The sequence below is a fragment of the Aeromicrobium panaciterrae genome, from assembly GCF_039537165.1.
Lineage (GTDB): Bacteria > Actinomycetota > Actinomycetes > Propionibacteriales > Nocardioidaceae > Aeromicrobium > Aeromicrobium panaciterrae.
The window spans coordinates 1,426,958-1,482,456 of the sequence record NZ_BAAAZZ010000002.1; the positions used below are offsets into that span (position 1 = coordinate 1,426,958).

The window sequence follows — 55,499 nt, forward strand, 5'->3', positions numbered from 1 at the left end:
GCTGCCGATGGTCGTGCGCGACGAGTCGCTGCCCGCCGAGGTCACGATCTATGAGGTCGGTCCGCGCGACGGACTGCAGAACGAGTCGTCGATCGTGCCGACCGAGGTCAAGCGCGAGTTCATCGAGCGTCTGGTCGCCGCCGGCCTCAAGACCGTCGAGGCGACGAGCTTCGTCCATCCCAGCTGGGTGCCGCAGCTGGCCGATGCCGAGGACCTCATCGCCCAGCTCGACCTCGCGGGATCCGTGCCGCTGCCCGTGCTGGTGCCCAACGAGCGCGGCCTCGACCGTGCCCTCGCCGCCGGTGTCAGCCACATCGCGATCTTCGCCAGCGCCACCGAGACGTTCGCCAACAAGAACCTCAACTCGACGCTCGACACCCAGCTCTCGATGTTCGAGCCCGTGGTCACGCGTGCTCGCGGCGCCGGCGTCGACGTTCGCGCGTACGTGTCGATGTGCTTCGGCGATCCGTGGGAGGGCGAGGTGCCGATCTCACAGGTCGTCGCGACCGGCAGGCGACTCCTCGACATGGGCGCGTCGCAGCTGTCGATCGGCGACACGATCGGAGTCGCCACGGCGGCTCACGTCGGCGCGCTGATCGACGCGTTCGGCGACGCGGGTGTCGGCGTCGACCGGCTCGCGATGCACTTCCACGACACCTACGGCCAGGCGCTCGCCAACGCGTTCGCGGCTCTGCGCCACGGCATCACGACGTTCGACGCTTCGGCGGGAGGACTCGGCGGCTGCCCGTACGCCGAGAGCGCCACCGGCAACCTCGCCACCGAGGACCTGGTGTGGATGCTGACGGGTCTCGGCATCGAGCACGGCGTCGACCTCAACGCGATGGTGGCGACCAGCGTGTGGATGGGCAAGCAGCTCGGCAAGGAGCCCGCCAGCGCTGTCGTCCGAGCCTTGGCCTAGGCCCCAACGGCTACGCCCCCTTCTGTTGGGTGGACCCCCATGACTTCGCGAGCCGTGCAGAGACGCGGGACGACAGCAGCTCGTACTGCGCGTCCAGCCGGGTCTTGCCCGTCGGGCGACGGACCTCCATGGCACCGACCACGATCTCGTGCTCGCCGAACTGCTCGAGGGTGATGTCGACCTGCTCGCCGTCGGGGAACCGGTTCCACCAGTGGAAGTCAATGGGCTCGCCGTCGACGAAGACCTCGCCGACCATCAGGCAGCCGCCGAAGTAGTCGTGCAGGACGACAGCCGTGGTCGCGCACTGCCCGCGGGCGGGGTTGTCGGGAGTCCAGTCGGCGACATCTTCCGGAGCGCAGGTGTCAGGGCCCCACGACTCACGCAGTGCGAGGATCACGGCTTCGAGCGTCATGAGGACGACGCTAGGTGTCACCACCGACAGCAGAGCAGGTCGTCCGCTGAGGACGGCCTCAGCGGCGTCGTTCCTTGAGCTCGTCGGCGGCGTAGGAGCCGATTTGCCAGGTCGCGTACGCATCGCTCGAACCACCGACGGCACCCCCCAGGAGTGGCACCCGGCGACCGATCAACGTCACGGCTCGGCGACCCGCCGTACGGGCGACGAGCTCGGTCGTCACCTCGCGCGACAGCGTGGTGTCGAGCTCGGGGTCGTGCACCGGAGAAGTGGCGAGTGCCATGGGAGACGATGGCAGCCTCTTGTGCCTGAGCAGCTCACGAACCGAGTCCTCACCCAGCATGCAGGCGAGGATCGCGTTGCGTACGCGCGGATCCTCCAGGTCGTAGCCACGGAGATGTGCGATGCCGGCGACCAGGTGGCACTGGACGAGCGTGACGCCGACGACGTTTGCGGGGATCGCGATCGCCATCGCCGCGAATCCGCCGAGATTGGTGACAAAGCCCTGCACGCCGGCGAGCCCGGAGTGGAGCCGGATGAGCCCGCGGATGGCGTACTCGACGTCACCGCCATGGTCGACCAGCTTGGTGTCGGCGCTCGCTGCCGCCGAGCGCAGCGGGCCGATGCCGTCGATCGCCTGGTCGAGCACCGTGCGCACATAGCCCGACGCCACCTGTGGGGCGAGCTTGCCAGCGGCGGTCGTGGCGATCTTGGTGCGGACTCCCATCTCGCAAGCATAGGAGGGACTCTGCAACTACGCTGACCGCATGAGCCGCCCGTTCTCCGAGCACGTGGGCGGCGAGGAGTGGCGTCGCGAGACCGAGGAGTGGATCGCTGAGCAGCTGAAGCGCGACGGCCGCTCGGTCACCGGCGAGATCACCCAGCCGCGCGTACGGCCGTGGTCGACGCAGCTCGTGGTGCCGACCGACGCCGGGACCCTGTGGTTCAAGGCCAACTGCCCGTCGATGGCGTTCGAGCCGCTGCTGCACGCTGAGCTGGCGCGGATCGTGCCGGACGCTGTCGACGCGCCGTACGCGTACGATGCCGGGCGCGGCTGGATCGTCACGGCCGACCGTGGCACCACGCTCGGCGACAGCCACGAGCCGACACCGGATGACTGGCGCGCACTGCTGGGCGAGGCGGCGCGGATGCAGCGCATCGTCGCAGAGCATCGCGACGAGCTGCTCTCGACCGGGTTGCCCGACTGCTCGCCGGTGACCGTGCCTGAGCGGTTCGACCGGATCGTCGAGACGTTCGAGGCCCTCCCGACGGAGCACCCGTCGTACGTCTCGCCCGACCTCGGCCGCGAGCTGCGCGACAAGCGCCCGGCGATCGTCGATGCGGCCGCGCTGCTGGCGGAGGGATCGCTCCCGGCGACGTGGCAGCACGGTGACCTGCACCCGTGGAACGTGTTCGCGCCCGAGGGGACCGGGCTGCGGATCTTCGACTTCGGCGACGGCCAGTGGTCACACGCGATCGAGGTGCTGAGCGTGCCGTACGGCTGGATAGAGGCGCGTACGCAGCTGTCGTGGAGCGAGGTCGTGGGTGCCTACGCCGACGAGTGGGGACTCGGCGAGGCCGACCTGGCCGACCAGTGGGACGCAGCAGCACTGACGCAACCCGTCAACCGGGCACTGACGTGGTGGGCGTGCCTCACGGATGCGACGGCCGCCGAGTGGAGCGAGTGGGGCGACGCTCCGCTGTATCACCTGAAGCGTGTCCTGGAGCCGTGAGTCCGCAGCCGTTGCCGCCGTCGCCGTGGCGCTTCGATCCGGATGCCTGGCCCGATGAGGACTGTGTGGCGCTGGGAGCCGACCTCGAGCCCGGCACGATCGTGGAGGCCTACCGCCACGGCGCGTTCCCGATGCCGCACGACGGTGAGCTGTTGTGGTGGTCGCCGACCCGGCGCGGCGTGTTGGTGCCGTCGGCGATCAAGGTCTCCCGGTCGCTACGCCGCTCCATGCGCCGGATGACCGTGACGGTCGACGAGTCGTTCGAGGACGTCATCGACGCGTGTGCCGACCCGGCACGGCCTGGGAGCTGGATCGACGGCCCGATCCGGGAGGCGTACGTCACCCTCCACCGCCTGGGATGGGCACACTCGATCGAGGCCCGCAACGATGCGGGCGAGCTGGTGGGCGGACTGTACGGGCTCAACATCGGCACCCTGTTTGCCGGGGAGTCGATGTTCCACCGCGCCACGGACGCCTCGAAGGTGGCCCTGGTGGCGCTGGCCGAGCTCGTCGGTGACGACGGGCTGATCGACGTGCAGTGGCGCACCGACCACCTGGGGACCCTCGGTGTCGTGGAGTGGCCGCGGGCGGACTACCTCGGTGCACTCCCCTTCCTTGTCGATCGGCCGACTCTGTCAGAATGGGCGTAGATAGCAGTCGCAACAATCGCAAAGGCCCACGGGGGGCCAAGGATCGCGTTGATGCGGGTTCATAGACTGGACGTCGCACACCACCATTCATGAGGAGCATTTGTGGCCATTTCCCGCAACGATCTCGTTGCTGCCCTTGCGTCGAAGGCAGGCACGAGCAAGACCGAAGCAGACGCCGTCCTTTCGGCATTCAGTGAGATCCTCGTCGAGGCCGTCTCAGGTGAGGGCGAGAAGGTCTCGATCCCGGGCATCCTGTCCGTCGAGCGGGTCGAGCGTGCCGCACGCGTCGGCCGCAACCCTTCGACCGGCGAGACGATCGACATCCCGGCAGGTCACGGCGTCAAGCTGAGCGTTGGCTCGCGCCTCAAGGCAGCGGCCAAGTAGCCACAGCCACAGCAGCGCCATCGGACAATGTCCGGTGGCGCTGTTTCATTCTCTGCGAGGATCCGGGCGTGCCTTCGTATTCCGACTCGGGTCACACGACCCCGCATCCCGACCGGCGGCGTTATCGTCGATCGATGGACAACTCCCCTACGCGCGGAGCGCGTGGGGAGACCCCTACCGGTCCACGTCCCCTCCTCTGCCGTGCCGGATCGGGCGCGGATGCCACGCGACCTGGTCGAACCGGAATTGGAAGGCGCGCCCAGCTGTGACCCCGTACCACCGCCTCGCGCGAGAGACACCGGAGTACGCGTGGTGGAAGCTTCCCGTCGCCGGCTTCCTCGCCGTCGTGGGCTACTTCTTCGTGTCCGGGGCACTGATCCTGGTCGCATTCCTGCTGATGTACGCGGTCGGGCTCGACGGCGCTGACCGCATCACTGAGTGGTTCGACGACGCAGGGTCGATCAACGTCGATCGCCCCGAATTCTTCGCCCTCGACATGCTCGGGCTGGCCGTGATGATCCCCGTCCTGCTGGTCGCCGTGCTCGTCACGGGTCCACGGCCCATCGGCTACCTCACCTCGGTGACGGGCCGGATGCGGTGGAGCTGGCTGGGTCACACCAGCGTCCTCGCGGTGATCGTGTTCGGTGGCGGCATCGGTGGGCTGGTCGCCCTCTCGTACTGGATCGACCCCGACTCGGTGCAGTCGCCGTCGCCATTCGACGGCAAGGTCCTGCTGATGCTCGTGCTCGTCCTGGCACTGACGCCGTTCCAGGCGGCCGCCGAGGAGTACGTGTTCCGCGGCTACCTCCTGCAGCTGGTCGGCTCGTGGACGCGTTTCGCCTGGATCCCGGTGGTGGTCTCGGTGCCGATCTTCGCGAGCGGCCACGAATACAACCTCTGGGGCCTGGTCGACGTCGGCCTGTTCGGCCTGATGGCGGCGTTCCTGGTGATCCGTACGGGCGGGCTCGAGGCCGGAATCGCGGCGCACGCGTTCAACAACATCGCGATCCTGGTGTTCGAGGCACTGGGCATGCTGAGCGACTCCTCCGGAGGAGGTCCGCTCGACCTCATCCCGACGGTCGTCATGAACGTGCTTTTCATCGCGCTGGTCGAGCGATCCGTACGGCGACGCGGCATCGTGCGGACCCGCCCGCCGATCCCGGCACCACCGCCTCCACCGATGTGGTTCCCGCCGGCACCGGTCAATGCACCGGTCTTCGCTCCCGCGTTCGCGCCGGCGTACCAACCACCACCGGAGTGGGTGCCGCCGCCCAACACGCCGCCCTACCCGGGCTACCTGCCACCGGGCTGGCGCCCGCCGCGCCACTAGCTGACGGTCGGGCGTCCGGCCGCTTCCCACATCTCCATGCCGCCGGCGAGGTTGACGACGTCGTGGCCCTGCGCATGCAGCCAGCTCGTGACCCGCGCCGATCGGCCGCCCATGTGGCAGACGACGATCGTGGGGGTCGCCGGGTCGAGCTCGCCGACCCGGTTCTGCAGCTGGCTCATCGGGATGTGCACCGCGCCGTCGATGTGCCCCGCGTCCCATTCGTGCTGTTCGCGCACATCCAGCACGACGAGATCGCCCGGAATCACGTCCGGGATGTCGTTGATGGTGGTCGTGGGGACACTCTCGGGGCTCATGTAATCCATGATGACCCACGCTCGGTGAGTGCGACAGAGAGGCCGGAATCGTGGGGCAAGTGGCGATTTGGGCCCTCGAATGGTTACTTTGGACTATATGCAGGTCAGTTCCCGGAGCCGCGTGTTCTGCGCAGCTCCGGATTTCTCGGGTAGGTGGTCGGTGTGAAGTCGCATGACATCGTTCGCCTCCCGTTCGAGCTGTCGACACCGAGCATCGCTCGTACGAAGCTCGCAGCGTTCCTGACCGTCCACCGTGCCTCGAGCGCCGTCATCGACGATGCGCTGATCGTGATCAGTGAGATGATCGCCAACGCCGTCAGTCACGGCATGCCCAAGCCCGATGGCACGATCGAGATCTCGTGGAGCATCAACGGCACGCTGCTCGAGCTCAGCGTCCACGACGGCGGTGTGAGCGAGCCGCTCAAGCCCGTCGACTTCGACGAGGACTCGCTGAGCGGACGCGGACTGTCGATCATCAACCGCGTCGCCGACCGCTGGTGGGTCGACATGTCACAGGGCACGCGGGTCAACGCCGAGCTCCTCATGAGCCAGCACTGATCTCTGGTCGGGCCACCCCCTAGACTCCCCCTTCGTGGGCAAGAAATCGCGCAACAGGAACAAGACCGTCAAGGAACGCATGCCGTTCGTCGCGCGCACGTTCGAGGGTCTTCCCGGTGAGGCTGACTGGATCGCCCTGCGCGAGTTCGTCCCGTCCGCCACGGCGTACGTGAAGCTCAAGACCGGCCAGACGATCCGGGTCTGCTCCTCGCTCCCGGGCTCGGGCGCCGGCATCGTTCGCCCCGATGGTGAGATCTGGGTCGGCCTCCAGGTGGCGCACAACTTCGGCGACATCAGCCGCGACCTCGCCCACGTCGTGGAGACGGGGCTCGAGACCGAGCCGGGTCGGCCCATCCCGCTGACCGATCCCGGAGTGGGAGCGCGCATGCAGGACCTGGTCGAACCCGCGAGCTCGTTCGACGTCGAGATGCACGAGGGTTTCGACTACTGGGTCGAAGGTGTCGACGAGCAGCCCGGCACCGCTGAGGCGCTGGCCGACGCCAACGAGACGATCGCGCCGACCGTACGGCTCAGCTCCGTCGACTCGGCCTACTGGACCGAGATGACCCCGCACCGCTACCTCCGCTGGGTCATGACGCATGACGAGCAGCAGCTCCTCAACGCCCTGGCCCGTCTGCGGGCTGCCGGGGCGGACACGCTCGGCGAGGGCACCAAGCTGATCGGCCATTTCCGGGCGCACGGCCTGCTCGTTCCGGTGTGGGAGTTCGAGGTCGACGCGGAGGCCCTGGAGAAGCCGACGGTCGAGTTCTCCCGGCGGCTGGATGACGCACTGGCAGATGACAGCCCGCTGACGTCCGAGCAGCGCTCGGCCCGAGGCGCCCTCACCAGCCGCCAGGTGACGATTCGCTGAGGCTGAGCGAGCCCTGCGAGCGAACGCCGAAGCGCGCCAAGGAGCGAAGCGAGTGTGAGCGTCCCGCGGCGAAGCCGCCGTACAGCGAGGCGTGGTGACGTGCGCTCCTCGGCCTCGATCCTCGGCCTCACGTTCGGCCGTGGGCGACCTCTCTGGCGAGCGGGTGTCACGTTCTGGAGGGCTGTGTCGTCTGAGGGGTGAGTGGTGCACAGGGCGCCACAGAACAGGAGCCACCCCATGCCTCGCATCAGTGCCGTCAGCCCCAAGGACGCAGGAGCGATCATCAAGATCGGCTACCGGATGGCTCGCAAGCAGGTCGGTGAGGTCCCGGAGCCGTTCGCGGTGATGGCGCACCATCCCAAGATCTTCGTCGCCTCCGCCCGCCACGAGCTGGCACTCCAGAAGGCCATGCAGGTCGTCCCCGAGTCGCTGGTCGAGCTCGCGGTCTATCGCACGGCGTGGACCGTCGGCTGCTCGTGGTGCGTCGACTTCGGCGCGATGCTGCAGCGGCTGAACGGCCTCGACGTCGACCGGCTCAAGGAGATTGCCGACTTCGAGACGTCCGACAAGTACACCGACGCCGAGCGCGAGGTCATCCGGTATGCCGACGCCATCACCTCGACCCCGATGGGCGTGACGGACGAGCAGGTCGCATCGCTGGTCGACACGTACGGCGAGAAGGGCGTGATCGAGCTGACGTACCAGATCTCGCACGAGAACCAGCGCGCCCGCTTCAACCACGCGCTCGACATCACCGACCAGGGCTTCGGCAGCGGTGACTCGTGCCGGGTGCCATGGATTGCTGAGGAAGCATCCAAGGTGACGTGAGGACCGAGCGAAGCGAGGCTAGGCGTCCGGGCGTGAGCCCGGCAGCGACGAAGTCGCTGGAGCGGGGAGCGGAGCGAGCCGTTCGCCCCAGGACGCGAGCCTGACGCCGGCGTGCTTCTCGGGATTGGCGATGTCGTACGACGCCCATACCTTGCCGTCCTTGACCGCGAACGCCGCGACTCGTGGGGGTGAGCTGAGCTTCTCGGTCTCGCCCTGCCAGCCGTGAGTGACGAAGCCGAGCTGACCGTTGACCAGGACGGGCTCCAGGCCCTCGAGGGCGTGGGGCCCGTAGCGGTTCATCAGGCCGATGTAGAAGCGCGCGAACTTCTCGGCACCGTGGATCACGTTGACCGCCGTGCTGGTCGTGCCGTTGGCGTCGCCCATCACCAGCGCGTCGGGGTGCAACGTCGCGATGATCGCGTCGAGGTCACCGGTGGCCATCGCCTCGACGAACCGGGTCACCGCGGCGATGTGCTCGTCGTCCGGTGTGGGTGGCGGTGGATCGGCGACCGCCTTGCGGGCCCGCGACGCGAGCTGGCGGGCGTATGCGGGTTCGACGTCGAGGGCCTCGGCGATCTCGTCGAACGGCACACCGAAGGCGTCGTGCAGGACGAATGCCACCCGTTGCGCCGGCGGCAGCACGTCGAGCACGACGAGGGCGGCGAACCGGGCATCCTCACCGCGCACGACCTCAGCCAGCGGATCTGACGCGTCGAGCGAGGTGACGACGGGCTCGGGCAGCCACTGGCCGACGTACGTCTCGCGTCGCTTGGCGGCCGAGCCGAGGCGATCGAGGCACAACCGGCTCACCACCGTGGTGAGCCAGGCCTCCAGGTTGGCGATCGCCTCGCCGCTGGTTGAGCTCGTCGAAATCCGCTCGAGCCGGAGCCACGCATCTTGCACGGCATCCTCGGCGTCGACGACGCTGCCGGTCAGCCGGTAGGCGACGCTGAGCAACCGGGGACGTTCAGACTCGAAGGCCTCGAGAGTCGCGGTCTGCACGTTCTCAGTCTCGGTCGATGGGGCACGACATGCAACGAGGTCCGCCACGGCCCGAGCCGAGCTCGGATCCGCTGATGGCGATGACCTCGACACCGTGCTCCTCGAGCCGGGCATTGGTCTGCTCGTTGCGCTCGTAGGCGACCGCGAGCCGCGGACCGATCGCGAGCGTGTTGTTGCCGTCGTCCCACTGCTCGCGTTCGGCGGTGACCGGGTCGAGGCCGGTGTCGATCTGGTGCAGCTTGTCGATGCCCATGGCCGTGGCCGCGGCGTCGAAGAACGACTCCTCGGGAGCGACGACCAGCTCGTCGCCGCTGAGGGTGACGGCATGGGCGCGCAGGTCGTCGGCCATGGTCGGGTAGATCACCACGGTGTCGACGTCGACCATCGTCACGATGGTGTCGAGGTGCATCGTGGCGCGTTCCTGGGCGATCGGGACGGCGAGGACGATCGAGGCCAGCCCCGCCTTCAACGCCTCGCGAGCGAAGCGCTCGAAGCCGGCGGGAGTCGTACGTTCGCCGACGCCGACCGCGAGGACGCCCGGTGCGAGCAGCAGCACGTCTCCACCCTCCAGGTGCTCCAGGTGCGCACCGTGGGCACGCGGGGTGCCGGCGAAGCGCGGGTGATGCTCGTAGATCAGGCCGGTCAGCTGTGTCTCGCGTGCGCGGGCCGGCATCGCGAGGCTGGTGATCGCCACGCGTCCCGGCAGCCACACCGACGAGTCGCGGGTGAAGAGCAGGTTGGGCAGCGGGTCGATCAGGAAGCTCTCGGGTGGCAGCAACGTGGTCACGATGCTGCGAAAGCTCGTGACCTCGTCATTGCGGAGCCCAGCAGTGAGCGTGAGCGCGAGCTCGGCCGGCGACTGGTCGGTCATCACGCGGGCGATGTGGTCGCGGAGTCCGTCGCCGAGGCGCAGGCTGGCGGTGGTCGACTCGATGATCGCGGCGCGTACGTCGGCGTCGACGAGCGACTCGGTGAGGAGATCCATCAGGTAGAGGACCTCGACGTCGTGGTCGCGCAGGGCCTGGGCGAACGCGTCGTGCTCGTCCTGCGCGCGGCCGACCCAGGGCACGCCGTCGAACAGCAGCGAGTCGTTGTTGCGCGGGGTCAGGCGGGCGAGCTCGGGGCCGGGACGGTGCAGCATGACCGTCCGCAGTCGCCCGACTTCGCTGTCCGCACCCAACGCCATCCCCACACCCTAGCCATCACGTTCAGTGCGAGGTGGTGCGTTGGTCATCGATCGGCAACTTCCCCGCCGTACGCTTGACGGGTGGACTGGAACGACTATGACGCGGCCCTGTTCGACCTCGACGGCGTGATCACGCCCACCGCCGAGGTGCACATGCGCGCCTGGGCGCAGATGTTCAGTGAGTTCCTCACCAGCCGGGGCATCACCGAGCCGTACGTCGACCTCGACTACTTCGAGTACGTCGACGGCAAGCCGCGCTACGACGGCGTGCGGAGCTTCCTGGCGTCGCGCGGGATCGAGCTGCCGGAGGGCAAGCCCTCCGACGCGCCGACCGAGGAGACCGTCGCAGGTCTCGGCAACCGAAAGAACGCGGTGTTCTCGCAGATCCTCGAGACCGACGGCGTGCAGCCCTACCCGGGCTCGGTCAAGCTCGTCAACCTGCTGATCGACAGGGGCATCAAGCTGGCGATCGTGTCGAGCTCGCGCAACGCGCCCGCGGTGCTCAGGGCGGCCGGGATGATCGACCTCTTCCCCGTGATCGTCGACGGGAGCGTCGTCTCCGAGCACCACCTGGCGGGCAAGCCCGCGCCCGACACGTTCCTCGACGCAGCGCGCCAGCTCGACATACCCAAGGAGCGGGCTGTCGTGCTCGAGGACGCGCTCTCGGGTGTCGCTGCCGGCCGAGCCGGCCGCTTCGGCCTGGTGGTCGGCGTCAACCGCGGCGTGGGTGCCGACAAGCTGCTCGCCAACGGCGCCGATCTCGTCGTCGACGACCTGGAGGAGCTCGCATGAGCGAGACCGACGAGCTCATCGACGACGCCGGCCCGTCACACCGGGCGCCGACCCAGGACGAGTTCATGGACCGGGCGCGGTTCCCCGCCGACGAATGGCGCCTGGTCGAGAAGCACATCAACCCCGCCGACCTGGGCACCACCGAGACGCTGTTCTCGGTCGGCAACGGCTACCTCGGCATGCGCGGCAACGTCGACGAGGGCCGCGACTCGTTCTCGCACGGCACATTCATCAACGGCTTCCACGAGACCTGGCAGATCCACCACGCCGAGGAGGCGTTCGGCTTTGCCAAGGTCGGCCAGACGATCGTCAACGCGCCGGACGCCAAGGTCATCCGCCTGTACGTCGACGACGAGCCGTTGTTGCTGCCGATCGCTGACCTGATCGAGTACGAGCGCGACCTCGACTTCCGCTCCGGTGTCATGTCCCGGTCGATCCTGTGGCGCACACCCGGCGGCAAGCGGGTGCAGATCACGTCGCGCCGCATGGTGTCGTTCACGCAGCGCCACCTCGCGGTGCTGACGTTCGAGGTCACGATGCTCGACGACCACGCGCCGGTCGCGATCTCGTCGCAGATCCTCAACCGCCAGGACGGCGAGGACGAATACCACGTCCGGTCGATGTCGATGGGCGAAGGCGTCGACCCACGCAAGGCCGGCGAGATGCGCCACCGGGTGCTGCTGCCGGAGAGCAACTCCGGCAACCTCGCCGACGGTCGCGTGACCCTGGGCTACAAGTGCGCCGAGAGCGGCATGACGCTCGCGGTCGCCGCAGACCACCGGCTCGAGACCGCCAACAACTACAGCAAGCGCATCCAGACCGACGACGACCTCGCCAAGCTGATCTACCGCATCGACGCCGAGCCGGGCCAGCCGATCACGCTGACCAAGCTCGTCAGCTATCACACCTCGCGGGGCGTGCCGTCGCGCGAGCTGCTCGACCGCTGCCGCCGTACGCTCGACCGTGCCCAGGAGGAAGGGCTCGAGAAGCAGTTCGCCGACCAGCGCGCCTACCTCGACGAGTTCTGGGCCCGCAGCGACATCGAGGTACCGGGGCAACCCGACGTACAACAGGCACTGCGCTGGAACCTCTTCCAGATCGCCCAGGCGTCGGCGCGTGCCGAGGGCACCGGCATCGCCGCCAAGGGCGTCACCGGGTCGGGCTACGGCGGCCACTACTTCTGGGACACCGAGGTCTACGTCCTGCCGTTCCTCACCTATACGACGCCGCGGGCAGCCCGCAACGCGCTTCGCTTCCGCTACACGCTGCTCGACGCCGCGCGCAAGCGCGCGAGGGAGCTGGCTCAGAAGGGTGCGTTGTTCCCGTGGCGCACGATCAACGGCGAGGAGGCCTCGGCCTACTACGCCGCCGGCACCGCGCAGTATCACATCGACGCCGACATCTCCTATGCGTTGAGCCAGTACCTCGCGGCCACCGGCGACATCGACTTCCTCACCCGTGAGGGCATCGACATGCTCGTCGAGACCGCCCGGATGTGGGTCGACCTCGGCTTCTGGCGCAACGAGGAGGACGGCACGTTCCACATCCACGGCGTGACCGGCCCGGATGAGTACACGACGGTCGTCAACGACAACCTCTTCACCAACGTCATGGCACGGTTCAACCTCCGCCGAGCCGCCGAGGCCGTACGGGAGCTCGCGATCCGTGACGGGCTCGAGTACGACCAGGTCGTCGCGCGTCTGGAGCTCGAGGAGACCGAGATCGTCGACTGGGAGCGCGCCGCCGACGACATGGCGATCCCGTTCGACGAGCACCTCGGCGTACACCCGCAGGACGAGCACTTCCTCGAGCGTGAGGTGTGGGACCTCGAGAACACGCCGCTTTCGATGCGGCCCCTGCTCCTGCACTACCACCCGCTGGTGATCTATCGGTTCCAGGTGCTGAAGCAGGCCGACGTCGTGCTGGCGCTCTATCTGCAAGGTGAGCAGTTCACGCCGGAGGAGAAGCGGGCCGACTTCGAGTACTACGACCCGATCACGACGGGCGACTCGACACTGTCGGCGGTCGTGCAGTCGATCATCGCGGCCGAGGTCGGCTATCACGACCTCGCGCTGCGCTACTTCAAGTCAGCCTTGTTCGTCGACCTCGCCGATCGTCACCACAACACCTCCGACGGCGTGCACGTCGCGTCCACGGGCGGTGTGTGGAGCGCTCTGGTCGCCGGCTTCGGCGGGTTCCGTGACCACGGTGGCGTGTTCAGCATCGACCCGCGACTGCCCGAGACGTGGGACTCGCTGGTCTACCGGGTGACGCTGCTCGGCACGCGGGTGAAGGTGACCGTACGCGCCGACGAGCTGGAGCTCGAGGTTGAGGACGGTCAGTCGGCGACGCTGCGCGTACGAGGTGAGGACGTCACCGTTTCATCGGGCGAGCCCGTGACCGTCACGCTCAAGGGTCAGGGCCCTCGACTCAGTGGTGAGCCGCCGCCGGTCCCCGGTCGCCGCCGCTCCGACGGCACCGTGATCGCCGCCATCGTCCCCGGCACCTGAGGATCCGTGACCCCATCGGCTGCGAGCATGGGCCGATGAGGTCACGCGGCGCATTGTCCTGGTGCGCTCTGGCGGTTGCCGCCCTGCTGGTGATCCGACTGATCGCGCGTGCGGCGGACGCGCCGATGGCGTTGCGGCTGTCGCTGGGCATTGCGCTGGTGCTGATGCTGGTGACGCTCTCGGGCCTGCTCGTGTCGGGCCGTGTCCGCGGTGACCTGAGCGGGCCACGGGCCCTCGGTGGTCTCGGCTTCGTGGCTCTCTTCCTCGTGCCGTTCGCGCTCGTGATGCACGGCCGGGACGTGACCTGGCTCGGAGCGCTCCTGGGCCTCGTCGGCGCCGCGGGCGCGGTGGTCGTCGGCTGGGCCTCGTCGGCTGCGAGCAAGTAGCCCTCTTGGGCGATTTTCCGTCGTTTTCAGGCGGATGCACCCAGAAGGTGTAAACATCGAAGTGTGTTCACCGTGACCTGGAAGACCGCCACCGGCGAGAGCGGGGAGGTTGTGCTTGTCGATGACGACAAGTGGACGTTCGGGCGGTCCGGAGGTGCCGAGGAAAACACGGTGTCGACCGACGATCCGGCGGTCAGCCGTACGGCCCTGGTGATCCGTGACAGCGGACCGGGTCCCGTGGTGTTCCGCGGCCAGATCGACAACGGCGCGAAGGTTGCGCTGATCAGCGTGATCGGCTCGACGACCTGGCTCGACGAGGGCACCGCCGGCAACCTGAGCGCCGAGGAGAACCGCGTCGAGTTCTCGATGGGCGACGAGGTGCTGATCACGGTCGACGTCACGTTCGACAACCGCGGCACCGTCATCGAGCGCCAGCAAGCCGCCGAGTAGGCCTCGTCGCTGCAGTCGATACTGTGGCGAACGTGACTTTCATCGAAGGGCTCCCGAAGGCGGAGCTGCACGTCCACCACGTCGGATCCGCATCGCCCCGCACGGTCGCCGAGCTCGCCGCGCGCCATGAGGGCACGACGATGGTGCCGGCCGATCCGGCCCTGTTGGCCGACTACTTCACGTTCACCGACTTCGGCCACTTCATCGAGGTCTACCTCTCGGTCGTCGACCTGCTGCGCACCCCCGAGGACCTCTGGACCCTGACGCACGACGTCGCGCGTGACCTGGCGGCGCAGAACGTACGCTACGTCGAGCTGACCTGCACGCCCTTCACGTCGATCGCGGTCGGCATCAGCGCCGAGGCCTACTGCGAGGCGCTCGAGGATGCCCGGCGCAGGGCCGAGGCCGACTTCGGCATCACGATGCGGTGGATCTTCGACATCCCCGGCGAGTCCGGTGTGCCGGCCGCCGACGTCACCCTCGACACCGCACTGCGCCTGCGCCCGGACGGCCTCGTCGGTTTCGGTCTCGGCGGGCCCGAGGTCGGTGTGCCGCGCCCGCAGTTCGCCCCGCACTTCGAGCAGGCGATCGCGGCGGGCCTGCGCAGCGTCCCGCACGCGGGCGAGTCGACCGGGCCCGAGACGATCTGGGACTCGATCAACTTCCTGCACGCCGAGCGCATCGGCCACGGCATCGCCGCAGCACACGATCCGGAGCTGATGGCCTACCTGGCCGAGCACCAGATCACCCTCGAGGTGTCGCCGACCTCGAACGTGTGCACCCGTTCCGTACCGTCCCTTGCCGAGCACCCGCTGCCGACCCTGGTCGCCGCCGGCGTGCCGGTCACGATCAACTCCGACGACCCGCCGATGTTCGGCACGACGCTCAACGCGGAGTACAAGATCGCCGCCGAGCTGCTCGGGCTCGACCATGACGGCCTTGCCGAGCTGGCCCGGGTCGCCGTGCGCGCGTCGTTCGCGGACGACGCGGTGAAGCGCGATCTCCTCGCCGAGATCGACGCCTACGTGGCTACTTGACGTACTTGACCCAGGTCACGATCGTGCCGCTCGGCGAGTAGCCCGTGACCCGTACGCTGCGGACGCCGACCTTGGTGTCGGACGTGAACGTGACCCAGCGGTTGACCATGCCCCATGCATCTGCGCGCCCGGTGTAGCGGGTCACGCCGTTGAGGATGACCTTGACCTTCTGTCCCGGCTTGAAGCCTGTCGCGGTCACCGCGAACCCGGTGCCCTTCGTGACGGTCGACTTCGACACGACAAGGTGCCTGATCGACGAGATGATCAGCCGGGTCGTCCCCGAGGTCCTGACCAGTGAGTCAGCGCCCGGGTAGCTCGCCGTCACGGTCACCGACACGCGCCGTCCGGCCTGCGGGCCGCGCAGCTTGTAGGTGGAGCTCGTCGCTCCGGCGATCGGCACGCCGTCGGCCCTCCACTGGTACGCGAGCGTGGCTTCAGGGTCGATCGGTCCGGGGAGGGCGGTCAGCGTGTAGCCCTCACGCGGGTTGCCGCCGATTCCCGGTGCAAGGCCCGAGAGCAAGGGCTTGCTCACGTATCCATGCCATGGCGAGGGTGCGTACCCGGCGGCGAACGCGGGCGAGTAGCGCACGACGAGCGACCCGCTGGCGGTGTCGAGTGACTCGCTGCCACCGGCGTCTGTGATGGTGGCTGGCGCTGCGCCGAGGAAGGTCACGGACGACAGGTTGGGGTTGTCGTTGAACGTGTGGCTCTCGAGGGTCGTCATCGCTGCGGGGATGGTGACCGACGTCAGATTGTTCTTGGAGAATGCCCCCGCCCTGATGACCGTGAGGGTTCCCGGGAGGCTGACACTGGCGATGTTGTTGTTGTAGAACGCGTCGGCTTGCACCTCGACGACGCCGTTCGGGAGGGTCGCGCTGGCGAGGTCGTTGCCGGCGAACACATTCGACTCGATGAGGTGGAGCGAGTTCGGGAGGGTCACGCTCACCAGATCGTTGTTGCCGAATGCGCCATACATGACACTGGTGACGCCCTCGGGGATGACGACGCTCGTGAGCTCGTTGCCGTAGAAGGCCAGATCGCCGATCTGGTTCACGCCGGTGGGGATGACCAGGCTGGTCAGGTCATTGTCGTTGAATGCGTTGGGGCCGATGGTCTCGATCTCGGATCCCAGCGTGAGGCTGGTGAGCCCGGCACCATTGAATGCGCTCTCGCTGATGTGCTTGACGCCATAGGGCGTGCCGCCGATCGTGACAGTCGCCGGGAGGGCAACGCTCAGCCCTGACGCAGTGTCATACCCGACAGCCGTGGCACCGTCGGAGACGTTGGCGGTGTCAACGCGGTAGTTCACGCCGTTGAACGCCTCGAACACGATGGCGGCCTGCGCCGGCGCGGCCCAGAGGATCATTCCGGCGATGGCGGTGGTGAGTGCGATGGTCGCAGCGACAGCGCGCGACATTGAAGAGCGGTTGTGCCCGAGCATGTGATCTCCCTGGTTGGGCGGCGTCAACCGCTCCATGAGTGTCGCAGGTCTGCCACTGCAACATCAGAGCTTTTTGAGATGTAGTTGTTGTACTTGACGTGCGGCGGCGAGGCACCGCTCGGACGGGGTTGACGGCTTCATAACCTTGTGGTTATCTATAACCAAGTAGTTATGGAGATGACGATGAACGACGACCAGCTCGACCTCGTGTTCGGCGCATTGGCCGACCGCACGCGCCGCGCCATCCTGGCTCGGCTCGCCGAGACCGACACCAACGTCGGAGACCTCACGGCGCTGTTCACGATGTCCCAGCCGGCGATCTCCAAGCACCTCAAGGTGCTCGAGCAGGCCGGCCTCGTCTCCCGCAACCGTCAGGGCACGATGCGGCTCAGCCACCTGGAGGCCGAGCCGCTCAAGGACGCGACCGGATGGCTGGCGGACTACCGGACGTACTGGAGTGAGAGCTATGACCGGCTCGACGAACTCTTCGCATCGATCAACAACACCGACAAGGAGTAGGACATGAACACGACAGACACCCTCACGATCACGGCACCCGAAGGCACCCAGAACATCGAGATGACTCGTGAGTTCCAGGCCACCCGCGAGCAGCTGTTGGCCGCGCACACCGATCCCGAGCTGTTCGCGAAGTGGGTCGGCCCCAAGGGCTATGACATGACGATCACCCAGTTCGAGGCGCACCACGGAGGTGCCTATGCCTTCGAGCACCGCAACCCCGAGGGCAACGACTTCGCCTTCCGGGGGGTATTCCACGGTGAGCCGACGGTTGAAGGCTTCAGCCAGACGTTCGAGTTCATGGGTGCACCCGGGGAGGTGTTCTTCGAGACGTTCACCTTCGAGGACCTCGGTGAGGGTCGCTCGTTGCTGCGAGCAGTCTCGGTCGCACCGAGCGTCGAAGTACGTGACGCCATGGTCGTCGACATGGAGAGCGGCGTACGGGACGGGTACGCCAAGCTCGACGACCTCCTGGCATCACTCTGAGCAATTGTCGACATATCGACCAGTTCCGCCACCGACTCGCTCGGTGGGGGAACTCCGTCGTGCAGCGTCAGACTGCGGGTGCCAGGGCGACCGGGACGCGTACGAGGAGCACTCCGGGCTGCACCTCGGCGGTGATCTCGAGCCCTTCGCCGACGGGGTCGCCGTCGAGCTGCATCGGCATCGGCTTCTCCGCGCGGATGACGACCTTGCGCCCGGTCAGCCGGCCGAGCTGCTCGTTCGTACGACGGCGTCGGCCGAGGACGCGCACGATGATCGCAAGCCAGCCGATGAAACGCTTGGGGGCGAGGACGACGACGTCGAGGGTGCCGTCGTCGATCTGCGCATCGGGCAGCAGCGGGATCCCGGCCTGGAGGAACCCGACGTTGCCGACCACGACGGTGCGGGCCCGGAACTTCGTGAACTCGCCGTCGTCGACCGAGATCTGCACCTTCATGGCGGGATAGCGCGCCGCCTTCACACCCGAGACGAAGTAGGCGAGCCAGCCGACCTTCTCCTTGAGCTGGTCATCGACACCGTTCATGATCATGGCGTCCATGCCCAGCCCCGCCATCACGAGGAAGCAGGTGTCGGTGCCGGAGTCGGTCCGGTAGGTGCCGAGGTCGATCGCCCGGTCCTGGCCGCTGAACGCGACGTCGAGGGCGTCGCGGGTGTTGAGCGGGATGTTGAGGTTGCGTGCCAGCAGGTTGCCGGTGCCGTGGGGAAGGATGCCGACAGCGACTCCCGTACGCGCGACCTCCTCGCAGACCGCCCGCACCGTGCCATCTCCACCGGCGGCGAGGATCAGGTCGACCTCGGCCTCCAGCGCGGCGAGGGCCTGGCCGTAGCCGGGGTCCTCGATCGTGGTCTCGAACCAGAGCGGCTCGCTCCAGCCGTCGCGCGCCGCCACGGTGCGTACGCGTTCCTTGAAGTCCTCGACATCGGCGATCTTGGACGGGTTGAGCACCACAGCGACCCGCTTGCGCCCCGTACCGGTCAGCACCGCGAGCTCGTGAGGCAGACGCGTTGCATCCGTGACGAGCAGGAGCCACAGGCCGAGCGTGGCGGCGACCCCGAACGAGAGGCCGGCGAGGACGTCGCTGAGGTAGTGGACACCGAGGAAGACGCGACTCGCGCCCACTCCGAGACCCAGCAGCACCAGGACGGTGATGACGATGCGACGCCACCAGCCGCGATGCGTGACGACGATCGCCATCAGGATCGCCACCGTGAAGAACATTCCCGACCCGGCCGAGTGACCGCTCGGGAAGGAGAAGCCGCCGATCTCGTGCAGCGGGTTGTCGTAGAGCGGGCGGTCACGCCGGAAGAGCAGCTTGATCAGTGCGTTGCCGCCGATCGCGACCGTGCCGCTGGCAACGATCCAGAGTGCGACGCGGCGTTCACGGCGATAGAGCGCGTACGCCGCTCCGATCGCGAGGGCGATGCCGCACCACAGGTTGCTGAAGAGGATCGCCACGCCGTCGAGGAAGTCGACGAACCCGGGGCGGCTCGCGCTGAAGTCGTATGCGGCGTCGCCGACGTTGTCGTCGAGCGACTGGAGCGGATCCCAGCCCGCCGCGACCAGGATCGCGAGCACGACGAACAACGCCGCCAGCCCGACGATGACGCGGGTCAGCACGCCGGCGCGGCTGGGCTCGGCACGACGCAGGTCGAACGACACGTCTTCCTCACTTCTTCCGGCCTCTGTGGGGTCGCCCCAGCGTATATGGAGGCTTCGAGCCGCCCAGACACGACAGATAGGCTGAGTCCGTGATCGACCCCCGAATCCTGCGAGATGACCCAGACGCCGTACGAGCAGCCCAGCGCCGCCGCGGTGAGTCCGCTGACATCGTCGACGAGCTCATCGCCGCTGAGCAAGTTCGAAGGACATCCATCGCGTCGTTCGAGGCCGTACGTGGTGAGCAGAAGAACCTCGGCAAGCTGATCCCGAAGGCACAGGGCGAGGAGAAGTCGGAGCTGCTCGCGCGTACCAAGGAGCTCAGCCAGCAGGTCAAGGACGCCGAGGCCGCGCAGGCTCAGGCCGCCGAGACGTTCGACCGCCTGATGAAGTCACTGCCCAACCTCGCCTCGGAGGAGGCGCCCGAGGGAGGAGAGGACGACTTCGTCGTGCTCGAGACCGTGGGCACGCCGCGCGACTTCGCGGCCGAGGGATTCGAGCCGCGCGATCACCTCGAGCTCGGCCAGCTGCTGGGTGCGATCGACACCGAGCGCGGAGCCAAGGTCAGCGGCGCGCGGTTCTACTTCCTCACCGGCGTGGGTGCCCAGCTCGAGCTGGCCCTCACCCAGCTCGCGATGAGCAAGGCCGCCGCATGGGGCTTCGTGCCGGTGATCCCGCCCGCGCTGGTCAAGCCCAGCGCCATGGAGGGCACCGGATATCTCGGACAGGGCTCGGGCGACGACGTCTACTACCTGGAGAAGGACGACCTCTACCTCGTCGGTACGTCGGAGGTCCCGCTCGCGGCCTATCACTCCGACGAGATCCTCGAGGCCGAGTCGCTGCCGAGGCGCTATGCCGCGTTCAGCCCCTGCTACCGCCGCGAGGCCGGCTCGTACGGCAAGGACACCCGCGGCATCTTCCGCGTGCACTGGTTCGACAAGGTCGAGATGTTCGTCTACACGACGCTCGAGGAGTCCTATGCGGAGCACGAGCGCATCCTGGCCTGGGAGAAGGAGTGGCTCGACGGGCTCGAGCTGCCCTACCGCGTCATCGATGTCGCCTCGGGCGACCTCGGACTGTCGGCGATCCGCAAGTTCGACTGCGAGGCGTGGATACCGACGCAGGGCAAGTACCGCGAGGTCTCCTCGACGTCCAACACGACCCAGTTCCAGACCCGCCGGCTCGACATCCGGGTTCGCGGCGAGGAAGGTACGGCGCCGGCCGCGACGCTCAACGGCACGCTCTGCGCCATGACCCGCACGGTCATCGCGCTGCTCGAGAACGGTCAGCAGGCCGACGGCTCCGTACGTCTGCCGCCCGCCCTACATCCCTACCTCGGCGAGGTCCTGAGGCCGCTCGCGTGAGCTGGCGACCCAAGCTCGTCGCGCTCGACGTCGACGGCACGCTGGTCGACGGCATGAACGTGATGTCGCCTGCGGTGCGCGAGACGGTACGCGGGATCCGCGACTCGGGCATCGAGACCGTCATCACGACGGGTCGCGCGATCCCGGGCGTGCTCAACACCGCGGCCCTGCTCGATTTCGACGACGCGTACGCGATCGCCAGCAACGGCGCGATCGTGTTCACCTACAACCCGGTCGAGATCCTCAACCTGGTGACGTTCGACGCCAGCGAGGCCGTACGCCGCGTGCTCGAGAACGTGCCGGACGCGCTCGTCGCGGTCGAGGACATCGGCGTGGGCTACCGGCTCAACCAGCCGTTTCCCGAGGGTGAGATCAACGGGAAGATGACGGTCGAGTCCGTCGAGTCGCTGATCGCCGAGCCCGTCACCCGTGTCGTGATCCGCGCTCCGGACCACAGCCAGGAGGAGTTCGCCCGGCTAGTCGACGACCTCGGGCTGACCGACACCAACTACTACATCGGCTACACCGCCTGGCTCGACCTCGCGCCCGAGGGTGTCAGCAAGGCGTCGGGGCTCACCTATCTGTGTGACCGGCTCGGCATCGACGCCGCCGATGTGCTCGCAGTGGGTGACGGCAACAACGACGTCGAGATGCTCAAGTGGGCCGGTCGAGGTGTCGCGATGGGTCACGGCCCCGCGGCGCTGCTCGAGGTGGCGGATGCCGTCACCGGCACGATCGACGAAGACGGCCTCGTCACCGAGCTGCAGCGATACCTCTAGGCCCGCCGGGGACCGCTGCTTCACACCCAAAAGTTCCCACCGGCAGGGAGTGTCGCCTGACTCGCGGGCCGCTGCCACCGTCCTGACGGCACCATCGGCCGCTCGCTTAACCGGCGCCCCTGCCGGCGAGACCTCTAGGATGACAAGGTGCCGACCGACCCACAGGAGTGACCGTGCAACCGTCCGAATTTCTTCGGCTCGTCGCCCGAGGCCGGTGGATCATCCTGATCGCTGCCGCGGTGGGTCTGGTCATGGCGATCATCGTCAGCGCCACGACCGCGACGAAATACACCGCCTCGACGGAGATCTACTTCAGTGCGTCCGGAGGGCCGGAGGGCCAGGACCTCGCGTATGCATCGACGTACGCGCAGGCCCGCATCCCCAACTTCAAGGCGCTGGCGAAGTCGTCCAGCGTGCTCGAGCCGGCCGCGGCTCAGGCGGGTGGCGAGCTGACAGCGGGTGAGCTCGGCGCCGAGCTGTCGGTGTCCACCAGCCTCACCTCCACCGTCATCGGCATCTCGGTGACGGACGCCTCGGCCGAGACGGCGGCGGCTGCCGCCAATGCCGTCAGCACGATCCTCATCGAGCAGGTCGGCAAGCTCGAGAAGCCCGGAGGGGACGCGCCGTCGCCGATCGAGGGCACTGTCGTGAGCGCGGCGGGCGTACCCGACTCACCCAGCGTCCCCAGCTGGCCGCTCAACCTGATCGTCGGCCTGATCGCAGGTCTCATCGTCGGCGTGGGCAGCGTCATCGTGCGCGAGATGCTGGCGGCGATTCGAGCAGCCGACGCGAACGGCTCCTGATGTCGCGGCTCGGCCGGGCGTGGCAGCATCTCGGGGAGGTGCTCTACAACGCCGTGTGGACCTACGTCCCGTCCCACAACGTCCGCATCCTCGCGCTGCGGACGTGGGGGGCGAAGGTGGGCAAGGACTGCTCCCTCCTGCGCGGCACGACGGTCCTGTCGATCGCCCACCTCACGCTGGGTGACGCTGTGTCGATCGGCTTCCGTTGTGTCCTCGACGCCCGTGGCGGCATCACGATCGGCTCCAACACCGTTCTCGCCAGCGACACTCACCTGGTGACGGGACGCCACGACATCCACTCGCCCGACTTCATCGCGATCCTCGAGCCGATCGTCGTCGAGGAGTACGTCTGGCTGGCGATCCGCACGACGGTCCTGGCCGGTGTCACGATCGGCCGCGGGGCCGTCGTGAGCGCCTGCTCGCTGGTCAAGGACGACGTGCTGGCGATGGACGTCGTCGCCGGCGTACCCGCCGTCTCGATCGGCACCCGCCGCTCGACACTCGACTACCGACCGGCCTTCCGGCCGCTGTTCTACTGAGCTGCCCGTGCCGGACCTGAGGGAGGCGACGCTCCTCCACCTCGCGCCGCACGCCGGTACGTCCGGCGTCGGCGATCACGCCGATGACTTCGTCGCGGCGGTGACCCCGCACCTGGGTGAGGTCGTCGAGCTCCGGCACGGCCCGCCGCGCGGTGACAGCATCCGTGACGTGCTGCGCTTCCGCCGGCGGGTGCGCGCCGCAGTCAAGGCGCGCCAGGGCCGCACCGTCATCGTGCACGCTGAGCTCAGCGGTGGTGCGATCGCGCCGCTGTGGGCGTGCGCCGGCCTCACGGGAGTCCGGCGCTCCGCGACGTTCCACGACGCGCCGCGGCCGGTCTGGTACCCCTACCTCACCCGGGGCCTCTCCCGGATCCGCCTGATGTCGTACGCGGTGCACCGTCCGCTCAACTGGCTGACGATCAGGCTCGAGCGCCGGCTGATGCGCCACGTCGACCTGTTCGCGCTCAGCGACGAGGGCGTCGACTCGATGCAGCGCCTCCGGATGGGCCGGTCGCAGCACGTCAGCCACCTCCTGGTCGCGGAGCGCCCGGCCATCGCTCCGGCGGGTGACCGACCCAACGCGGTCGGACTGTTCGGCCACGTCTACACCGGCAAGGGCTTCGAGAAGCTGCACCAGCTCCGCGCCGCGCTGGATCCCGACATCGTGCTGCGGGTCGCCGGTCGTGGCACCGAGGCATTGCCGAACGTCGACGGTGTCGAGGTCCTGGGTGCCGTCGAGGGCAGCGCCGAGGACGAGTTCTTCGCGTCGATCCGGGTGCTGCTGCTGCCGTACGACCGGCGCTACGTCTACGGCATGGAGGCGTTCCCGGCGTCGAGCGTCCTGATGCGCGCGGTCTCGTACGTCACGCCGTCGGTGAGCCTCGCCGTCACCAACCTGGTCAGCGCTGCGGCGGCCGGGGCGACGATCGCGGTGGAGGGCGATGCCACCGCGCTGGCCCGTGCCGCCGCCGAGCTGGTCGGCGACCCGGCCGCGATGGACCGAGCGGTCAAGGACCTCCAGGCATTCGCCGACACCCAGACCGCCGACTCCGCGGTCCAGCCGTTCCTGCGGGTGTGGTCGGCATGATCAAGAGGCTGTGGAGCCGCAACTCCCTCGACACCGCCGTGGCGAGCGGATGGATGTACGGCGGCCGAGTCGTCGGCCTGGCGTGGGCCGTGCTGATGGCGCGCGAGCTGGGCATCTCGACGTACGGCACCTACGCCATCGCGATCGCGCTGTCGGCGCTGATCGCGATCCCGCTCGACCACTACTTCATCGTCCGCGGGCCGCGAGTCGGCACCGCGACGTTCCTCGGCGACCGGTCGACACGACTCGGCGGCGGCGTCCTGCTGCTCGTGGTGGGCGCGGCCCTGCTGCCGGCCGGTTTCATGGGCGGTTTCTCGATCGGCAAGGCCGGCGCCGAGATCGCGTTCAACGCCGCCAAGAGCGAGCCGATCCGCGACGGCCACCCGGCGCTGGCCTACCGGCGCGACACCGCGCGCCAGGTGCTCAGCGCCGTGATCACGGCGGCGTACTTCCTCAACGCCGACGACCCAAGCCTCGAGGTCATCGGCGCTCTGACACTCGTGAGCTTCGTCCCGTTCCTGGTGCGCGCGGGCTTCGAAGCGCGAGGCCACCGGGCGATCCGCCCGGAGATGACGCTGCGCACCGCCGCGATCATCGGCGAGGCGGTGGGCGGTGCGGTCTACTCGCAGGCTGACATCGTGCTCGTCGGCTCATTGGCGTCACACGCCTCGGCGGGCTACTACGCGTACGGCAGCCTGCTGGTCTGGTCGTTGGCCGCGGTCGGCCAGAACTACAGCTACACGTTCAACGCCACCCTGCGCGAGGCCGACGGTCATCGCCATGCTGGTCCGGCCCTGCGCCCGACGACCCTGCTGTCGGTCGGCCTCGGGCTGCTGGTGGCGGTGGTCGCGGTGGTGATGGCCGTGTCGGGCGCGCCGCACGAGCTGTGGGTGACGTTCGCGATCCTTGCGCCCGTCACGGTGCTCCGCACCATGAGCAGCGTCTTCACCACGGTGCTCATGGTGCAGCACCGCGACCAGTTCCGTACCGCCGTCACGTGGCTGTCGGCCGGCGTGAAGTTCGCGATCCTCGTGCTCATCGCGACGCACGGCAGCCCCGCCGCGGCTGTCGCGTTCCTGGTCTCCGACCTGGTCTTGACGTCGATCTACGGACTCGCGGTGCACCGCAGTCCCGAGGTAGGGGCGGGAGGTGTGCGCGATGCGCGTGGCATTCCTCCTGTCGAAGGACCCAACGACGACCCACGGTGGTGACCTCACGATCTCCCGTGAGCTGATGGACATCAGCCGTACGACGCACGACACCGTGTGCGTCTGCCTGTCTCCCGATGTCACCGCGACTGAGGTCGGCGCCGAGCTGATCCGGGTCCCGAAGCCGGAGGTCGCCGGCTTGTCGATCGGCCTGATGAGCCTGCGTCGCCGGCACAGCCTCGTGCACACCCGGTTCGACCACGACGCGTACGTCGACGCCCTCAACGGGGTCGAGGCCGACGTGTACGTCGCCGACCACAGCTACATGGCCGAGCCCTTCCTGCGTTCCCGCTGGGCGGGTTCAGCCAAGCTGCTGATCAACACCGTGATCTCCGAGTCCCTGGTGTGGTCGCAGACCCGTGGCCTCACCGGCAGGATCGACAGCGCACGCATCCGCCGCGACGAGCTCCGTGTTGCCCGCGCCGCGCACGGCGTCGGCACGTACGACGCCGAGGAGGCTGCTTACTACCGCGAGCACGGCGTGCCCGCTGCCCGGTGGCTCGACATCACGCTCCCGCCCAAGCCGGCGGTCGACGTGAGCGCCACCCGTCAACGCCTCGCGTTCGTCGGCGAGCGGGCCTGGCCACCCAACCATCACGCCTTTGTCCGGCTGCTGGAGTGGTGGCCCGAGATCAGCGCCGGGCTGCCTGGCGCCGAGCTCGTCGTCGTCGGCAACCGCCACACCGAGGCGCGACTGCCTGACGGGGTCAGCGACCTCGGATTCGTCGACGACCTCGACGCCGTGCTGGCGACCTGTCGCGGCATCGCCGCACCGGTCGAGACCGGTGGCGGCGTGCGGGTCAAGATCCTCGACGCGGCCAGCCGCGGACTTCCGGTCGTGGCGACCAGCGAGGCGGTGGGGTCGCTGTCCTCGGTGTTCGACATCGCGCGCCACGACGACCGGGCGTCGTTCGTCGCCGCCTGCCGCGAGCTGCTGACCGACGTCAACGCCGCCGCCGGCGAAGGGCGGCGCATCCATGCGGTCAACGCCGGGCGCTGGTCGTCCGGCACACCCCAGAAGACCTTCCTCGACTGGCTTGCCTCATGAGCGCCATCGCGACGTCGGCTCGTACCACCGCCATCCCGGCGGTCGTCACCGCCGCCGTGGTCGCCGGGCTGCTCGGACCCGGCTCGCTCCCCAAGCTCTCGGCGCTGCTGCTGATCGGCGTCGTCGGCTTCTCGGTGCTGCTCGTACGTGAGCGGATCGTCTTCAACCTCACGGCGTTCGTCATCGCCGGCGCACCGCTCGTCCCGGCACCGGGTCTCGGTGCACCGCTGATCCTGGTGCTGGGCCTCGCGGTCTGGGCGGCGCTGCTGGCATCTCCGCGAGCCGTCATCCGGTTCGGATGGGTCGAGGCGTTCGTCGCGCTGACGATCGTCGTGGCCGGCATCTCGATGCTGATGACGAGCGCCGATGGGGCCTCGATCGTCGAGCTCGGCCGCTGGGCCATCGCGTTCTCGCTGGTCATCCCGCTGCGGATGATCCACCCCGCCGACCTCACGTCGTTGGGCCGCTGGTTCGTCGCCGGAGGCTGCTTCGGTGCGGTCGTCGGCCTGCTGCTGTTCGTGATCGACCGGCAGGGCCAGCTGCTCAACCGCCTCTCGGCCTTCGGCTATGACACCAAGGGCGGCAACCTGCGCCTGGTGCGCGGCTCGGAGTCCGAGGCGGTGCGGCTGACCGGCACGTACGTCGACCCCAACATGGGTGCGCTGGTGCTGACCATCGCACTGGTGCTTGCGGTGGTGCTGCTCCGCGGCCTGCCGCGGATCGCGGCCTCCGGCCTTCTCGGCGTCGCGATCCTGCTGACCCTGAGCCGCGCCTCGATCGCCACCGTCGCCGTCGCGCTGCTCGTCCTCGTGGTCGCCGGGCGCATACCGCTCAAGCCGCGCCTCGCGCTCAGTGCCGTGGTCGCCGCGGGTGTGATCATCGCGCTGTCGATCCCGGTCGTACGAGAGCGGCTCCTCGACTCGTTCGGCCCCAACGACACCGGGTCGCAGGCGCGTTGGGCGGCGCTCGCCGACTTCCGCCGCTCGATGGACGACCACTGGTGGTTCGGCCTCGGATGGGGCATCGACGCGTTCCGTGACCCGGCGGCCGGGGTCAAGGTCAACTACGTCGCCAATGCACCGCTGCTCACGGTCTATCGCGCCGGGATCATCGTCGGCGCGGCATTCGTGATGTTGCTGGTCGGCGCGGTGCTGCGGTCGATCACGCTGCTGCGACGCGGCACGTTCGCGCAGGCGACCGTCGCGGCGGCGATGTTCGCGCTGTGCCTGGTCGCGCTGCAGCTCGACTTCTCGGTGGCGCTGCTCCCGCCGGCCACCATGGCGTTCGGGGTGCTGCTGGCATTCGTCACGCACCCACGCTGGAAGGGCGACGACTCCGACGCAGCGGTGCGGCAGTGACGACGCCCACGACGAGGTCGAGGCTGATCGGTCTCGACGGACCGCGCGGGATGGCGTGCCTGTGCGTCATGTCGGTGCACGTCATCGGTTTCTTCGCGCCGAAGCAGATGGAGGCCGGTCGCCTCAACTACCTCGCGGAGGCGATCGTCTTCTTCTTCGCGCTGTCGGGCTTCCTCATCTACCTGCCGTTCGTGCGTGCGTACGCCGCAGGCCAGCCGATGCCGGGCCTGCGCCGTTACTCGTCCCAGCGGATCCGCCGGGTCTATCCCGGATATGTCGTGATCTTCCTGGTCGCCAACCTGGTGCTCGCCGCGGTGTACGTCGGCAGCGCCACGACGACCGCGGTGGCGGGAACCGACGACGGCTCGGGCCGCATCACCTCGCCCGGCCGCCTGTTGGCCCACCTGACGCTGGTGCAGAACCTGTCGGCCGACGAGCTGCAGACCGGCATCGCCCCGTCGTGGTCGCTGACCACCGAGCTCAGCTTCTACATCCTTCTGCCGGTCCTGGTGTGGCTGTTCCTGCGCGGCAGGCCCGGCCGAGCACCCCGCCTGGGCATTGCGCTGCTCCCGGCGATCGCGATGGCCGTCATCGGCGTCGTCGGCAAGATCGTGACGGCTCAGCTGCAGACGCAGCGACCGCCGATGTCGGTCTACGACGCGGAGTTCGGGCCCAACGCGATCGCGGTGCTGTCGCGGAGCATCGTCGTGATCGCCGACAACTTCGCGTACGGCATGGTCGCGGTCGTGCTGTTCGTGTGGATGGAGCGGGGCGGACTGCGCCGCATCACGGCCCGCAAGCTGTGGCTGGTGTGCGCACCGGGCTGGGTGTTCTTCCTGTTCGTGTCGCTGGTGCTGAGCAATCTCGGGTCGCGCTTCACCGGCACCGCGCTCGCGATCGCCTCGGGCCTGTTCCTGGTGCTCGTCACGGAGCCCTCAGCCCGTGGCCGCAACGCCTGGCTGGGGCGTCTGGTCGACGTCGTACCCCTGCGGTTCATCGGCAAGATCTCGCTGAGCGTCTATCTGTGGCACTACCCCGTGATCCTGCTCGTCGCCCGCCACGACCTGGCGGGGTCCGACACGACCGGAGGCATGCTGGTGTCGCTCGCGCTGGTCTCGGCGGTCACGATCGCGTTGTCGATGCTGACCTATCACTTCGTCGAGGCTCCGGCGATGCGTGGCGGGCGGGCGACGGCCCGTACGGTGACCGCGGCGTGAACGCGACCCCGATCCCCCAGCTCACCGGACTTCGCACGGTCGGTGCCGTGTGGGTCGTCATGCTCCACACCCTGAGCCTGACGATCGCCCTGTGGCCCGAGTGGTCGAAGGTGTCGCGGCTGGCCCTCGGCGGCAACCTGGGCGTCGACCTGTTCTTCCTGCTGAGCGGCTTCATCATCACGCACAACTACCTCGCCGACCTCGGGACCGGCTCCGTACGACGGGCGCTCCACTTCTGGGGGCTCCGGCTCGCCCGGCTCTATCCGGTGTTCCTGCTCGCCATGGTGGCGTGGGCGGTCTTCCTCATCATGCAGAGCCCTCGCGAGAGCGGCCTGTTCGACGGTGCCCTGAGCCCCCGCAACGTCGTGATGAACCTTCTCCTGCTCAACCACGTCCCACCCGCCTCGTCGATCGCATCGACGTCATGGTCGGTGTGCCTCGAGTTCGGCGCCTACCTCGCCTTCCCCTTCCTCGCGGTGCTGCTCGTACGCATCCGCTCAGCACTCCTGGCCGCCGCGCTGGCAGCTGCCGTGCTCGCCGGTGGCGTCCTGCTGCTGATCCGGCTCGACGTGCAGTCGTTCGAGTTCTTCACCTATCGGGTCGGCTGGGTGCGGCTCGCCTTCGAGTTCCTCGCCGGATGCCTGCTGTACGTCGCATGGAGCCTCAGCGGCCGGTGGCGCGAGGGCCGGTCCTGGGACATCGCGTTCGTCGCGGCGGCGATCGGGATCGTGTACGCCTGCTGGCACGAGGACCCCAACCATCCGGGATTCTTCCCGTTGGCCGCGGTGCCGTTGCTTGCCGTCGTCGTGGTGGCGTGCGCCGGCTCGACGGGTGTCGTCCGGAGCCTGTTCTCGACCGGGCCGATGATGTGGATGGGCCGGATCTCCTACTCCCTCTACATGACGCACTTCTTCACGCTGGCGCTCATCACCAACGGGCTGCACGAGTGGTGGGTGCGTTGGCCGCCGCCTGCCGTGGTGCGCGACGTGACGCCGATCCTGATCTTCGCGGTGATCATCGCGGTCGCCGCGGGCGTCTACCACCTGGTCGAAGAACCCGCCCGCCGCCGGCTCCGCCACACCGTCGACCGCCTCGGGCCTCGCGTACGCTCGGACGGGTGACCAGTCAGCGCCCGACCGTGGCGATCGCGCACGACTACCTCACGCAGCGAGGTGGCGCCGAGCGTGTCGTGCTCGCGATGGCGGCGGCGTTCCCCGAGGCGCCGATCTACACGACGCTCTACGAACCGCGTGACACTTTTCCCGAGTTCGGCGACCTGACGATCAAGACGTCGTGGCTCAACCGCATCCGGCTGTTCCGGCGCCACCACCGCCTGGCGCTGCCGTTCCTTCCGCTCGCCGCGTCGTCGACCCGCATAGACGCCGACGTCGTTCTGGTCAGCAGCAGCGGGTGGGCGCACGGATTCCGTACGCCCGGCCGCAAGGTCGTCTACTGCTACTCGCCGGCGCGGTGGCTCTACCAGTCCCGCCGCTACCTCGGCGACAAGCCGTCGTTCATCGAGTCGCTGGGCCTGTGGGTGCTGCGGCCGCTGCTGATCCGCTGGGATCGCCGGGCCGCCCGCAGCGCCCACGCGTACGTCGCGATCTCGTCGATCGCGCAGGATCGCATCCTCATCGAGTACGACCGCTCGTCCGTCGTCATTCCCGCGCCGCGCCCCAACACCGTGGCGCGGCCGCCCGAACCGATGCCGGACGTCGTCGACTGGCTCGACGGCGACGCGTTCGAGCTGTGCATCTCGCGGCTGCTGCCCTACAAGAACGTCAGCACGATCGTCGAGGCCTACGCGTCCGAGCCGCGCCGCAAGCTCGTCATCGTCGGCAAGGGCCCGCAGGCCGACGAGCTCCGGGCCATGGCGACCGACAACGTGCGGATCCTCGAGAGCATCACCGACGGCCAGATCTCGTGGCTCTACCGGCAGTCGCGTGCGCTCGTCGCGATCAGCTACGAGGACTTCGGACTGACCCCGCTCGAGGCGGCGTCGTTCGGCAAGCCCAGCCTGGTCCTTCGATGGGGCGGCTACATCGAGACGATGGTCGACGGCGTCACGGCGGTGTTCATCCCCGAGCCGACCGTCGCAGGCGTACGCGAGGGCCTGAGCCGACTCGACTCCCAGGAATGGGACGAGTCACGCATCACCGAGCACGCCGACCGCTACGCCGAAGAGGTCTTCGTCGATGCGATCCGCGAGCTGGTGAAACAGCAGTCTGACTAGGCGACCTGACTCGACTCGAGTGCGTCGAAGCAGTCGAGCACGTCGTCGATGGTCGGCAGCGCCTTGACGGTCGCGTGACCCGAGGCGGCTTCCTGCTTCATCTCGCGGGCACGACGCATGTGGCGCTTGATGGTGGAGGTCGAGCAGTCGAGGCGCTCGGCCAGCTGCCCGCAGGTGTCCTTGGGGTAGGCGTGCCGCATCATCATCACGGCATCGTGGCTCAGTGGCCCACCACCCACGCGCGCCCCGCCGAACGGGAACGCCGGCTGCATGACCTGGATCCCGAGCTCGGCCCGCATCTTGTGGCGGTCGGTCTCTGTGGTGCAGGCGACAAAGCCTGACACGTCCATCTCGACGACCGCCCGATACAGGCAGTCGACCATCAGCGGACATCCCGCGCACTTGCGATGTGCGGCTGCCCGCTTGGCGGTCAGCTGCTCCCATTCGGAAGCCGAGACCTCGTGCCGGGCCGGTGGGTTGTGCAGGTGTTCATCGTGGAAAACCTCCGGCTCGAAAATGCACGGAGGCGTCGTCGTTTCATTGACGATGGTCATGGGCTCCCTCTTCCCAATCGACTGCCGCCACGACTTCTCCCCGGTGGCGTCAGCTCACATCGATGTTCATCCTAGAGGTACATTCCGTTCGGGTCGTCAGACGAGCCTGTTGTAGTCGAATCGTCACCTTTGGCGTCGTTTGGACCCGGTAGGGCCAGCCGCATGTTCTGGAACTGGGCCTGGGCCTGCACCTGCTGCGCATACAACGCCGCCTGGATGCCGTGGAACAGTCCTTCGAGCCACCCGACCAGTTGCGCCTGGGCGATGCGCAGCTCTCCTTCGGACGGGGTCTCGTCGTTGAACGGCAGGCTGAGGCGTTCCAGCTCGTCGACCAGCTCGGGGGCGAGGCCGTCCTCGAGCTCCTTGATCGACTGCAGGTGGATGTCGCGGAGACGTACGCGGCTCGCCTCGTCCAGCGGGGCGGCCTTCACCTCGTCGAGGAGCTGGCGAATCATCCCGCCGATGCGCATGACCTTGGCGGGTTGCGCGACGAGGTCGCCGAGCGACGTCTCGGATGTGGGTGCGGGTACGGGCTGTCCGTCGGGGCCGATGATCTCCGGCTTCTGCTCTTCGGTCATGTCTTCACCCTAGCGAGCGAGAAACCGACGGACTGCCACGCCTGATCAGAGGGTCAGCAGGACCTTGCCGGTGTGTGACGAGTCCTCCAGCACCTGGTGGGCGGTACGTACGTCCTCGAGTGGAAAGGTGGTGTGGATGATCGGACGTACCGTGCCGTCGGCGACCAGCGGCCACACCTGTGCCACCATCGCCGAGATGATCGCCGCCTTCTCGGCCGACGGGCGAGCGCGCAACGACGTCGCCATCACGGCGGCCCGCTTGGTCAGCAGGGCGGCGATGTCGAGCTCGGCCTTGAGCCCGCCCTGCATCCCGATGATGACGAGCCGACCGGCCGTGGAGAGGACCGAGATGTTGGGTGCGAGGTACTTCGCACCCATGATGTCGAGGATCACGTCCGCCGTGACGCCCTGCTCCTTGAGCACCTCCGCGAAGTCCTGCTCGCGGTAGTTGATGACGATGTCGGCGCCCAGCTCGCGGCAGAACTCTGCCTTCTCCTCCGAGCCGACCGTCACCACGACGCGGGCGCCGAACGCCTTGCCCAGCTGGATCGCCATCGTGCCGATGCCGCTGCCGCCGCCGTGGACCAGCAGCGTCTCCCCGTTGTCGAGCTTGCCCATCATGAAGACGTTCGACCACACGGTGCACGCGACCTCCATGAGCCCGGCGGCCTCGATGAGGGAGACTCCGCGCGGGACGGCGACGACCTGTCCGGCGGGTACGACGACGTACTCCGCGTAGCCTCCACCCGTGAGCAGGGCACACACCTGGGTGCCCGGCGGGAGGTCGGTGACCCCGTCGCCGACTGCGGCGATGGAGCCGGAGCACTCGAGCCCGAGGATCGTCGACTCTCCGGGCGGCGGGTCGTAGAAGCCTCGACGCTGGAGCAGGTCGGCTCGGTTGAGGCCGGCCGCGGCCACCTCGATGAGCACCTCGCCGGGTCCGGGCTGGGGTTGGGGGACGTCGACGACCTCGAGGGCGTCGACCTCGCCGGGCTGGGAGACCACTACGGCACGCATGAACGCAGGCTACCCACCGGTTCGGCAGGCTCGTCAGGCTGCACCTGCCAAGATTGCCTCTATGCGTGTCGCACTGGTCCAGCTCGCCTCGGCGACCGACTCCGCGACCAACCGCGCTGCAATCACAGCACAGCTCGCCGATCTGGCAGCGGACGACGGGGTCGACCTGGTGGTCCTGCCCGAGGCGGCGATGTATGACTTCGGCGCCACCGACCTCGACCTGGCGCCGGCCGCGGAGCCGCTCGACGGACCCTTCGTTCGCCTGCTCACCGCCGAGGCGAGCCGGCTCGGCACCACGATCGTGGCGGGCATGTTCGAGCAGACGGACGCACTGCCCTACAACACGCTGGCGGTGGTCGACGGCGACGGGCTGCAGGCCACGTACCGCAAGATCCACCTCTATGACTCGTTCGGCTACCGCGAGTCCGACCGGCTCACTCCGGGTGAGGTCGCTCCCGTCGTGGTGCAGATCGCCGGACGGCCCGTCGGGCTGATGACGTGCTACGACCTGCGCTTCCCCGAGCACGCCCGCGCGCTGGTCGACGCCGGCGCCGAGCTGCTCGTCATACCGGCCGCCTGGGTCGCCGGCGAGCACAAGCTGCACCACTGGCGCACGCTGCTCGCGGCGCGCGCGATCGAGAACACCGTGCACGTCGCCGCCTCCGCGCAGGGCGGCGAGCGCTACACCGGGCACTCGCTGGTCATCGACCCGTGGGGCTCTACCCTTGTCGAGGCCGAGAACGATGCTGCCATCGTCCAGGCCGTCGTCGATGCTGACGAAGTCACTCGTGCGCGCGACGTCAATCCGTCGCTCGCCAATCGAAGGATCGGTGCATGACTGAGCGCCAGCGAAGGAATCAGAAGACGCTGATTCATGCCGCGGCCTCCGTACCGTGCCTTTCCTTGGAGGTTGCGGCATGAGTCGTACGCCCAAGGGTGGACGCCGCAAGCTCGATGCCTCGGTGCCCCCGACGTACGACGTCCCGACCCGCGAGCCCCGGTTCGATTCGCCCCGCGCGGCGCGCAACATCAAGGCACTGACGTTCGTCGCCTGGCTGGTCGGCACGGCCGGCGCCGCGACCTCGGTCATCGCCGTCGGCGCACTGTCCAACGTCAGCGCCCCGAGCTGGATCGAGCGTCCGTCCGCGGCGCTGCTGATGATCGTGTTCACGATCGGCCTGACGCACCGCGGCGGTGGGTTCATGCGCATCTGGCTGCCCATGGTGACGGTGCTTGCGGTCGCGTCCGTCGTCCTCGAGACCAACATGCTGCTGGCCGCCTCCGCCGGGGTGACGGCGATCCTTGCTGCCGTGTGGGCGGTGCTCGTGACTCGGCCGGCGCCGACGATCGTCTCCGCGACGGGTGAATACATCGTCACCTTGGTGGTCGCGCTCTCCGGCACCGTCGCGGTGGCCGCCTGGAACGCGCCGGTCGACTACCAGCGGTTCAACCTCGCGGTGCTGACGGTGTCGCTCGGGCTCGCCATCACGCTGGTCTGGAATCTCGGCGCCGGCCTCCACGGTCTCGGCCGGCAGAACGTCCTGTACCTCGCCGGTGTCGCGGCCGTGATCGTCCTGATCCTCGTCTACAGCAGCTACGTCCGGTCCAACGGCTCGCAGGCACTCGTACGTCTGATCGACGACTCGGTGATCTGGATGCGCACCCACATCGACGGCGTTCCTCGTCCGGTCGAGGTGTTCGTGGGGTTCCCGGCGCTGATCGTCGGCGTCTCCCGTCGGGCCAAGCGCCGCGACGGCTGGTGGATCCAGGTGTTCGCGGTGATCGGCACGGCGGTGCTCACGACCTCCTTGGTCACCCCCGGAGCGTTCCCGACCTACATCGGCTTCTCGACGCTCTACTCGGCGATCCTGGGTCTCGTGGTCGGCCTCGTCGTACGTCACTACGTCGTCCGCGAACCGTCGGCTCGAGCCGCCCGGGCCATCGAAGAGGTCGTACGAGTCGAACCACCTCGCTTCGCCCCACTGAAGTAGTGCGACAATTTATCCCGGCGCAGCACCTCGGTGCTGCCACCCAGGAGGGGTGCCGGAGCGGCCGATCGGAAGCGCCTTGAAAGCGCTCGCTGGCAGCAATGTCAGCCGCGGGTTCGAATCCCGCCCCCTCTGCTCCTATGAACTACAGACTCGATCGACGCTTCGTCCTGCGCCCCCTCGGCATCAACGTGATGACGCTGGGGACGTTCACGGTGGGCGCCTTCCTGCTCCCCGGCGTGTGGTCGTGGGTGTTCGGCGTCCTCGCGATCCTGCTGCTGGTCAACGCGGTGTCGATGTACGTGTGGCCCCCAGTGGTCGTACGGACGTCTGACGATGACGTACGCGTCGGTGGCCGCCTGACGGTGCGCCGCATCACGATGCCGTGGTCGCAGGTCGAGGGCGTCGACCGCGCCGACGACCGGCTCTACTTCACCCGCGGCGACGAGAACATCCTGAGCTTCCCGCTGGCGTACGTCGGCCCGCGGTGCGAGGAGCTCGTCCGCGACATCTACGACCGCCTCAACACAGCCAACGGCTACACCCGCTTCGATCCCAGCTGAGCAGTTGAACCTTGTCAGTCCCTCTGGACACTCGGCCTGGGTTTAGTTCCGTCCTTAGAGTCAGGATGGAATCAAGATGCCGAAGAGCGGGTGGGGTCAGGCGACGGATTCAAAAGTAAGGTTTGTCGAGTGACGACCGACGAATCATCCGCCTCTCTCTTCGTCATTGAGACGGCTCTTGAAGGCCTCGGCAGAATTGCTTTGGAGCAGTCCCTACTGCCCGGGATGGCTGCCACCGCTGTGCGTACAAGTCTGGGCGATGTCAATCTACGTGCGCCCGCGGAATTGGTCACCCTCTATGGGTGGCGCAATGGGACGTCGACAACAGATGTGGCCCTCGACGACATCCAGATGTTCCCGGGGTTTTATATGCTGTCTCTGGAGGACGCAATCGCCAACTATCGGGCCTTCGTCAACGACTCCCGCTGGGAACCAGATTGGCTGCCGATCTTTGCGAATGGTGGTGGCGACTTCTATCTTGTGGACCTTGCCGCGCCGAGCGGAACGGCCATGCGGCATTTTCGAATTGATGAGACGCGGCATCCAATCGAGTTTCACTCGGTCACGTCTTTTCTTAAATCGCTGGCCGAAGCGTTTGAGAGAGGGATTTTCTTCGTTGACTCGAGCGGCTACTTGGAAATGGACGACCTAGTGTTTGCGGCGCTTGCAGCCGAAGAGAATCCAGACGTGGACTGGTGGCAGACCTAGGAGTGTTGCTTCGCTGGCGCTGAGTAGCCCGCGTGACCATGTCCTCCTCTCAACGCGGAGCTACCCATGCTCCTGATTGCGAAGCACAGTGGCCAGCGACGAGGCGAGAGGTGGCGGAGGGATTTGCAGGCGATGGAGCGGTACAGGTGAGCACAAACTCGGTGCGCAACAGAATCGTCCGATCTCCAGACAAATTCGGAGAGTCGGAGGTCCTGTTTAGGGGAACAATCCGTGGAGCAAGGGTTTTGTGATGGACCGAATCGTGAGGTCAGAGTTGCACGCAATTCTGCACAGGTCGGCCGACTTGCCTGGGGTTGACCGTGCAATTGCCACGTTGGAGGCTTCGGATGCCTCCCAATTCAACGTTCGAATGATGGCAAAAGCCGATTTGCTCACGATCTATCAAAGACGTGAACGCATGGGCCAACTCACGACTATTCCTGGAGGATCGAATCTCGTGTCTGAACTCGAGAAGGTGAAGGAGTCAGAGGTCGGCATGATCGTCATTGAGACGCCCGAGGACGTGTCAAGCATTTGGTTGGATTCGGAGCTACGGGTCGTGATTGGGACCCTGACGATTTCAACTTGATGTGCACGGGTGGGAGCGATGGCGGCAGCCGCTCATGGCATCCCGCGATTCTTTGGTCGGGCTCCTATGTGAGTCCTTCAGTTCTTGGGGTGCGATGAGCGTCGGCCCCCGCGTTTGGGTGAACGGCAACCGTTACAACCGGGTCTACTTGCTCGACATGGCAACGGGGAGCGCGAAGAAGTTCACCTTGAGACGGAAGACGAACGAGATTGATCAGACAGCAGGCAATGGCGAACGATTTGGCTCAGCCTTTGTCGCCGTGTATGTCCATCCGTTCGATCTTTCGTTGGTCATCCAGATCGGAACGTCCGTGTATCCAGTGGATGGACTCACAAGGGTTTCGACGGCTCAGCATCTTGTCGGCACGTATGCAACGTTGACGATTGAACGGCCTGGCATGCGGACACGAACCATTCGTCAGCGCACGATCGCACGGGCAGTCCTTCGCGTCGTTGATCCCACCTATGACTCTCTGGACGAAAGTCTTGATGACTTTTCTGCAGACATTGTCGATGTTGTTTGTTCCCCTGAACGGCAGCAACTGATGCTTGAGACCAAGGATCCCTCGGCGGGACCTTGGGACGTGCTCAAATAGAGAATCACTGAGGTAGCAGCCAAAATAGCGCGTTGGGCGAAGGTCCGGATCTCAGACGTTCAGCTATTGCCTCTTTGAGGACCTTTACACGCCCGGCCAGGAGGTGTCGTACGCCCTCACTTGTCAGGAACGCAGCGTGGGATCCCAAGTCCGTTTGGTGGCATGGGCGAGTACTGGCTCTCGTGTCCGACCTGCAAAGTCCGGACGTTCGCGCGCCCCAGCCACGGCGGCTAGCCACGCAGCCAGCCTGGGGCGCGGGCAGTAATGGCCATGGCTTGATCAAGCCCTGGTTGCGATGCACAGTGACCAGCCACCTTGGGTGACTGGTCACTTGTGCATTGCTAGTCGCCTTTACGGCGGAGCGAGCTCCGCGATGATCACCACGCAGAAAGACCAGCCACGTTTCGTGACTGGTCTTTCGAGCATTGCTTGTCGCGCTCAGCGCGGAGCGAGCTCCGCCCTTGGTCACCATGCAGAAGGACCAGCCACGTTTCGCGGCTGGTCCTTCTAGCTTTGCTAGTCGCCTTTGCGGCGGAGGTGGCGAGATTTGAACTCGCGAGAGGTTTAAACCTCAACCCGCTTAGCAGGCGGGCGCACTAGGCCACTATGCGACACCTCCCCGCTGCCTGCCGAAACAGACAACCGGAACAGGATACCGACCGCGAGGCGCTGCCGACGAATCGGGACCGAGACGCAGGCGCTTCAACTAGTCTCGCCGTGTGACGACAAAGATCGCCGTGGTGGGGCTCGGGTACGTAGGACTCTCCATCGCCGTGCTGCTCGCCCAGCACAACGACGTCGTTGGGGTCGAGATCGACGCCGACAAGGTGCGCGACCTCGAAGCAGGCCGCAGCCCGATCCACGATCCCGAGATCGAGGCGTACCTCGCCACGGGTGACTTGCGGCTGACGTTCACGCAGGACGCCGCGAGCGCGTACGCCGACGCCGAGTTCGTGGTCATTGCGACACCGACCGACTACGACCCCGTGACCAACTCGTTCAACACCGAGAGCGTCGACGGCGTCATCGCCGAGGTCACCAAGATCCGCCCCGAGGCGACGATGGTCATCAAGTCGACGATCCCGGTCGGCTTCGTCCTCGACGCCCGTGAACGGCTCGGAACCGACAACGTGATCTTCTCGCCGGAGTTCCTCCGCGAGGGCAAGGCGCTGCACGACAACCTCCACCCGTCGCGCATCGTCGTCGGCGAGGAGAGCGACCGTGCACAGCAGTTTGCTGACCTCCTGGTGCAGGGCGCACTCGACAAGGACTGCCCCGTGCTCCTCACGGCTCCGACTGAGGCCGAGGCGATCAAGCTGTTCGCCAACACCTACCTCGCGATGCGCGTCGCCTACTTCAACGAGCTCGACTCGTTCGCGATCGGCCGCGGGCTCTCCAGCCGACAGATCATCGAAGGCGTCGGCCTCGATCCGCGCATCGGCAACTACTACAACAACCCGTCGTTCGGCTATGGCGGCTACTGCCTGCCCAAGGACACCAAGCAGCTCCTCGCCAACTACCAGGACGTTCCGCAGACGCTGATCGGTGCGATCGTCGACGCCAACCGCACCCGCAAGGACTTCGTCGCCGCCGACATCCTGCGCCGCAACCCCAAGGTCGTCGGCATCCACCGGCTGATCATGAAGTCGGGCTCGGACAACTTCCGCGAGAGCAGCGTGCAGGGCATCATGAAGCGGCTCAAGGCCAAGGGCACCGAGATCGTGCTGTACGAGCCCGAGCTCGACGTCGACGAGTTCTTCGGCTCACCCGTCGTACGTGATCTCGCCGCGTTCAAGCAGCAAGCCGACGTCATCGTCGCCAACCGACTCGTCGACGAGCTCCACGACGTACGCGACCGCGTCTACACCCGCGACCTCTTCGGCTCTGACTGAGACCGTGACCGTGATGTATGGATACGACGAAGGCGTGCTTCATGCGCGTCTTGGACAACTGGACCGGACCCAGAAGACGGTCTTCGCAGCGGCCTGTGCACAACGAGCCGAGCCACTCTTCAGACGATTTGTCGAGACTTCAGGCTTGGGTGATGTGGACATCCTGCATTCCGTTCTGGAGAACGTCTGGACAGTTGCAGCCGGCGATCCGTTGGATCTTCATGAGGATCAACGCCGGGCGGAGGATCAGGTGCCCATCGAAGACGACTCTTGGATCATTGAGTCGGGCTACGGCCAGAACGCCGCGGCATGCACTGCGTACGCGGTCCGAACGTGGCTGACGGACGATCCGCAGGAGGCTGTCTGGGCTGCACGTCAGATCTATGAGGTCGCCGACTACGCAGCGCAGAACGCCGACGCTTCCATCGACTTGAACGATCTTGCCGTGGAATCTCGTCTTCTTGCGACAGCTATTGTCCAATCGGCGCTCAGGGGCATCGATGATGATTTGGGGCGTGCCGAGTCCGACCTAGACATACTTGCTCTCCGAGATATCGCCATGCGTGAAGGCCTTGAATGGTCGTTGTCGTTTCCGTAGACGATTAGGTCCAGGCGAGCAGCACGGCCCCGGCACCGACCAGCACGACGCCGATCCACTGCTTGGGCTGCAGGTGCTCGCCCAGCAGGGTGACGCCGAATATCGCGACCAGCACCACGCTGAGCTTGTCGACCGGTGCGACCGCCGCGGCCGGCCCGAGCTTGAGGGCCCGGAAGTAGCAGATCCACGAGGCACCCGTGGCGAGCCCCGACAGGATCAGGAACACCCAGGTCTTGGTCGTCAGCGGCCCCGGCGAGTGCAGCTTGCCCAGTGCGAGCAGGATCAGGCCGAGCGTGATCAGGATGACGATCGTACGGATGAACGTCGCGACGTCGGAGTCGACCTTCTCGACGCCGACCTTCGCGAAGATCGCGGTGAGCGCGGCGAAGAACGCCGAGAGCAGAGCCCAGAACGGCCACGAGTCGATCAATGACGAATCCATGGGATCCCTTCGTTTCTCGACGGCGCGCGGCTCGATCCGTCAGGATCAGCCTATGCGCGTCAGCCACCTGAACTGCGGAACCATGAACCCACCGACGATGTCGCCCATCGTCTGTCACGTGTTGCTGTGCGAGACCGACGACGGACTGGTGCTGGTCGACAGCGGCCTGGGCCGCGCCGACTTCGCCGATCCCCAGCGGATGGGACCAGCGCGGTTCCTCACCCGCCCCGCTCGCAAGGACTCCGAGACCGCCGCCGCCCAGGTCGAGGCACGCGGGCACCAGCTGTCGGACGTGAAGCACATCGTGCTCACCCACATGGACTTCGACCACATCGGCGGTGCCGCCGACTTCCCCGACGCCGTGATCCACACGACGGCCGACGAGTACGACTGGGCCGTGGCCAACCCCGACTTCACCTCCAAGCAGCGCTACTCGCAGAAGCAGTGGGCGTACGGCCCGCGCTTCGAGCAGCACGCGGGACCCGGCGACAGCTGGAAGCTCGGCCTCACCGGCATCGAGGTCCTGCCCGGCATCACGTACGTACCGATGCCGGGTCACACCAAGGGTCATGCGGCCGTGGCGGTCGAGCCCGATGGAGGCGGCATCTTGTTCCACGCCGGCGACGCGGTCTTCGATGCCAGCACCTACACGCCGACAACTCCGTCCGGGAAGTCTCTGGACAAGATCGGCAAGCTCCGCGCGTTCGAGAAGGTCATGGCGCAGGACCGCAAGAAGCTCGCCGGCAACCACGAGACCCTCTCGCGCCTCAACGGCGAGGACGGCGTCACGGTCTTCAACGCGCACGACAAGCGGATCCTCGACGAGCTGGCCGGCTGACGTGTCCTCCTTGCTGACCTGAAGTGGGGTCCACCGTGAGGCCTGCCACGTTCACTCGACTTGGCTGCGCAAACGGGTGGACCATGAGAGAGCGCGAATGATTGCGTCGCGCAACTATTCTGCTAGGAACTGTTGTGACCACTCCTGCCCGCCGCACCCACTACTGGGTGTCCTTCTCCCTGCTCGCCGTCGCCGTCGGGTCATTCACGCTGATGCAGTCGATGACCGTCCCCGTCCTGTCGCGCATCGAGACCGAGCTCGACACCGACCAGAGCACCGTCACCTGGGTGCTGACGGCCTACCTGCTGTCAGCCTCGGTCTTCACCCCGATCATCGGCCGGCTCGGTGACGCGGTCGGCAAGAAGCGGATGATCGTGGTCTCGCTGGCGGCGCTCTCGATCGGCTCGCTGGTCGCGGCCCTCGCGCCGAGCATCGGCGTCATGATCGTGGCGCGCGTCGTCCAGGGCGTCGGAGGCGGCGTCTTCCCGCTGTCGTTCGGCATCATCCGTGACGAGTTCCCGGAGAGCAAGGTGGCGAGCGCGGTGAGCTTCATCGCGTCCCTCGGAGCCGTCGGCTTCGGCGTCGGCATCGTGATCGCCGGCCCGATCGTCAACGGCCTCGGCTACGCGTGGCTGTTCTGGTTGCCGATGATCGTCACGGCCGTGGCTGCCGTCGGCGCTGCGGTGTTCATCCCGGAGTCGCCCGTGCGTACGCCCGGTCGCATCCCGCTGCTGCCTGCCGTGCTGCTGTCGGCATGGCTGGTCTGCCTGCTCCTCGCACTGAGCCAGGCCCACGAGTGGGGCTGGGGTTCGCCGAGGTTCATCGGTCTCACGGCTGCAGCGGCGCTTCTCGCGGCAGGCTGGGTCGCGCTCGAGCACCACGTACCCGTGCCGCTGATCGACATGCACATGATGAAGCTCAAGGGTGTGTGGACGACCAACCTGGTCGCGCTGCTGGTCGGCGTCGGCATGTACGCCTCGTTCGGATTCCTGCCGCAGTTCATCCAGACGCCGTCCTCGGCCGGATACGGTCTCGGCGCATCCGTGACCGAGTCAGGGCTGGTGCTGCTGCCGATGGCGGTCGCGTCGTTCCTCACCGGCATCGTCTCTGCCCCGATCGCCCGTCGCGTCGGCCCGAAGCTCGTCGTCGTGATCGGGTGCCTGATCGGTGCCGCGGGCATGACGCTCACGGCGCTGGTGCACGACACCAAGGTCCAGCTCATGACGTCGGCCGGGCTGACCGGGCTGGGCGTCGGCCTGGCGTTCGCCTGCCTCGCAACCCTCATCGTCGCGGCCGTCCCTCCCGAGCAGACCGGTGTCGCCAGCGGCATGAACACCAACATCCGGACCATCGGCGGATCGATCGGCTCGGCCGTGATGGCGAGCATCGTCACGGCGCACGTCTTCACCAACGGGTTGCCGCACGAGAAGGGCTACACGATCGGCTTCCTGGTGCTCGCCGGGACCATGCTGCTCGCGGCTGTCGCCGGACTGACGATCCCCACGGTGTCGGGTCGCCGCAACGAGGAGCGGCTGCTCAAGGAGCCCGTCGACCGCGAGCTCGCCATCATGAGCGCCTGACCCCCTACATACTGGGCGAGGAACAGCCCGTCCTCCCTGGGAGTTGAAGAAGGTATGAAGAACGTCGGCTTCCTGTCCTTCGGCCACTACCAGTCGGTGCCGGGGTCAGTGACGCGTACGGCCGGCGACGTGCTGCTGCAGTCGATCGACCTGGCCGTCGCGGCCGAGGAGCTGGGCCTCGACGGTGCCTACTTCCGGGTGCACCACTTCGCGCGCCAGCTGGCCTCGCCGTTCCCGCTGCTGGCTGCGGTCGGTGCGCGTACGTCGCGGATCGAGATCGGCACCGGCGTCATCGACATGCGGTACGAGAACCCGCTCTACATGGCCGAAGACGCCGCCGCGGCAGATCTCATCAGCGAGGGCCGCCTCCAGCTCGGCATCAGTCGCGGGTCACCCGAGACTGCGCTGCGCGGGTACGAGGCGTTCGGTCACGTGCCGGGCGACGAGCAGAGCGACGCCGACATGGCGCGTGCGCACACCGAGATCTTCCGTCAGGCCATTGCGGGCGCCGGCGTGGTGCTGTCGGACCCGAAGATGACGGGCCAGTCCGTGCCGCTTCCCGTCATGCCGCAGTCACCCGGGCTGTCCGACCGGATCTGGTGGGGCTCCGGTACGCGTGCGACGGCCGAGTGGACCGCGCAGCAGGGCATGAACCTGATGAGCTCGACTCTGCTGACCGAGGACACCGGGGTGCCGTTCGACGAGCTCCAGCGCGAGCAGATCCAGCGTTTCCGAAGCGAGTGGGCCAAGGCCGGCTGGGAGCGAGAGCCGCGCGTGTCGGTCAGCCGCAGCGTCATCCCGCTCCTTGATGCGACCGACCGGAAGTACTTCGGCGAGCGCAGCGGCGAGGACCAGCTAGGACACCTCGACGGCGGCATCGCCCGTTTCGGCAAGTCGTACGTCGGCGAGCCCGACGTGCTGGCCGAAGAGCTGTCCAAGGATGTGGCCGTACGCGAGGCGGACTCGGTGCTGCTCACGGTCCCCAACCAGCTCGGCGTGGACTACAACGCCCGGCTCCTCGGCGCACTCGCCGAGCATGTGCTGCCGGCGATCGGCTGGAAGTCCCGCCTCTGAACACAAAGAAGTGCCCCGGACCACGGGTCCGGGGCACTTCCATGTCGTTGATCAGCCTTCGAGGCGAGCCTTCAGGCCATCGAGCTCGGTCCAGAGGACGGCAGGCAGGGTGTCGCCGAACTGCTCGAACCACTCGTTGATCTGCGGGATCTCGGTCTTCCACTCGTCGACGTCGACCTTGAGCGCCTTCTCGAGCTGCTCTGTCGTGACGTCGAGTCCGTCGGTGTCGATCGACGAGGCCGGCGGGACGAGACCGATTGGCGTCTCGCGCGCCTCGACCTTGCCTTCGACGCGATCGATGACGTACTTGAGGATGCGGCTGTTCTCGCCGAAGCCCGGCCACAGGAAGCCGCCGTCCTCGTCGCGGCGGAACCAGTTGACGTAGAAGATCTTGGGGAACTTCGACTCGTCGTTGTTCTTGGCCATGTTGATCCAGTGACCGAAGTAGTCACCCGCGTCGTAGCCGATGAACGGCAGCATCGCCATCGGGTCGCGGCGGACGACGCCGACAGCGCCAGTCGCGGCGGCGGTGGTCTCCGAGGAGAGCGTGGCACCCATGAACGTTCCGTGGGTCCAGTCACGGGCCTCCGTGACGAGGGGGATCGTCGTCTTGCGGCGGCCACCGAACAGGATCGCATCGAGTGGGACGCCGTTGGGGTCGTCGTACTCGTCAGCCAGGATCGGGCACTGCTTGATCGGGGTGCAGAAGCGGCTGTTGGCGTGGCTCGACAGCTGGTCGCTCTCGGGGGTCCAGTCGTTGCCCTTCCAGTCGGTGAGGTGGGCCGGCGGCTCGTCCGTCATGCCCTCCCACCAGATGTCGCCGTCGTCGGTCAGGGCGACGTTGGTGAAGACCGAGTTGCCCTGCTCGATCGTGCGCATCGCGTTGGCGTTGGTGTCCCAGCCGGTGCCCGGTGCCACACCGAACAGGCCGAACTCGGGGTTGACGGCATACAGGCGGCCATCGGCACCGACCCGGATCCAGGCGATGTCGTCGCCGATCGTCTCGACCTTCCATCCCGGGATCGTGGGCTCGACCATCGCGAGGTTGGTCTTGCCACATGCGCTCGGGAAGCCGGCGGCGATGTACTTGACGACGCCCTCGGGGTTGGTGAGCTTGAGGATCAGCATGTGCTCGGCCATCCAGCCCTCGTCGCGGCCCATGACCGAGGCGATGCGGAGCGCGTAGCACTTCTTGCCGAGGAGGGCGTTTCCACCGTACGAGGATCCGTAGGACCAGATCATGCGCTCTTCGGGGAACTGCACGATGTACTTGGTGTCGTTGCACGGCCACGGCACGTCGGTGGCGCCGTCGACCAGCGGTGAGCCGAACGAGTGCAGCGCGGGGACGTAGTCGGCCTCGGTCTCCTCGATCTTGCTGAGGACGTCCTTGCCGATGCGGGCCATGACGGTCATCGAGGCGACGACGTAGGCGGAGTCGGTGATCTCGACGCCGAACATCGGGTGCTCGGACTCGAGGTGGCCCATGACGAACGGGATGACGTACATCGTGCGGCCCTGCATGCAGCCGTCATACAGATCAGTCATGATCTGCTTCATCTCGGCGGGCGCCATCCAGTTGTTGGTGGGGCCGGCGTCCTTCTCATCGACCGAGCAGATGAACGTACGGTCCTCGACGCGGGCCACGTCGTTGGGGTCGGAGGCGCAGTAGAACGAGTTGGGCTTCTTTTCAGCGTTGAGGCGCTTGAAGGTTCCTGCTTCGACGAGCTTGTCGGTGATGGTCACCCACTCTTCGGGCGATCCTTCACACCAGTAGATCTCGGCGGGTTTTGTCAGGGCGGCTACTTCGTCGACCCAGTTTTGGAGCTTCGCGTAGGTCGAACGGTAGGTCGTGCTGGTCTCTACAGGCATGTGTGAACTTTTCCTTCTCGCGCATCGCGAACCAAGCGCATTGATTCGCACTTCCCGGGAATCGACGTGTCGCCCGGGATAGCTGATGTGTGATTGTCCCGTCACCGACCGGCGATGACGATCAAATGACTGTACGCCGGTCCGGTGGGCATCGCGACGGCGAGAATGGGTGAACATGGTCACATCTGGCCGTGATTCCGGACCCTCGTCAGACCGGATTTTCGCTGGGCTCGGGGCCACGCTAGAATCAGCGAGGCCCTTCGGGGCCGGGCGCCCGTAGCTCAACGGATAGAGCATCTGACTACGGATCAGAAGGTTAGGGGTTCGAATCCCTTCGGGCGCGCAGAGCAAAGCCCCCGACGCATGACGCGGCGGGGGCTTCGTCGTTCCTATGGGGTCTTCTTGGCCGGCGCCTTCTTCGCGGGAGCCTTCTTGGCGGGGGCCTTTTTCGCGGGTGTCTTCTTGGCCGCAGCCTTCTTCGCCGGTGCTGCCTTCGTGGCGGCCGGAGCGGACTTCGCAGCCGGTGTCGCGGGCTTGGCGGGAGGTGTCGGCGTGGGGCGGGGCTGCGTGTAGGACGGCGTGGGCGTGCTGGTGGCGAGCTTGCGTACGGCGGCGAACGCGGCAGCACCCGCACCCGTCACGAGGCCGAGGAGCGCGACCTTCTTGACCTTGCCGCGCTTCTTCTTGGGCTTCACGCCCTCGGGCAACCGCTCGGTGACGCCGTCGGGGAGCTTGTCGATCAGCTCACCGCGCATCTCGAGCAGCTGCTTGCGGTCGGGGAGCAGGTCCCAGAGCTCCTCCTTGCTGGGGAGCCGGTCCTTGAGCTCGTCGCGGTCGGGCAGCTTGTCCTTGACCTGGTCGCGGAGGCCGGGCGCGCGGTCGACGAGATCCTTGGCCTGATCGGCGAGATCGTCGATCTGGGCCTCGATCTTGTCGCGGATGCTCTTCTTGAACTTCATGTGCTCTCCTCTTGCTCGTAGGCGCGCCCGTGTGAGTCATCGTGTCAGTCCCGCGACCGTCATTCCAGCCGTACGTCCGCCGGGTCCTTGTCGGTACGTACCCCGCGCCAGCTCGGATGACGCAGGTTTCCGCTGTGCGTCCACTCACCGAAGGCCACTTCGCCCACGATCTTGGGCGTGACCCACCGGGCGTCACGGCTGACGTCGCGGGGCGCATCGACGAATGGGCTGGTCTTGCGTTCGAGCGGCGTCAGGGTCTTGAGCAGGTCGGCGAGCACGCGCTGCGTGAACCCGGTGCCGACCTTGCCGACATACGTCAAGCCGTCGTCGCCCGGGATGCCCAGCAGCAGCGAGCCGATCTGACCGGACCGTGCTCCGCCGCCCGGCTTCCATCCGCCGATCACGACCTCCTGCATGCGCTGGTGCTTGATCTTGATCCATGACGACGACCGCTTCTCGCCGACGTAACGGCTCTCGCGGCGCTTGGCGATGACGCCCTCGAGGCCGAGCTTCTTGCTCGACGCGATGGCCTTGGCGAGCGTGCCGTCGTAGGCGGGCGGCACCAGGATCGTGTGGCCGTCGTCGACGTCGAGCTTGCTGAGTGCCCTGCGCCGGTCGACGTAGTGGTCGTTGCGCAGACCCTCTCCCTTGTGCGAGAGCAGGTCGAAGACCATGTACGTCGCCTCGACGCGCTCGGCCGCCGCCGCGACGTCAGCCGGCCGCGTGAGACCCATCCGCTGCTGCAGCAGCCCGAAGTCGGGAGCGCCGTCGTCGTTGAGCGCAACGATCTCACCGTCGAGGATCGCGTCGTCGAGTCCCAGCTCGGCGAGCGCGTCCACGACCTCGGGGTAGGCGACCGTGACGTCGTTGCGATTGCGGGTGAACAGCCCGATCTCCTCGCCGTCGACGACTGCGATGGCCCGGATGCCGTCCCACTTCATCTCGAACGCCCAGTCGGACTCATCCTCGAGATCGCCCGGCGCGCCGAGCGTCGCCAGCATCGGCGGCACGAACTTCGCGGCGAGCCCACCGGTTGCCTTCTTGGCCGGCGCCGCCTTTCGCGCCGGGGCGGTCCTCCGCGACGGCTTGTCCTGCATCAGGTGGATCAGCCAGTTCTTGCCGGTCTTGATCAGCGCGTACTTCGGCGTGCCCTCGAGCTCGCCCTTGGTGCCGGTCAGCGTCACGATGACCTCGTCGTCGCGCCACTTCTCCAGCTCGTACGTGCCCGTGTCCCAGATCCACGACTTGCCGGCGCCGTACTCGCCCTTGGGGATCGTCCCCTCGAACGTGGCGTACTCGAGTGGATGGTCCTCGGTCTGCACGGCGAGGTGGTTCTTGGACGGGTCGGTCGGCACCCCCTTGGGCAGCGCCCACGACACCAGCACGCCCTCGTGCTCGAGCCGGAAGTCCCAGTGCAGGGCACTGGCGTGGTGCTCCTGGATCACGAAGGTGTTGCCTTCGCCCGGGACGGGACTGCCGATCGGCACGGGCTCCGGCGTCTTGGAGCCGTCGCGCTTCGCCCGGTAGTCGACGAGCCGATCCGTGACCGGCGTCGTACCGACGAGATGAGCCATCGGATCCTTGCGCTTCTTCATCCGCGCCAGCACGTCATCCATGGAGAGCTGGCGGAGATCGGGGTCGTCGAGCTCTTTCCACGTACGCGGTGTCGCGACGTGGGGCTCCGGGGTGCCGCGCAGCGAGTAGGGCGCGATGGTCGTCTTGGACGCGTTGTTCTGGCTCCAGTCGACCAGCACCTTGTCCTTGCGCAGGCTCCGCTTCATGTCGCTGACGACGAGCTTGGGCAGCTCCGACTCGAGCTCGCGGGCGAGCTGGTGCGCGAATGCGTTGACGTAGCCGGCGTCCTGCGAGCCGTCGAGACCGGCGTACAGGTGGATGCCCTTGCTGCCGCTGGTGACGGGCACGGCCTCGAGGCCGATGTCCTGCAACATCTGGCGAGCGACCCGGGCCACTTCGACGCACTCCTGCAACCCGGCACCGGGACCCGGATCGAGGTCGAGCACCAGCCGGTCGGGGTTCTGTGGTGTGCCGCGCCGATTGGCCTTCCACTGCGGGATGTGGAGCTCGAGCGCCGCGACCTGGCCCGCCCACGCGAGAGCGGCGGCACTGGTGAACACGGGATAGTCCTTGGTGTCCTTGCTGTGCTGGATCGTGACACGACGGATCCAGCTCGGCGCCGAGCTGGGCAGGTTCTTCTCAAAGAAGATCTCGCCGGGCTTGTCGGCTGTGCCGACGCCGTTGACCCAGCGCTTGCGAGTAGTCGTACGGTCCGCAAGGTGCGGGAGGATGATCGGTGCGATCTCGACGTAGTAGTTGATGACCTCGGCCTTGGTCGTGCCTGTCAGCGGATAGATGACCTTGTCGGGGTTGGTCAGGCGCAGCCGATGGCCCGCGATCGACACGGTCTGCGGCGCCTCGGCCATCGGTGGGTCCTCTCCGTCCGTGCCCACGGTAGTGGACCTCCATGAGGAGTTCCTGCTGTGCCGAGGGGCGATTCCCTCGTCATCTAGTCACAAATGACTACCCGGACTAGTCATGAATACTCACGAAGATCTTGTGCTTGAGCGCGACCCGTGCCATGGTGAAAGAGCCGGTTGAGCAAAAGCCGCGCACGGTCACGACTCCGTAGGAGTATCCCGTGAATGCAGCTCCCGTACGTACCCACGATGACACCACTGACCTTCTTGAGAAGGCCGCTGGCGCTGACGCACATGAACGAATCGTCCTGGAGGACGAGCTCGTGCACCGCTATCTCGGTCTTGCCACACACCTCGCCGGGCGATATGCCGGCCGTGGCGCAGACCGTGAAGATCTGATCCAGGTGGCCAGCTTCGCACTGGTCAAGGCGATCCGTGGTTTCAACCACGACCGGGGCGAGTTCGTCCCGTTCGCCACGGTGACGATCCTCGGCGAGATCAAGAAGTTCTTCCGCGACCAGTGCTGGGGCGTACGTCCGCCGCGGCGCATCCAGCAGCTCCAGGCCGACATCGCCGCCGCAACCGAGAGACGCATGCAGGCTGACGCGCGTACGCCGGACGACTCCGACCTCGCGGTCGAGCTCGACGCCGAGGTGTCCGACATCCGTGAGGCGCAGGCTGCGCGCAGCTGCTTCTCGCCGTCGTCGCTCGACCAGCCGACCCGCATCGGCGGACGGCCACTGGGTGAGACGTTGATGTCGGACGAGTCCGACTACGACTTCATCGAGGAGTGGGTGAGTGTCGCTCCGCTGTGTCAGCAGCTCAGCGATGACGAGCGTGAGCTGCTCCGGCTGCGGTTCGTCGAGGACAAGACCCAGCAGGAGATCGCCGCGATCATCGGCGTCAGCCAGATGCAGGTGTCTCGCCGGCTCTCCAAGCTGCTCGACTCGCTGCGGTCCGAAGTGCTCCAGCCGAGTGCCGCCTGACTCAGCTGAGGTCGACGTAGCGGGACGTGAACGCACGTTCCGCTACGTCGCCCATGCGTTCTGACACCTCGTCCGCCACCGACACGGCAAGGTGCTTGAGGGGTGGACGATCCGTGGCATCCACCGCAGAGTGCCAGATCAACGAGACGTCATGATGTCGGCCGCACTCCTCACACATGTCGTGGATGCGGCGCGACTCGTACGCGCTGACCGGACGCTCGCACATCGCGATGACGGTCGCCGGCGGACGAACGCGGCCGACGAGCCCTTCGAGGGCTCGCTTGCCCGCCACCGTGTCGAGCCGGCAGATGACGTTGGCAGCGGACGTGAGCCAGCCGGTGTCAACGCTCACGGCGTGCGTCCGGCAGCCGCGTCTGCCCAGCTCGGCGCTGAGCGCGCGGTCGATCTCGTCGTTGTCTCCGAAGAGCGTCACGGTCGTGCTGACGGTACCTCGGAGGGGACTGGCGAGCGGGTTCGGGAGGTCAGACATCCGACGGTCCTTTCCGGTTCGCACCGGGCTTGTGGCGAGCAGTCGGTCACCGGGGGGATACCCCTGCATCCACGAGGCAAACCCGGGCCTAAGGTTCTGACCTGCGGATATGGTTTCCTTGTCCCCAAATTGCTCGTGAGAGAGGTGGATTGCGTGGATACGTCATTCTTCTCAGAGATGGCGTTGGAGCTGCACAACGAGCCCACCGCCGAACGTACGATCGAGCGCATCGCCGAGTTCGCGATGTCCGCGACGAGCTGTGACGATGCGGGGATCATGCTGGTCCACGGCCGCAACCAGATCGAGACTGCCGCGGCGACCTCGAGCCGGGTCGGCGAGTCGCACAACCTGCAGATCATCTTCGATGAGGGACCCTGCCTCGACGCTATCGAGGGTGGCCCGCTCTATCTCTCCAACGATGTCGCGACCGATGTGCGATGGCCGGCCTGGGGTCCGGCGGTGGCCGAGCTCGGGATGCGCAGCGTCCTGAGCATCCGCCTCGAGACGCGCGCTCGTCGCTATGGGTCGCTCAACCTCTATTCCGAAAGGCTCGACGCCTTCGATGACGACGACATCGCGGTCGGCTCGATCTTCGTGACACATGCGTCGGTGGCGCTCGCGTCAGCGCACAACGAGGAAGGCCTGCAGGTCGCGATCGACGCCCGCAAGCTCATCGGTCAGGCTCAGGGCATCCTGATGGAACGCTACGACCTCGACGCCAACCGTGCCTTCGACTTCCTGCGACGGCTGTCACAGCACCACAACATCAAGCTGCGTGACGTGGCCGCGTGGGTCGTGGAGCACCGTACGTCGGACGAGGTCGACCTCGCCGTCTCAGCACCCAAGGGCGAAATCAGTTAGGCACCCTTCGCGGTCTTCTTGCGAGCGGTCGTGCTCTTCTTGGCGGTCGTCTTCTTTGCCGCGGTCTTCTTGGTCTCCTTCTTGCGCTCGACGCTGCGCTTGAGGGCTTCCATCAGGTCGACGACCTCGCCGCCCTCGTCGTCCTCGGGCCTCTCGCCGAACGTCGCCTCGGTGTCGATCGCGTCACCCTTCTCGAGCTTGGCCTCGACGAGGGTGCGGAGCTGCTCCTGGTAGTCGTCCTTGAAGTCAGAGCTCTGGAAGTCGGCCGCCAGCGAGTCGACGAGCTGTGCGGCCATGTCGCGCTCCTTGGCGCTGATGCGGACGGTCTCGTCGAGGATCGGGAAGTCGGCCTCGCGTACCTCGTCGTCCCACAGCATGGTCTGCAGGATCAGCACGCCGTCGCGTACGCGGAGGGCCGCCAGCCGGGTCTTCTGCCGCAGCGCGAACGTCACGATCGCCGTACGGTCGGAGTCCTCGAGCGCCTTGCGGAGGAGCACATAGGGCTTGAGCGCCTTGTCCTCGGGCTCGAGGAAGTAGGAGCGGTCGTAGCGGATCGGGTCGATCTGGTCGTCGGGGACGAACTCGAGCACCTCGATCTCGCGGGTGTATTCGGCCGGGAGCGACTTGAAGTCGTCGTCGGTCAGGACGACCGTCTTGGAGCCGTCGTCGTAGGCCTTGTCGATGTCTTCGTAGGCGACGACCTTCTCGCACACCTCGCACCGGCGTTGGTAGCGGATGCGCCCGCCGTCCTTGTTGTGCACCTGGTGCAGGGAGACGTCGTGGCTCTCGGTGGCGCTGTAGAGCTTGATCGGCACGTTGACCAGCCCGAAGCTGATGGCGCCCTTCCAGATCGATCGCATGGGTCAAGTGAACCCTGCGGCACCGACGAATGCCAGTCGCGAGGTCAGCCGAAAAGGCGGCGGCGCTTCTTGGCTGGTGGTGGTTTCACGATCTCGACGAAGCCGGGCTCGTACGGCTCGAGGCTCGCGACGCGGGTGCGGAGCTCGGCGATCGCGGCCGGCTGGTCGTCAAAGGGGATGCCGCTGAGCTGGTTGGGGGAGAAGCGCCACCACCGCAGCCCGAGCAGCTCGTCGCGCACGTCGTCAGGCACGCGTTGCCGGATGACCTTGGCCGGTGCGCCACCGACGATCGCGTACGGCGGTACGTCGCTCGTCACGACGGATCCCGCCGCCAGCACGGCGCCGTCACCGATCGTGACACCGCTGAGGATCACGACGTTGGCTCCGATCCACACGTCGTTGCCGATCGTCGCGGTGGTGCCGCGGAATGACGCGCGGCCGCCCTTCTCGGGGTCGACGACCTCGCTGTCGACGGCGGACGGGTGCCAGCCCCACGACGCCTTCTTGTACTGGAACGAGCTGACGCTCAGCCAGTCGAGCGGGTGGCCGGTTGCGCCGAGCAGCACTCCGGGTGCGATCTCGCAGTAGCGGCCGATGCGGGCGTCCTGCACCTCGCCGTCGCGGCCGAAGCTCGTGTAGGCGCCGACGTACGTGTCGGACCGCAGCGCCGTCCGACCGTTGAACCGCACGGGAGGCTCGACGAAGAGCTTCGACCCGCCGAGGCGCTCGACGTGCTGCGCCCCGCGTACGTGCTCCTTCATGGTGTTCAAGATAGAGGCCGTCTAGCTCGACGGTGATGTGGGCATGTCTTCGCCATGACTGACGCCATCTCGATGCCCACTGAGCTGTCGACGGGCTTCCCGCCGCAGCAGGAGGAGCCCATGCCCGGCAACACGGCACGCGGGCTGATGTCGTGGCTCGACCGCTGCGCTGAGACACTCGGGGCATGACTGAATCTGCTGAGGTTGGCACCCGCTTCGCCCTGCGCCAGAGGATCACGCTGATGGTCAACCGCTACGAGCTGCGCCCGCTTGCAGCCGACGGCACCGAGGGTGAGCTGCTCGCCTTCGCCGAGCAGAAGCGGATGGCGTTCAAGGAGCAGGTGACCTTCTACTCCGATGCCGCCAAGACCGACCCGATCTTCGGGTTCAAGGCCCGTCAGCGCATGGACCTCGCGGCGACGTACGACGTGACCGACAAGGACGGCAACCCGATCGGTGAGTTCCGCAAGGACTTCGGCAAGTCGTTGTTGCGCTCGACCTGGCACCTGTCCACGCCCGACGGATTGACGGCGATGGGCCAGGAACGCAGCCAGGGTGTCGCGATCGCACGCCGGGTCCTGGATCTGGTCGGGGAGCTGCCGGTCTTCCTGCGCTTCCACTTCGACTTCACGGCGCCCGATGGACAGGTCATCCTCACGTCGGAGCGTCAGCGTTCGCTGAAGGACCGCTATGAGGTGACGGTGCCGCGGCTCGAGAACGGTTGGCAGCTCGACTGGAGAGTCGCCACCGCGATGGCCGTCGCGCTGGATGCGCTTCAGGGGCGCTGACTCCTCGAAGCACTAGTCTCGGGCCATGAGTCGCATCTGGCACGGCGCCATCGCCCTGATCGCCACCGTCTCCCTGGTCACCCAGTTCATCCTGGTGCTCGATCGTGACGGCAGCGTGGTCAACTTCTTCAGCTACTTCACGATCCAGTCCAACATCCTGGTGGCGATCGCGTGCTGGCTGATCGTGATCAGGCCGGATCGCGGTGGTACGGCGTTCGGCATACTGCGCCTCGGTGGGCTGGTCGGCATCACGATCACCGGCATCATCTTCTCGACGATCCTGGCCGGCGCGGTCGAGCTCGACGGCATCGACTGGTGGACCGACAAGGGGTTCCATTACGTCGTCCCGGCGATGGCGGTCATCGGCTACGTGTTCATCAAGCCGCGCACCCGGCTCGACAAGAGCGCGCTGTGGTTCCTGGCGTGGGCCATCGCGTGGCTGGCCTACACGCTGATCCGTGCCGAGGCCGGTTCGCCCCGCTACCTCGTCGAGGACGGCAACTACTCGAAGGTGCCGTACGACTTCCTCGACGTCGACGCGCACGGCGCCGGCGCGGTGGCGGTCGTCAGCGTGGGCGTGCTCGTGATCGGACTGGCGCTCTCGGCGTTCTACGTCTGGCTGAGTCAGCGTGACGACACGGGCGCGTCGGCCTGAGCCAGCAGGCCCTTGCGGTCGGCGACGACCTCGAACACGTACGTGAAGAACGGCGGGATGCTCGCCGCCAGGGCGACGAGGGTCGTCTTGTGGCTCCAGCCGAATGATCGACGAGCGACGAGGCACATGCCGACGTACGCGAGGAAGACGACCCCGTGGGTCATGCCGGCGACCGGTACGCCGCCCTCACGGAGGCCGAACGGCTCGGACTCGGTGACGTACTTGCAGAACATGGCGGACATCAGGAGTGCCCAGGAGATGGCTTCGGCGACGGCGACGGTGCGGAATGCGGTGCGGGTGTTCACGGCGGCCACGGTACCCGTGTAACCAGACGGCAATATGAGGCGGGGACAATGTGGCCATGGCATTCCTGCTGCGAGTGGAGCTCCCGGACGTCCCCGGATCGCTCGGCGCACTCGCCACCGCGCTCGGTGGTGCGGGCGCCGACATCGAGGCGATCGAGATCGTCGAGCGCCAGGCGAGCGGGCGCGTCGTCGATGACGTCCTGCTCGAGCTGCCACCACGGCTGATGCCGGATGCGCTGATCACGGCGTGCCACAAGCTCGAGGGCGTCAACGTCCACTGGATCTCGCGCTACAACGCCGGGGCCAACCTCAGCATGGATCTCGAGGCAGTCGAACGGTTCACCGCCGAGCCCGAGCATGCGATCAAGGAGCTGGTCGACGTCATCCCGTCGACGTTC

At 67.1% G+C, this 55,499-nt stretch carries 61 protein-coding genes and 3 tRNA genes (1 of these 64 cut by a window edge); 45 read left to right on the forward strand and 19 right to left on the reverse strand.

The features are described from left to right. Position 1: 1 nt before the first annotated feature. The gene (locus ABD683_RS07830; RefSeq protein WP_425548490.1) at positions 2 to 919 is read left to right on the forward strand and encodes a hydroxymethylglutaryl-CoA lyase; all 918 of its coding nucleotides are present in this window, start codon (positions 2 to 4) and stop codon (positions 917 to 919) included. Positions 920 to 929: 10 nt separating this feature from the next. Here ABD683_RS07830 and ABD683_RS07835 read toward each other — a convergent pair whose 3' ends face one another. Continuing rightward, complete coding sequence (locus ABD683_RS07835; RefSeq protein ID WP_344768822.1) at positions 930 to 1,331, reverse strand: YunG family protein; 402 nt, start codon at positions 1,329 to 1,331, stop codon at positions 930 to 932. A 58-nt stretch (positions 1,332 to 1,389) separates the two neighbouring features. Beyond that, positions 1,390 to 2,058 carry an EcsC family protein gene (locus tag ABD683_RS07840; RefSeq protein ID WP_344768824.1) on the reverse strand — a complete coding sequence of 223 codons (669 nt, stop codon included), beginning with the start codon at positions 2,056 to 2,058 and terminating at the stop codon, positions 1,390 to 1,392. 40 nt (positions 2,059 to 2,098) lie between these two features. Between ABD683_RS07840 and ABD683_RS07845 the strand changes: the two genes are divergently transcribed. The 4 genes from ABD683_RS07845 to ABD683_RS07860 all read left to right on the forward strand — a co-directional run bounded on the left by ABD683_RS07845 (position 2,099) and on the right by ABD683_RS07860 (position 5,428). Further along, positions 2,099 to 3,064 (forward strand): phosphotransferase, encoded by a 966-nt coding sequence (locus ABD683_RS07845; protein WP_344768826.1) that lies wholly within the window; start codon positions 2,099 to 2,101, stop codon positions 3,062 to 3,064. After that, a complete protein-coding gene (aat, locus tag ABD683_RS07850; protein WP_344768828.1) occupies positions 3,061 to 3,714 on the forward strand; it encodes a leucyl/phenylalanyl-tRNA--protein transferase in 654 nt (217 codons plus the stop codon). Before ABD683_RS07845 ends, aat begins: the two co-directional genes overlap by 4 nt. Before the next feature lie 102 nt (positions 3,715 to 3,816). After that, a complete protein-coding gene (locus ABD683_RS07855; protein WP_425548491.1) occupies positions 3,817 to 4,098 on the forward strand; it encodes an HU family DNA-binding protein in 282 nt (93 codons plus the stop codon). A 265-nt stretch (positions 4,099 to 4,363) separates the two neighbouring features. After that, a complete protein-coding gene (locus tag ABD683_RS07860) occupies positions 4,364 to 5,428 on the forward strand; it encodes a CPBP family intramembrane glutamic endopeptidase (RefSeq protein WP_344768829.1) in 1,065 nt (354 codons plus the stop codon). Here ABD683_RS07860 and ABD683_RS07865 read toward each other — a convergent pair. Continuing rightward, positions 5,425 to 5,742, reverse strand: a complete 318-nt coding sequence (locus ABD683_RS07865) for a rhodanese-like domain-containing protein (RefSeq protein ID WP_344768831.1) — start codon at positions 5,740 to 5,742, stop codon at positions 5,425 to 5,427. The two genes, ABD683_RS07860 and ABD683_RS07865, sit on opposite strands and share 4 nt — an antisense overlap. 162 nt (positions 5,743 to 5,904) lie before the next feature. On the opposite strand from ABD683_RS07865, the gene ABD683_RS07870 reads away from it, so the two are divergent. The 3 genes from ABD683_RS07870 (at position 5,905) to ABD683_RS07880 (ending at position 7,999) form a co-directional block, all read left to right on the forward strand. Further along, entirely contained in the window at positions 5,905 to 6,300 is a 396-nt protein-coding gene (locus ABD683_RS07870) for an ATP-binding protein (protein WP_344768832.1), read from the forward strand. Between the two features lie 34 nt (positions 6,301 to 6,334). Next, complete coding sequence (locus ABD683_RS07875) at positions 6,335 to 7,171, forward strand: DUF5926 family protein (protein WP_344768834.1); 837 nt, start codon at positions 6,335 to 6,337, stop codon at positions 7,169 to 7,171. Positions 7,172 to 7,408: 237 nt separating this feature from the next. Next, positions 7,409 to 7,999 (forward strand): carboxymuconolactone decarboxylase family protein, encoded by a 591-nt coding sequence (locus ABD683_RS07880; RefSeq protein WP_344768836.1) that lies wholly within the window; start codon positions 7,409 to 7,411, stop codon positions 7,997 to 7,999. An 18-nt stretch (positions 8,000 to 8,017) separates the two neighbouring features. On the opposite strand, the gene ABD683_RS07885 is transcribed toward ABD683_RS07880, so the two are convergent. Both ABD683_RS07885 and ABD683_RS07890 read right to left on the reverse strand, forming a co-directional pair. Further along, complete coding sequence (locus ABD683_RS07885; protein ID WP_344768837.1) at positions 8,018 to 9,001, reverse strand: sigma-70 family RNA polymerase sigma factor; 984 nt, start codon at positions 8,999 to 9,001, stop codon at positions 8,018 to 8,020. A gap of 4 nt (positions 9,002 to 9,005) precedes the next feature. Next, positions 9,006 to 10,187 (reverse strand): arginine deiminase, encoded by a 1,182-nt coding sequence (locus ABD683_RS07890; protein ID WP_344768838.1) that lies wholly within the window; start codon positions 10,185 to 10,187, stop codon positions 9,006 to 9,008. A gap of 81 nt (positions 10,188 to 10,268) precedes the next feature. On the opposite strand from ABD683_RS07890, the gene ABD683_RS07895 reads away from it, so the two are divergent. The 5 genes from ABD683_RS07895 (at position 10,269) to ABD683_RS07915 (ending at position 15,362) form a co-directional block, all read left to right on the forward strand. Continuing rightward, on the forward strand, positions 10,269 to 10,979 hold the full coding sequence (locus ABD683_RS07895) for an HAD family hydrolase (protein ID WP_344768839.1): 711 nt from the start codon (positions 10,269 to 10,271) through the stop codon (positions 10,977 to 10,979). Positions 10,980 to 11,044: 65 nt separating this feature from the next. Continuing rightward, entirely contained in the window at positions 11,045 to 13,489 is a 2,445-nt protein-coding gene (locus ABD683_RS07900; protein WP_344771581.1) for a glycoside hydrolase family 65 protein, read from the forward strand. A gap of 35 nt (positions 13,490 to 13,524) precedes the next feature. Next, positions 13,525 to 13,875, forward strand: a complete 351-nt coding sequence (locus ABD683_RS07905) for a hypothetical protein (RefSeq protein WP_344768840.1) — start codon at positions 13,525 to 13,527, stop codon at positions 13,873 to 13,875. Between the two features lie 72 nt (positions 13,876 to 13,947). After that, entirely contained in the window at positions 13,948 to 14,325 is a 378-nt protein-coding gene (locus tag ABD683_RS07910) for an FHA domain-containing protein (RefSeq protein WP_344768841.1), read from the forward strand. 32 nt (positions 14,326 to 14,357) lie between these two features. Further along, on the forward strand, positions 14,358 to 15,362 hold the full coding sequence (locus ABD683_RS07915; protein WP_344768843.1) for an adenosine deaminase: 1,005 nt from the start codon (positions 14,358 to 14,360) through the stop codon (positions 15,360 to 15,362). On the opposite strand, the gene ABD683_RS07920 is transcribed toward ABD683_RS07915, so the two are convergent. Further along, entirely contained in the window at positions 15,355 to 16,779 is a 1,425-nt protein-coding gene (locus ABD683_RS07920) for a leucine-rich repeat domain-containing protein (RefSeq protein ID WP_344768844.1), read from the reverse strand. The genes ABD683_RS07915 and ABD683_RS07920 overlap by 8 nt on opposite strands. 207 nt (positions 16,780 to 16,986) lie before the next feature. On the opposite strand from ABD683_RS07920, the gene ABD683_RS07925 reads away from it, so the two are divergent. Then, positions 16,987 to 17,322, forward strand: a complete 336-nt coding sequence (locus tag ABD683_RS07925) for an ArsR/SmtB family transcription factor (protein ID WP_344768846.1) — start codon at positions 16,987 to 16,989, stop codon at positions 17,320 to 17,322. A gap of 3 nt (positions 17,323 to 17,325) precedes the next feature. Then, positions 17,326 to 17,805, forward strand: a complete 480-nt coding sequence (locus tag ABD683_RS07930; protein ID WP_344768848.1) for an SRPBCC domain-containing protein — start codon at positions 17,326 to 17,328, stop codon at positions 17,803 to 17,805. Between the two features lie 67 nt (positions 17,806 to 17,872). On the opposite strand, the gene ABD683_RS07935 is transcribed toward ABD683_RS07930, so the two are convergent. Next, on the reverse strand, positions 17,873 to 19,483 hold the full coding sequence (locus tag ABD683_RS07935) for a bifunctional phosphatase PAP2/diacylglycerol kinase family protein (RefSeq protein ID WP_344768850.1): 1,611 nt from the start codon (positions 19,481 to 19,483) through the stop codon (positions 17,873 to 17,875). 89 nt (positions 19,484 to 19,572) lie between these two features. On the opposite strand from ABD683_RS07935, the gene serS reads away from it, so the two are divergent. The 11 genes from serS to ABD683_RS07990 all read left to right on the forward strand — a co-directional run bounded on the left by serS (position 19,573) and on the right by ABD683_RS07990 (position 31,116). Continuing rightward, a complete protein-coding gene (serS, locus tag ABD683_RS07940) occupies positions 19,573 to 20,844 on the forward strand; it encodes a serine--tRNA ligase (protein WP_344768851.1) in 1,272 nt (423 codons plus the stop codon). Then, the gene (locus ABD683_RS07945; protein WP_344768852.1) at positions 20,841 to 21,623 is read left to right on the forward strand and encodes an HAD family hydrolase; all 783 of its coding nucleotides are present in this window, start codon (positions 20,841 to 20,843) and stop codon (positions 21,621 to 21,623) included. The genes serS and ABD683_RS07945 overlap by 4 nt, the downstream gene beginning before the upstream one ends. A 173-nt stretch (positions 21,624 to 21,796) precedes the next feature. Next, entirely contained in the window at positions 21,797 to 22,426 is a 630-nt protein-coding gene (locus tag ABD683_RS07950) for a YveK family protein (RefSeq protein ID WP_344768853.1), read from the forward strand. After that, positions 22,426 to 22,965, forward strand: coding sequence for an acyltransferase (locus ABD683_RS07955; RefSeq protein ID WP_344768854.1), 540 nt, complete (start codon positions 22,426 to 22,428; stop codon positions 22,963 to 22,965). Before ABD683_RS07950 ends, ABD683_RS07955 begins: the two co-directional genes overlap by 1 nt. Before the next feature lie 7 nt (positions 22,966 to 22,972). After that, positions 22,973 to 24,052 (forward strand): glycosyltransferase family protein, encoded by a 1,080-nt coding sequence (locus ABD683_RS07960; RefSeq protein WP_344768855.1) that lies wholly within the window; start codon positions 22,973 to 22,975, stop codon positions 24,050 to 24,052. Next, entirely contained in the window at positions 24,049 to 25,263 is a 1,215-nt protein-coding gene (locus tag ABD683_RS07965) for a polysaccharide biosynthesis protein (RefSeq protein WP_344768857.1), read from the forward strand. The genes ABD683_RS07960 and ABD683_RS07965 overlap by 4 nt, the downstream gene beginning before the upstream one ends. After that, positions 25,211 to 26,308: a glycosyltransferase gene (locus tag ABD683_RS07970; RefSeq protein ID WP_344768859.1), complete on the forward strand. Its 1,098-nt coding sequence runs from the start codon at positions 25,211 to 25,213 to the stop codon at positions 26,306 to 26,308. The genes ABD683_RS07965 and ABD683_RS07970 overlap by 53 nt, the downstream gene beginning before the upstream one ends. Further along, complete coding sequence (locus tag ABD683_RS07975) at positions 26,305 to 27,666, forward strand: O-antigen ligase family protein (RefSeq protein WP_344768861.1); 1,362 nt, start codon at positions 26,305 to 26,307, stop codon at positions 27,664 to 27,666. The genes ABD683_RS07970 and ABD683_RS07975 overlap by 4 nt, the downstream gene beginning before the upstream one ends. Continuing rightward, positions 27,663 to 28,883 carry an acyltransferase family protein gene (locus tag ABD683_RS07980; protein ID WP_344768862.1) on the forward strand — a complete coding sequence of 407 codons (1,221 nt, stop codon included), beginning with the start codon at positions 27,663 to 27,665 and terminating at the stop codon, positions 28,881 to 28,883. Before ABD683_RS07975 ends, ABD683_RS07980 begins: the two co-directional genes overlap by 4 nt. Then, positions 28,880 to 30,004, forward strand: a complete 1,125-nt coding sequence (locus tag ABD683_RS07985) for an acyltransferase family protein (protein WP_344768864.1) — start codon at positions 28,880 to 28,882, stop codon at positions 30,002 to 30,004. The genes ABD683_RS07980 and ABD683_RS07985 overlap by 4 nt, the downstream gene beginning before the upstream one ends. Further along, entirely contained in the window at positions 30,001 to 31,116 is a 1,116-nt protein-coding gene (locus ABD683_RS07990; protein WP_344768865.1) for a glycosyltransferase, read from the forward strand. Before ABD683_RS07985 ends, ABD683_RS07990 begins: the two co-directional genes overlap by 4 nt. Here the strand turns inward: ABD683_RS07990 and ABD683_RS07995 are convergent. The 3 genes from ABD683_RS07995 to ABD683_RS08005 all read right to left on the reverse strand — a co-directional run bounded on the left by ABD683_RS07995 (position 31,113) and on the right by ABD683_RS08005 (position 33,265). Continuing rightward, a complete protein-coding gene (locus ABD683_RS07995) occupies positions 31,113 to 31,670 on the reverse strand; it encodes a WhiB family transcriptional regulator (RefSeq protein WP_344768866.1) in 558 nt (185 codons plus the stop codon). The genes ABD683_RS07990 and ABD683_RS07995 overlap by 4 nt on opposite strands. 71 nt (positions 31,671 to 31,741) lie before the next feature. Next, positions 31,742 to 32,248: a bacterial proteasome activator family protein gene (locus ABD683_RS08000; protein ID WP_344768868.1), complete on the reverse strand. Its 507-nt coding sequence runs from the start codon at positions 32,246 to 32,248 to the stop codon at positions 31,742 to 31,744. 45 nt (positions 32,249 to 32,293) lie between these two features. After that, a complete protein-coding gene (locus ABD683_RS08005) occupies positions 32,294 to 33,265 on the reverse strand; it encodes an NAD(P)H-quinone oxidoreductase (protein WP_344768870.1) in 972 nt (323 codons plus the stop codon). Positions 33,266 to 33,326: 61 nt separating this feature from the next. Here ABD683_RS08005 and ABD683_RS08010 point away from each other — a divergent pair, with 61 nt between their 5' ends. The 7 genes from ABD683_RS08010 to ABD683_RS08040 all read left to right on the forward strand — a co-directional run bounded on the left by ABD683_RS08010 (position 33,327) and on the right by ABD683_RS08040 (position 37,708). Then, a complete protein-coding gene (locus ABD683_RS08010; protein WP_344768872.1) occupies positions 33,327 to 34,103 on the forward strand; it encodes a carbon-nitrogen hydrolase family protein in 777 nt (258 codons plus the stop codon). A 79-nt stretch (positions 34,104 to 34,182) separates the two neighbouring features. Then, complete coding sequence (locus ABD683_RS08015) at positions 34,183 to 35,256, forward strand: hypothetical protein (protein WP_344768873.1); 1,074 nt, start codon at positions 34,183 to 34,185, stop codon at positions 35,254 to 35,256. Between the two features lie 43 nt (positions 35,257 to 35,299). Next, positions 35,300 to 35,388: transfer RNA gene (locus ABD683_RS08020), tRNA-Ser, on the forward strand. Between the two features lie 5 nt (positions 35,389 to 35,393). Further along, positions 35,394 to 35,816 (forward strand): hypothetical protein, encoded by a 423-nt coding sequence (locus ABD683_RS08025; RefSeq protein ID WP_344768875.1) that lies wholly within the window; start codon positions 35,394 to 35,396, stop codon positions 35,814 to 35,816. 129 nt (positions 35,817 to 35,945) lie between these two features. Beyond that, positions 35,946 to 36,524, forward strand: a complete 579-nt coding sequence (locus tag ABD683_RS08030) for an SMI1/KNR4 family protein (protein ID WP_344768876.1) — start codon at positions 35,946 to 35,948, stop codon at positions 36,522 to 36,524. A gap of 250 nt (positions 36,525 to 36,774) precedes the next feature. Further along, positions 36,775 to 37,113: a hypothetical protein gene (locus tag ABD683_RS08035; RefSeq protein ID WP_344768878.1), complete on the forward strand. Its 339-nt coding sequence runs from the start codon at positions 36,775 to 36,777 to the stop codon at positions 37,111 to 37,113. A 94-nt stretch (positions 37,114 to 37,207) separates the two neighbouring features. Continuing rightward, positions 37,208 to 37,708: a hypothetical protein gene (locus ABD683_RS08040; protein ID WP_344768879.1), complete on the forward strand. Its 501-nt coding sequence runs from the start codon at positions 37,208 to 37,210 to the stop codon at positions 37,706 to 37,708. A gap of 532 nt (positions 37,709 to 38,240) precedes the next feature. Here ABD683_RS08040 and ABD683_RS08045 read toward each other — a convergent pair. Further along, positions 38,241 to 38,327: transfer RNA gene (locus ABD683_RS08045), tRNA-Ser, on the reverse strand. Between the two features lie 100 nt (positions 38,328 to 38,427). Between ABD683_RS08045 and ABD683_RS08050 the strand changes: the two genes are divergently transcribed. Continuing rightward, on the forward strand, positions 38,428 to 39,600 hold the full coding sequence (locus tag ABD683_RS08050) for a nucleotide sugar dehydrogenase (RefSeq protein WP_344768880.1): 1,173 nt from the start codon (positions 38,428 to 38,430) through the stop codon (positions 39,598 to 39,600). Between the two features lie 13 nt (positions 39,601 to 39,613). Continuing rightward, the gene (locus ABD683_RS08055) at positions 39,614 to 40,198 is read left to right on the forward strand and encodes a DUF416 family protein (RefSeq protein ID WP_344771582.1); all 585 of its coding nucleotides are present in this window, start codon (positions 39,614 to 39,616) and stop codon (positions 40,196 to 40,198) included. 4 nt (positions 40,199 to 40,202) lie between these two features. On the opposite strand, the gene ABD683_RS08060 is transcribed toward ABD683_RS08055, so the two are convergent. Then, positions 40,203 to 40,640, reverse strand: a complete 438-nt coding sequence (locus ABD683_RS08060) for an EamA family transporter (protein WP_344768882.1) — start codon at positions 40,638 to 40,640, stop codon at positions 40,203 to 40,205. Between the two features lie 52 nt (positions 40,641 to 40,692). On the opposite strand from ABD683_RS08060, the gene ABD683_RS08065 reads away from it, so the two are divergent. The 3 genes from ABD683_RS08065 to ABD683_RS08075 all read left to right on the forward strand — a co-directional run bounded on the left by ABD683_RS08065 (position 40,693) and on the right by ABD683_RS08075 (position 44,132). Further along, positions 40,693 to 41,478 (forward strand): MBL fold metallo-hydrolase, encoded by a 786-nt coding sequence (locus tag ABD683_RS08065; protein WP_344768884.1) that lies wholly within the window; start codon positions 40,693 to 40,695, stop codon positions 41,476 to 41,478. Positions 41,479 to 41,612: 134 nt separating this feature from the next. Further along, a complete protein-coding gene (locus ABD683_RS08070) occupies positions 41,613 to 43,058 on the forward strand; it encodes an MFS transporter (protein WP_344768886.1) in 1,446 nt (481 codons plus the stop codon). Positions 43,059 to 43,112: 54 nt separating this feature from the next. Continuing rightward, the gene (locus ABD683_RS08075) at positions 43,113 to 44,132 is read left to right on the forward strand and encodes an LLM class flavin-dependent oxidoreductase (RefSeq protein ID WP_344768888.1); all 1,020 of its coding nucleotides are present in this window, start codon (positions 43,113 to 43,115) and stop codon (positions 44,130 to 44,132) included. A gap of 51 nt (positions 44,133 to 44,183) precedes the next feature. Here the strand turns inward: ABD683_RS08075 and ABD683_RS08080 are convergent, their stop codons facing one another. Further along, the gene (locus ABD683_RS08080; protein ID WP_344768890.1) at positions 44,184 to 46,001 is read right to left on the reverse strand and encodes a phosphoenolpyruvate carboxykinase (GTP); all 1,818 of its coding nucleotides are present in this window, start codon (positions 45,999 to 46,001) and stop codon (positions 44,184 to 44,186) included. Between the two features lie 270 nt (positions 46,002 to 46,271). Here ABD683_RS08080 and ABD683_RS08085 point away from each other — a divergent pair. Continuing rightward, positions 46,272 to 46,344 (forward strand) — tRNA-Arg (locus ABD683_RS08085). 46 nt (positions 46,345 to 46,390) lie between these two features. Here the strand turns inward: ABD683_RS08085 and ABD683_RS08090 are convergent. Both ABD683_RS08090 and ABD683_RS08095 read right to left on the reverse strand, forming a co-directional pair. Then, the gene (locus tag ABD683_RS08090) at positions 46,391 to 46,960 is read right to left on the reverse strand and encodes a hypothetical protein (protein ID WP_344768892.1); all 570 of its coding nucleotides are present in this window, start codon (positions 46,958 to 46,960) and stop codon (positions 46,391 to 46,393) included. A 59-nt stretch (positions 46,961 to 47,019) separates the two neighbouring features. After that, a complete protein-coding gene (locus tag ABD683_RS08095; protein WP_344768894.1) occupies positions 47,020 to 49,428 on the reverse strand; it encodes an ATP-dependent DNA ligase in 2,409 nt (802 codons plus the stop codon). Between the two features lie 188 nt (positions 49,429 to 49,616). On the opposite strand from ABD683_RS08095, the gene ABD683_RS08100 reads away from it, so the two are divergent. Then, on the forward strand, positions 49,617 to 50,381 hold the full coding sequence (locus ABD683_RS08100; protein ID WP_344768896.1) for a sigma-70 family RNA polymerase sigma factor: 765 nt from the start codon (positions 49,617 to 49,619) through the stop codon (positions 50,379 to 50,381). A gap of 1 nt (position 50,382) precedes the next feature. Here ABD683_RS08100 and ABD683_RS08105 read toward each other — a convergent pair whose 3' ends face one another. Further along, positions 50,383 to 50,871 carry a hypothetical protein gene (locus tag ABD683_RS08105; protein ID WP_344768897.1) on the reverse strand — a complete coding sequence of 163 codons (489 nt, stop codon included), beginning with the start codon at positions 50,869 to 50,871 and terminating at the stop codon, positions 50,383 to 50,385. Positions 50,872 to 51,024: 153 nt separating this feature from the next. Between ABD683_RS08105 and ABD683_RS08110 the strand changes: the two genes are divergently transcribed. Then, positions 51,025 to 51,732 carry a GAF and ANTAR domain-containing protein gene (locus tag ABD683_RS08110; RefSeq protein ID WP_344768899.1) on the forward strand — a complete coding sequence of 236 codons (708 nt, stop codon included), beginning with the start codon at positions 51,025 to 51,027 and terminating at the stop codon, positions 51,730 to 51,732. Here the strand turns inward: ABD683_RS08110 and ku are convergent. Then, a complete protein-coding gene (gene ku, locus ABD683_RS08115) occupies positions 51,729 to 52,592 on the reverse strand; it encodes a non-homologous end joining protein Ku (RefSeq protein ID WP_344768901.1) in 864 nt (287 codons plus the stop codon). The two genes, ABD683_RS08110 and ku, sit on opposite strands and share 4 nt — an antisense overlap. Positions 52,593 to 52,636: 44 nt before the next feature. Continuing rightward, a complete protein-coding gene (locus ABD683_RS08120; protein ID WP_344768903.1) occupies positions 52,637 to 53,353 on the reverse strand; it encodes a CatB-related O-acetyltransferase in 717 nt (238 codons plus the stop codon). Between the two features lie 54 nt (positions 53,354 to 53,407). Here ABD683_RS08120 and ABD683_RS08125 point away from each other — a divergent pair, with 54 nt between their 5' ends. Genes ABD683_RS08125 through ABD683_RS08135 form a run of 3 tightly spaced genes read left to right on the forward strand, consistent with a single transcriptional unit; the run spans position 53,408 to position 54,796 of the window. After that, on the forward strand, positions 53,408 to 53,542 hold the full coding sequence (locus ABD683_RS08125; protein ID WP_344768905.1) for a hypothetical protein: 135 nt from the start codon (positions 53,408 to 53,410) through the stop codon (positions 53,540 to 53,542). After that, positions 53,539 to 54,141, forward strand: a complete 603-nt coding sequence (locus tag ABD683_RS08130; RefSeq protein ID WP_344768906.1) for an LURP-one-related family protein — start codon at positions 53,539 to 53,541, stop codon at positions 54,139 to 54,141. Before ABD683_RS08125 ends, ABD683_RS08130 begins: the two co-directional genes overlap by 4 nt. A gap of 25 nt (positions 54,142 to 54,166) precedes the next feature. Continuing rightward, positions 54,167 to 54,796, forward strand: a complete 630-nt coding sequence (locus ABD683_RS08135; protein WP_344768907.1) for a Pr6Pr family membrane protein — start codon at positions 54,167 to 54,169, stop codon at positions 54,794 to 54,796. Here ABD683_RS08135 and ABD683_RS08140 read toward each other — a convergent pair. Next, a complete protein-coding gene (locus ABD683_RS08140) occupies positions 54,766 to 55,101 on the reverse strand; it encodes a DUF3817 domain-containing protein (protein WP_344768909.1) in 336 nt (111 codons plus the stop codon). The genes ABD683_RS08135 and ABD683_RS08140 overlap by 31 nt on opposite strands. A 56-nt stretch (positions 55,102 to 55,157) precedes the next feature. On the opposite strand from ABD683_RS08140, the gene ABD683_RS08145 reads away from it, so the two are divergent. Continuing rightward, a protein-coding gene (locus ABD683_RS08145; RefSeq protein ID WP_344768911.1) for an ACT domain-containing protein crosses the window boundary here: on the forward strand, positions 55,158 to 55,499 show its 5' portion. 303 nt of this gene lie beyond the right edge of the window; 342 of the gene's 645 nt are visible here — the first part of the coding sequence; its start codon is at positions 55,158 to 55,160; the stop codon falls past the right edge of the window.

Coding starts and splice junctions, on each gene's coding strand:
- ABD683_RS07865 (WP_344768831.1), bottom strand. CDS start 5,742: ATGAGCCCCGAGAGTGTCCCCACGACCACCATCAACGACATCCCGGAC.
- ABD683_RS07880 (WP_344768836.1), top strand. CDS start 7,409: ATGCCTCGCATCAGTGCCGTCAGCCCCAAGGACGCAGGAGCGATCATC.
- ABD683_RS07925 (WP_344768846.1), top strand. CDS start 16,987: ATGAACGACGACCAGCTCGACCTCGTGTTCGGCGCATTGGCCGACCGC.
- ABD683_RS08075 (WP_344768888.1), top strand. CDS start 43,113: ATGAAGAACGTCGGCTTCCTGTCCTTCGGCCACTACCAGTCGGTGCCG.
- ABD683_RS08055 (WP_344771582.1), top strand. CDS start 39,614: ATGTATGGATACGACGAAGGCGTGCTTCATGCGCGTCTTGGACAACTG.
- ABD683_RS08125 (WP_344768905.1), top strand. CDS start 53,408: ATGACTGACGCCATCTCGATGCCCACTGAGCTGTCGACGGGCTTCCCG.
- ABD683_RS08130 (WP_344768906.1), top strand. CDS start 53,539: ATGACTGAATCTGCTGAGGTTGGCACCCGCTTCGCCCTGCGCCAGAGG.
- ABD683_RS08040 (WP_344768879.1), top strand. CDS start 37,208: ATGAGCGTCGGCCCCCGCGTTTGGGTGAACGGCAACCGTTACAACCGG.
- ABD683_RS08015 (WP_344768873.1), top strand. CDS start 34,183: ATGAGTCGTACGCCCAAGGGTGGACGCCGCAAGCTCGATGCCTCGGTG.
- ABD683_RS08090 (WP_344768892.1), bottom strand. CDS start 46,960: ATGAAGTTCAAGAAGAGCATCCGCGACAAGATCGAGGCCCAGATCGAC.
- ABD683_RS07835 (WP_344768822.1), bottom strand. CDS start 1,331: ATGACGCTCGAAGCCGTGATCCTCGCACTGCGTGAGTCGTGGGGCCCT.
- ABD683_RS08010 (WP_344768872.1), top strand. CDS start 33,327: ATGCGTGTCGCACTGGTCCAGCTCGCCTCGGCGACCGACTCCGCGACC.
- ABD683_RS08080 (WP_344768890.1), bottom strand. CDS start 46,001: ATGCCTGTAGAGACCAGCACGACCTACCGTTCGACCTACGCGAAGCTC.
- ABD683_RS08105 (WP_344768897.1), bottom strand. CDS start 50,871: ATGTCTGACCTCCCGAACCCGCTCGCCAGTCCCCTCCGAGGTACCGTC.
- ABD683_RS07930 (WP_344768848.1), top strand. CDS start 17,326: ATGAACACGACAGACACCCTCACGATCACGGCACCCGAAGGCACCCAG.
- ABD683_RS08005 (WP_344768870.1), bottom strand. CDS start 33,265: ATGCGTGCCGTAGTGGTCTCCCAGCCCGGCGAGGTCGACGCCCTCGAG.
- ABD683_RS08000 (WP_344768868.1), bottom strand. CDS start 32,248: ATGACCGAAGAGCAGAAGCCGGAGATCATCGGCCCCGACGGACAGCCC.
- ABD683_RS08065 (WP_344768884.1), top strand. CDS start 40,693: ATGCGCGTCAGCCACCTGAACTGCGGAACCATGAACCCACCGACGATG.
- ABD683_RS08035 (WP_344768878.1), top strand. CDS start 36,775: ATGGACCGAATCGTGAGGTCAGAGTTGCACGCAATTCTGCACAGGTCG.
- ABD683_RS07975 (WP_344768861.1), top strand. CDS start 26,305: ATGAGCGCCATCGCGACGTCGGCTCGTACCACCGCCATCCCGGCGGTC.
- ABD683_RS07995 (WP_344768866.1), bottom strand. CDS start 31,670: ATGACCATCGTCAATGAAACGACGACGCCTCCGTGCATTTTCGAGCCG.
- ABD683_RS07845 (WP_344768826.1), top strand. CDS start 2,099: ATGAGCCGCCCGTTCTCCGAGCACGTGGGCGGCGAGGAGTGGCGTCGC.
- ABD683_RS08120 (WP_344768903.1), bottom strand. CDS start 53,353: ATGAAGGAGCACGTACGCGGGGCGCAGCACGTCGAGCGCCTCGGCGGG.
- ABD683_RS07920 (WP_344768844.1), bottom strand. CDS start 16,779: ATGTCGCGCGCTGTCGCTGCGACCATCGCACTCACCACCGCCATCGCC.
- ABD683_RS07900 (WP_344771581.1), top strand. CDS start 11,045: ATGGACCGGGCGCGGTTCCCCGCCGACGAATGGCGCCTGGTCGAGAAG.
- ABD683_RS08135 (WP_344768907.1), top strand. CDS start 54,167: ATGAGTCGCATCTGGCACGGCGCCATCGCCCTGATCGCCACCGTCTCC.
- ABD683_RS07905 (WP_344768840.1), top strand. CDS start 13,525: ATGAGGTCACGCGGCGCATTGTCCTGGTGCGCTCTGGCGGTTGCCGCC.
- ABD683_RS07965 (WP_344768857.1), top strand. CDS start 24,049: ATGATCAAGAGGCTGTGGAGCCGCAACTCCCTCGACACCGCCGTGGCG.
- ABD683_RS08025 (WP_344768875.1), top strand. CDS start 35,394: ATGAACTACAGACTCGATCGACGCTTCGTCCTGCGCCCCCTCGGCATC.
- ABD683_RS07955 (WP_344768854.1), top strand. CDS start 22,426: ATGTCGCGGCTCGGCCGGGCGTGGCAGCATCTCGGGGAGGTGCTCTAC.
- ku (WP_344768901.1), bottom strand. CDS start 52,592: ATGCGATCGATCTGGAAGGGCGCCATCAGCTTCGGGCTGGTCAACGTG.
- ABD683_RS07970 (WP_344768859.1), top strand. CDS start 25,211: ATGCGCGTGGCATTCCTCCTGTCGAAGGACCCAACGACGACCCACGGT.
- ABD683_RS07840 (WP_344768824.1), bottom strand. CDS start 2,058: ATGGGAGTCCGCACCAAGATCGCCACGACCGCCGCTGGCAAGCTCGCC.
- ABD683_RS08060 (WP_344768882.1), bottom strand. CDS start 40,640: ATGGATTCGTCATTGATCGACTCGTGGCCGTTCTGGGCTCTGCTCTCG.
- ABD683_RS07890 (WP_344768838.1), bottom strand. CDS start 10,187: ATGGCGTTGGGTGCGGACAGCGAAGTCGGGCGACTGCGGACGGTCATG.